Source organism: Methylomonas sp. 2BW1-5-20, from assembly GCF_052474515.1.
The window spans coordinates 4,708,250-4,765,920 of sequence record NZ_CP184127.1 but is presented as its reverse complement, the minus strand read 5'-3'; the positions used below and the strand labels follow the sequence as shown (position 1 = coordinate 4,765,920).

Here is a 57,671-nt window from a genome sequence, read left to right as displayed (position 1 = left end):
CGGAATGGTTGGTGTATCACTATATGAGCGAACCCGCCACGCCGAAAACAAAAACCGCGGTGCCGGTAACAGCCGGCCAATTGGGAGGAACCACTCCCGAGTCCGCAAAACTGACTTTCGATTCCGGCGGCAAACTGATTACCCCACTGGATGGCAAGTTTTCCTTAGGCAATTACGTTATTACTCCGCCAACCGGCGCCGCGGATATTAAGATCGGCACCATGAATTTTTTCGGCACCACCCAAGTCCAGCAAAAATTCAGCGTCAATGGTATGACGCAGAACGGTTTGCCGGCCGGACGCTTAACCGGCATCGATATCGATGACGAAGGCGTGATTTTTGCCCGTTTCAGTAACGGCGGCTCGCAGACCATGGGTAAAGTTGCATTAACCCGTTTTGCCAATAATAACGGCCTGGCAAAACTCGGCGACACCGCCTGGGGACAAAGCGCCAATTCCGGCGAACCGATTCCCGGCCAAGCGGGCGCCAACAACTTCGGCTCGATTCAAGCCGGTGCCCTGGAAAGTTCAAACGTCGACCTGTCGGCGCAGTTGGTGAATTTGATCGTGGCTCAGCAAGCTTACCAAGCCAACGCGCAAACCATCACGACCGAAAACACCATCATGCAGACTATCCTGCAAATCCGTTAAATAATGGAGAAGGGTCATGGATCGTAGCCTATACATTGCCATGAACGGCGCCAAGCAGACTTTACTGGCGCAAACAGCCAACGCCAATAATCTGGCCAACACCCAGACTACCGGTTTCAAGGCGGATTTCGAGCAATTTCGGGCGATGCCGGCCTTCGGCCCGGGCTTCCCGACGCGGGTCTATGCGATGACGGAACGCCCCGGCACGAATATGTCGGCCGGCGCTATTCAAACTACCGGCCGAGATTTGGATCTTGCTGTCGACGGCAGCGGCTGGATCGCGGTAAGCGGTGCGGACGGTAAGGAAGCATATACCCGAGCCGGCGACCTGAAAATCACGCCCGAAGGCTTACTGCAAACCGGCGCCGGGTTATCGGTAATCGGCGAAAGCGGCAAACCCATTACCATTCCGCCCGCCCAAAAGATGGAAATCGGTACCGACGGTACGATCAGCATAGTGCCGCAGGGCGCCAATGCCACTAACACCGTCATCACCGAAAGAATCAAGCTCGTCAACCCCGACCCCGCAAGCCTGGAAAAGCGCGACGATGGTTTGATGCACCCCACCCAAGCCGGGGTTATCCCGGCCGATGCCAATGTGACTGTCGTTCAAGGCGCGCTGGAATCCAGCAATGTCAATGCGTTGTCTGCAATGGTGGAGATGATAGAACTCTCCAAAAACTTTGAGCTGCAAACTAAAGTCATGAAAAACATCGACGACTTAGCAGGCACCGCGAGCAAATTAATGCAAATGGCATAAAACCTGCATTACTCCTGATAAGACAAAAAATTGTCATCAGGAGGCAGTCATGACAGAAAGAGCATTATGGGTCGCAAAATCCGGTTTGGATGCCCAACAAACCCGCATGGCGGTTATTTCCAACAACCTCGCCAACGTCAATACCACCGGCTTTAAAAAAGCCAGACCGATCTTCGCCGACTTGATGTATCAAAACGTCAGACAGGCCGGCGGCCAAACCACCCAAAACACCCAATTGCCCACTGGACTGCAGCTGGGAACCGGCGTCAGGACGGTGGCTACCGAAAAAATCCACACCCAAGGCAATATTCTGCAAACCGGCAACTCGCTGGACATAGCGGTCAGCGGCAGAGGTTTTCTGCAAATTTTAATGCCTAACGGCGACATCAACTATACCCGCGACGGCTCGTTCAAAGTCGATTCCACCGGGCAAGTTGTAACCTCCAACGGGATGCCGTTGGAACCGGCCATCACCATACCGCAGGACGCGCTCAATATCACCATTGGCCAGGATGGCACCGTAACCGTCACCCAGCCGGGCTCGGCAACCGCAAACCAGATCGGCCAGATTCAAATAGCCGATTTCATTAATACCGCCGGTTTAGAGCCGATTGGCGACAACTTGTTCAGAGAAACCGTTGCCAGCGGCGCACCGATTATCGGCACACCCAGCGAAAACGAATTGGGCAGTTTGACGCAAGGCGCTTTGGAGACATCCAACGTCAACGTGGTCGAAGAACTGGTGAATATGATTGAAACCCAACGCGCGTACGAGATGAACTCCAAAGCCATCTCGACCACGGACCAAATGCTGTCCTTCGTCACTCAACAACTTTAATTTAGGACAAAGATCATGAACCGATTAGCTCAACATCAGCGGCAAACAAGCGGCAAATTTTTGCTGGTGGCGGCAATCGCGCTGTTGCTGGCCGGTTGCGATACCTTGCCAAAACGCGATCCCGACTTCGCGCCGGTACAACCCGCCGATTTACGCCCGCCCAGACAAAGCAACGGCGCCATTTATCAAGCCGGCTACGACATGCGTTTGTTCGAGGACATCAAAACCCGCCGAGTCGGCGACATTTTGACCATCACCTTGGCCGAGGACACCAAGGCCAAAAAACAAGCGGATATGAACACATCGAAAGACACTTCGGTGTCGGTTACCGCCCCTACTTTGTTCGGCGTTGCCAGCCAAGCCTTGCTGGGACATGACTTAAAAACCAGTTTGGCCGCAACATCCAAGTTTGCCGGGATAGGCAAGGCCGACCAAAGCAATAGCTTAACCGGAGACATCAGCGTAACGGTGGTGGAAGTATTACCCAACGGCAATATGCGGGTGCGCGGCGAAAAACGAGTAACGTTAAACGACGGCAGCGAATACATCCGGGTCTCCGGTATCGTCCGCCCCATTGATATAGACGCTGGCAATACCATTTCCTCGGCCAAAGTGGCCGATGCCACCATCATGTACACCGGCGACGGCGGCATGGCCGACTCCAACAAAGTTGGTTGGTTGGCGAGATTTTTCCTGAGTCCGATCTTTCCGTTCTAAGAACGAAGGAAACGCGCTCACTTGGAGACAGACATGAACAAACATATCGTATCAATCGCATTTATCGCCTTCTTATTGGCTACGGGCCTTGCTAGAGCGGAACGCATAAAAGACCTGGCCTCCGTTGCCGGCGTCCGCACCAATCAACTGGTGGGTTACGGCTTGGTCACCGGCTTGGATAAGTCCGGCGACAAATCCTCCAAATTCACACCGCAAAGCTTACGCAGCATGATGGGTCAGCTGGGATTAACCTTGCCGTCGGGCACAGATCCCAAGGCCAAAAACACCGCATTCGTCAGCGTTCACGCCGAGCTGCCGGCTTTTGCCAAGCCTGGTCAAAAAATTGACGTCACCGTTTCGTCGATAGGCGATGCCAAAAGCCTGCGCGGCGGCTCGCTGTTGATGAGTCCTTTACGTGGCGCCGATGGCAACGTATACGCGGTTGCCCAAGGTAATTTGGTCGTTGGCGGTTTAAGCGCCTCCGGCGAAGACGGCTCGAAAATCACCGTCAACAATCCCTTGGTCGGCCGCGTACCGAACGGCGCCACCGTGGAACAGTCCGTACCGACGTCATTCGACCAAAGCAGCGAGCTGGTATTCAATCTTAACAACACCGACTTTACCACTGCGACTAGCATGGCGGCGGCCATTAATAAGGCATTAGGTGCCGATACCGCCGCCGCAATCGATGCAGGCTCGGTTAGCGTCAGGGCACCGGTTGACCCTTCCCAACGCGTGAGTTTTGTTTCTGTGATCGAAAATATCAATGTTGTGCCGGACGATGCTCCAGCGAAAGTCATCGTCAATTCGCGAACCGGCACCGTGATTATCAATAGCAAAGTGCGCGTGCAACCGGCAGCAGTCTCGCACGGCAGCCTGACGGTCACCATCAGCGAAAATCCGCAGGTTAGCCAACCCAATCCATTATCCGGCGGCAGCACCGTGGTCACGCCACAATCCAATATCTCGGTAAAAGAAGATAAAAACCATATGTTTGTTTTCAACCCCGGGGTATCGCTCGACGAAATCGTCCAAGCCGTGAACGGCGTCGGCGCCGGCCCCAGCGACTTGGTGGCAATCTTGGAAGCCCTGAAAACCGCCGGTGCGCTGAGAGCCGAGTTGATTGTGATTTAACAACACCAACGTAATCGACTAAGTGATTGACTGGAGATTCCCATGTTAAACGTAGACAGCGCTTCGGTGTATACCGACTTCAACGGCCTGGCGAAACTTAAACAAAGCGCGCGCGAGCAATCGCCGGAAGCGATCAAGGAAGTCGCCAAGCAGTTCGAGTCGGTGTTTTTAAGCATGGTTATGAAAGGCATGCGTCAGGCTAAATTGGCGGATGGCATCCTGGACAGCCAGCAAAGCCAATTTTATCGGGATATGTACGATCAGCAAATGGCCGTGCATCTGGCCGGTAAACCCGGCATCGGTTTTGCGGATTTAATTGCCAAACAATTATCGCCCAAACAAAACGACGACGAAAAAGACAACACACTGAACACTAACGACTTCTTGAATCGTGCCGCCGATACCGGCGCCAGCAGTAACGTGAACAACCCGCAATCGATACGTACAGCGGAGGACCCCACGGCCGCCGAGCAAAAACCATTGGACGCCTCCGGGTTGAGCAGCCTGGAACGCAGCTTGGCCCGCTTGGAACGCAGTCAGCAAGTCACGGCCGGCCAATGGCAGACCCTGGAAGATAATCTGCAAAATGTGGATAGCCAGCCGCTAAATTCTAAGGAAGATTTTATTAGGGAATTATCGCCACATGCCCAGCAAGCCGCGCAAACACTGGGTGTCGATGCGAATATGTTGCTGGCGCAAGCCGCGCTGGAAACCGGCTGGGGACAATCCGTGATTAAGAACGGCCAAGGCGAAAACAGCTACAACCTGTTTAACATCAAAGCCGATAAATCCTGGCAAGGCAAACAGGCCAAATCCATGACAGTGGAATTCGATGGCGGTGTCGCCAAGAAAGAGATGGCCGGCTTCCGGGCCTACGATTCCTATAAAGCCAGTTTCGACGACTACGTGAACTTTATCAAAACCAATCCGCGCTACAGCGAAGCGCTGAAAAAGTCCGGCAATGCGGGACAATATCTGCGCGAACTACAACAGGCCGGTTACGCCACCGATCCGCGTTATGCCGAAAAAGTGATGACGATTTATCGGAGTCAAACCGCCGAACGCGCGGCAGCTCTGAAAAGTACCGGTTAGGAGGAAGCAATCATGGCAATGGGAATTTTAGGAACTGCATTATCCGGGTTGACGGCGTTCCAGCGCTCACTGGAAACCACCAGCAATAACATCAGTAACGCCAACACCGAAGGTTATAGCCGGCAACGCGTGGAACTTGCAACCCGGCCCGAACAATTTACCGGTGCCGGCTACATCGGCAACGGTGTGGATGTCGCCAACATTACCCGCAGCTACGACCAATTCATTACCAATCAATTGCGTTCCAGTACCTCTACCTATAACGAGGTCAACAGCTTCTACACCTTGTCGTCGCAAATCGACAACATCACAGCCGACGACGCCACCGGTCTGGCACCGGCGATGAAAAGCTTTTTCGATTCTGTGGATGGCGTCGCCAACGACCCGACGTCGATCTCGGCCAGACAAGTCATGCTGACTCAGGCCGGATCGCTCACACAACAGTTCAACACCATGAGCGCCCGCTTCAGCGACATGCGCAAACAGGTTAACGATAACTTGACCAGCTCAATTGATGAAGTTAACGGTTATGCCAAGTCGCTTGCCGATCTCAACGTGAAGATCGTCGCCGATATTGGCCGCTCTTCCGGCAAGCAAATGCCCAACGAATTGCTCGATCAACGCGATGCCTTGTTAACCAAAATTGCCGAAAAAACCGACGTTTCCTTCGTCGACCAGTCCGACGGCTCGATTAACGTATTTATCGGTAAAGGCCAGCCCCTGGTGCTCGGTAGCTATGCCTCGACCCTATCGGTGCAAGGCTCCAGTACGGATGTGGACCATAAACAAATCGTACTGAACGGCCAGGACATATCCAACCAACTGTCCGGCGGTGAAATCTACGGTAATCTGCGTTTCCGCGACCAAGTGCTGGATCCGGCTCAACAACAATTAGGTTTGCTCGCAACCGGTATAGCCACCGAATTCAACGACATCCATAAATCCGGTTTCGATTTGAGCGGCCCGCCAGCCGCCACCGGCGTAGACTTTTTCGACCTGGGCTCGCCGGCCGTCCAAGTGCAGACCACCGCCAGTAATGCCGGCATCACAGCCAACTTTGTCGCCCCAACCTCGCCGACATTGTCGAGCACTTTAGGCGCATCCTACCGGCTGGACGTGATCAGCACCGCCCCAGACGTGTTTACAATGACCAATTTAAGCGACAACACTGTCACTACTCCATTGGGCAGCACCGACTTGACCGACCCGCCTCCTGCCGCGGCGGCGGTTAACGGTTTCAACATCAGTTTTAGCGGCACTTTAGCCATCGGCGACTCGTTCCAAATCAGCCCCAGCTTTAACGCTGCCGCGAGTTTTAAAGTCAATCCGGCGATTACCAATCCCCGGCAAATCGCCGCGGCCGGTGCTGCCGGCCTACCCGGCGATAACAGCGTTGCACTGAAGTTGGCTGCTCTGGAATCCAAATCGCCGATGAACAACGGCAAAAGTAGTTTTACGCAAGTCTACGGCAATCTAGTGGCCGATGTCGGCTCGCAAACCCACGCGGCCTCCGTCAGTAAATCCGCTCAAGAAACATTGCTAAAACAAGCCACCGGCGCCAAGGAAAATATTTCCGGCGTCAATTTGGACGAAGAGGCGGCCAATCTCATTAAATTTCAAAATTCGTATCAGGCGGCGGCCAAAGCGGTTTCCGTGGCCAATTCCTTATTCGACACCCTAATCGGGGCCTTTCGCTAGGAGACTATCATGCGTATTTCAACTTCCTGGAGTCATCAGCTTAGCGTTAATAGCATGTTGGACCAACAGTCCAAACTTAGCGATATTCAGCTTAAGCTATCGTCCGGCAAAAAATATCTGAATCCATCCGAAAATCCGGTCGCGGCCACCAGCCTGATCGATCTGAATCAAAATATTAAGGAAAACCAGCAATACCAGGTCAATATAGGCGCGGCCCGGCAACGGCTGGGTCTGGAAGAGTCCAGTATCAGCAATGCTACCGAGGTTGTGCAGAAAATACGCGAATTAACCGTGCAAGGCCTGAATGACAGCAATACCCAAACCAACCGGCAACAGATCGCTAATGAAATCGATGAATTGAATAAGCAATTGATGGGGATTGCCAATACCCAGAACGCGAACGGCGAATACATTTTTTCCGGCTACGCCAGCGACAAGCCGGCATTCACCCAGAGCAGTAACTTCCAAACGTTTGCCAAAGGCGACCCGAGTACGTCGCAACGAGAGATTGCCATTGGTCCGAATGGCCGCACGGTTACCGACGGCGACGATGGCGAAGCCGTCTTCGGCGCCATCGACCCGGCCGCTCCACCGCTAACCCCGGGGAGCAACAGCAGTATCAATGTGTTTCAGGCAATTGCGCAGTTATCCAGCGATCTGAAAGCCAATACGCCGAACAGGTTATCGCTGGACGACCTGGACAAAACCTTAGTGCGCATGGATACCGTCCGCGCCTCGACCGGCGCCCGCCTCAAAGCCCTCGACGATCAGGAGAACCTGAACGCCGACTATATACTCGCCAACAAATCCACCGCATCGGACATTGGCGACCTGGATTACGCCGATGCGCTGAGTAAGTTCAACCAACAACAAATATCGCTGCAAGCCGCGCAACAAGCATTTACCAAAGTGCAAAACTTGTCCTTGTTTAATTACATTTCTTAGCGGCGGCTTGCCTGGACTTTGATCGAACATAGCATCGTCCCTCGCGATTGCGATTGATGGGCGGCCTGCCGACGCGATTAGTGAACTGGAGCGTTTTGCAAGACGCCGAGCATCGTTTCCGGATGGTGTAATTGCTGCTTGATGTCGGCAACTTGCCAATTGGGCCGCAATTGCAACAACAAGGCGGCCATTCCGGCAACATGCGGCGTGGCAAATGAGCTTCCGCTCATAAAGTCGTACGCTTCGTGGGGCACGGTTGTCAAAATATCCCGTCCGGGTGCAACAATTTCGTTGCTATCGGTTTCGCCGCCTTGACCGACCGCCAACACACCGGGAATATCGGCGGGAAAGCCGCCAGCTTGGTTTTTGCCGGGGACCGCCGCAATCACAATAATGCCCTTGCTAAGGGCTTTGTCGATCAGCATTTTCAATAGCGGATCTTCCGGGCCGCTCAAACTCAGATTAATGATCTGACTGTTCATTCGTATGGCCTGATTCAAGGCCAAGGCCAAGGTGAAGCTGTTGCACCGCGCGGCCAATGAATTCGGTTGATCCGGCCAACAGGCGCGAAATGCCATTACATCGGCTTCCGGCGCAATGCCGGCGATACCGATGCCGTTGTTTGGCTTTGCCGACAAGACGCCGGCAACCGCGGTGCCGTGTTTGTCGGCTAAATTATGGTCGCCGGGTTCCGGCGCCATGTTTTCCGTGTAGTTTATTTGACCTTTCAGGTCGGGGTGATTGAGATCGACGCCGGTATCGATCAATGCAATACGGACGCCGTGACCGGTGGTTTTTTTATGCCACTCGCCGATGCTCAGCGAATTAAATGCAGACTGTAATGGCAGATACGGGTCGCTATAGATGGCCTGCTTGTCAACTTGCTCGGCTAACACCCGAAAACCCTGCATCAATTGTACCGAACCGACATCCTTATCTTTTCGCAATGTCTCGATCACCCGGTTCACGACCAGGGATTCGGGGACTTCGTAAACCACGCAATTGACGCCCAATTCAGTCACCGGCCATTGCGCGATTAGTTGCAAGCGATAGCGTTCGGCTAATTTTTGCGCGATATGCTCACTCCAGCTCGAATTGCCGTAGCTGCCGCGAACGCGGTATGCATCCTGACTATTGCCGGGTAAATCGCGATTAATGCTTCGATCGACGAAGGTCACCAGCAATCGGTGTTCCTGAGCCGCGCCGCTATCGCCCAATCGCGAATAATCGGTTTGATTGGCACAGCCCATGCCAAGTGCGATCAACACAAGCAGCGTAGCCAGGCGAATCGCTTTCATGGTTGTAATACGGGTTCGGCCAATAGCACGTCCGGGCGGCTGCGCAAGATGGCGATGGCTTGTTCCAGGCTGGGCTTACCGTCATTGCTATTCAGGCGAACGGTCAATGCTCCCGCGCTGTTGACCTCGCCGACCCGTTGGCCGTGCAACGCCGCCAGTACGCCGGCAATATCCGCTTCCGAGCTGGATTTCGCAAACACCACTCGCAATTCCGGATCTTGGCTGGATCCGGGCCTGGCAGCCGACAAGGTGCGGAAACCCTCGTTTGGTATCGGCAACGTCCGCCAACCGAACGGCAACAGCAGCGCCAGCAATAGCGAAGCGGCCATTGCATACCGAAATCCGCTGTGTTTTACGTAAGAGCTCAACCGGTGCCGCGGAGTTTGTTGCTTAAAGGCACCCGACGACAGGGGATTCGGCTCGCGCGCCGGCAATTTACCGGCCAAACCGGCAAATGAGGTTTCCGCCGCCGCGTCCAGATCGGATGTCTGGGTTATTGCATTGGCCAGCTTGTGTAACCCGACCAACTCGCGGCGACAAAGCAGACAATGCCGAATGTGCGCTTCTACAATCAAGCGCTCGTGCGGTTGCAGACTCTGATTAATATACCAAGGCAATAGCAACTGAACCTGTTGGTGTTCGGCCTGGGAGTTTGATGTGGTGACGGTCATAGCTTAATCTCCCTTGGCCCGTGCAAATGCGTTCAGCTTTTTGCGGGCATGGAACATACGGGTTTTAACGGTGTTTTCCGGGCAATCGAGGACTTTGGCAATCTCCTGATACGGCAGACCGTGATAAAAAGTCAGCTCGATAACGGCGCGTTGGTCGGCCGGCAGGCTGTCGAGTGCCTGATTAAGCCAATCCTGATTTTCGATGTTTTCGGCCATATTCGCCAAAGGATCACCAAGTATCTCTCTGAATTCTTCGATATCGATATCTTTGCTGTATTTACCGGCTTTGGACAAGGCTTTTAGCGATTTATTGTAGGCAATGCCAAACACCCAGCTGGAAATTTTACTGCTGTGATTGAAGCGTTCCGGCTGCTGCCAAACCAACAATAATGTTTCCTGTATCAGTTCTTCGATGTGTTCGGAATCTCGGGTCGTGCGCAAAATAAAGCGAAATAACCTGGGGTAGTAAAGTTTATAAAAGGCTTCGAAAGCCGGAGCGTCCCCTTCAACTATACGCTGGAGCAAGGCATATTCATCGACTATGTTTTCAGTCTTGTTCGGCATGGGCGGTGTTGAACGCACTAGACGCAGCATGATTTAACCTTCATCGCGGATTAACGGGGTCATGCTATCTGTATTCCACCGACCGAGCGAAAGGTTCAAACGGGTTGAAAACTATTAAAACCCAAAGGTGACCGAGAATAGATATTTATTGTCCTGTGGACGCGGATAAAATTCATCATGGTGATATTCAGTGCTTTCGTGAAAACCGAGGTTAGCGTCCACATAGCGAAAATCGACCGATAGATTATTTGTCAAAAACCACGACACGCCGGTATTCCAGTAAAAGTAATCCTGGCCCAATAGGGCACCGGCTTGGTTGTATCCCAAACCGGCGGAAAATTGCACGGTATCCAGTATGTCGCGCCGATAATTTAGTTCGTAATTCAACACGTTCGCTTGGCGTTGATAGGCATTCGGTGCGATGGCTACCCTGGCGCTCAACCAATTCTGATAATGCGCGGATATGTAAACCTCCGCATAATTGGCGTAATGATCGAATATTTTATTGTCGTAAATATAAACGCTGGCCGCTAACTCGGCCCGCCAACCGGCTGTCACCGGCCATGTCCAGCCTAAATGGGGTTTGATTTCAACTGACGCGCGACCGACATTTTTACCGTCGTCAAAACGCACCTGAGATACGCTTAACCCACCAAACCAGCCGCTGTCGTCCTGATAATCGATATGGCCTTGAACGAGTGGGTTGCCGCGATTTTTGGAGTAGCCCCGGTAAATATAATCGCTTAAAAAATTCACACGCCCATGCCAATCGGCCAGAGCAAAACGCCCGCCGAAACATAAACTAAACAACACTATCGATAAGCAAAACCAGCCTTTGCAAAAAATATTCGAAGACTCCATGTGGGGGTGAATAGCGATCAAAACAGCATTATTTCCTAATTGGATGGTACCTTCAACCAAGGCCGGGAACAGACGTTTATAGTCGGCGACTAGGCCCAATGCGCCAGTCGATTTTGCAATTATCGACTAGCTGGAGCGAACGGGTTCCGGATGTGTAGCAGTTGTAAAAACTTTGTGCAATCAACTCGTCAATAATGGGCATATAGATTAGATACGTGTAGCCTGATGGCCGCGATCGACGCATCGCAACCCATGTTAGTCAAGTATTATGTCCGTGTTTGGCTAGGGTTGACCGGCAAGTTTTGCAGCTCAATTCACGGCTGGGGGCGCTTGTAACAGCGGCGGGCTAAAGTCGAAACCGAAATGCTTGGGGTCTTCGCCTATCACCGCGGCCGAGACGATGTAAAACACGTAATCGTAGGTTTCCACCGGAATTTCGTATTGTTGGATGAATTTCCAGAAGTTGCGGTCGCGCGGATTGTCCGGCATTTTTTCCACCATCCCGCGCACTTTATTATGGCCGTAGTTATAGCTGGCCATCACCAACAATCCGGACGCTTGCGCCTGCTTGCTGTAGATATATTTCAGGTATTTCGCCCCGGCTTGGGTGGCCTGCGGAAAGTCGAAACGCGCATCCTGCTCGTCATATTCCCGAACATTCGCCAGCGGTCCGGACGGCAGACCGTATTCCTGGCCAGTGGTGGCCAGGAATTGCCAGGCACCCTTCGCAATTCCAAAACGCGTCTCCGGCCCAATCGCTTTAGTGTCGTAATTACTTTCCTGCAGCGGTAGATACATGAAATAAGCCGGCAGGCCTTCCTTATCAAGCGCATCCAAGACCATGGCCCCGTATTGATTGTCTTGCATGTTTTTTATCGCCAGGCGCAATCTGCCCGTATCCTGCCAGTTCTTGATGTATTGTCGCACCTGGGTAACAAACTCGTCCGGCAGTTCCAGCTCGCTTTCGCCAAAGCCTCTGACCACGCGGGTAATCAACTGGCGTTCGTATTGTTCGTCGGTCGGAAAGCTAAGGCGCAGAAAATCGATTTCTTTCAGGTATTCCTGATACTTGGCTTTCATCAATTTCAGCTTTTGCCGTTCCTCGGCCAAGCGTTTTTTCTCTTCCAGAATTTTTGCCTGTTCGGCTTTGATGCGCTCCTGAGACACCTTTAATTTTTCGTCCTTTACTTCTTCGAAGGCTTTGGCCAAGGACTCGACATTCTCCGCCAACCGTATATCGGCTTGCGACAAACTGACTTCCAAGGTTTTTACGTCATAAAACATATTGATCGCCAACTTGCGGGCATTGTCCAGCGCCAGATATTGATAAGTCACCAAGCCGGCGGAGATCACAAACAAAATCCCCAGGGACCAAATCAGCTTTTTATAGTTTTTGGTTCTGACCGTTCTATCCTCGCGGATCACCCGCCGCACCATGCGCGTGTAATCGCCCATATCCGCCGATTCTTCCTCGGACAGCAGGCGGTTTTTAATCGCATCAGCTGATAAATTCTGCTGCGGCTTGGGAGGTAGGGCTTTGGGCTGATTTAGAACAGGCGTTTGCGCGACGGCAAATAAGGTGGCATCGTCTTTTGGCGTGGGTAAAACGGGTTTTGCATTCGCGGAGGCGATTTTCAGCTCAAACGGCGAAACGCCCAGGTCTAATAAAACCGGCAAATGCAACTTGGTTTTAGCGGCCAGCCGCTGTTTGTCCAGATACACGCCATGCGTGCTGTTTAAGTCGACAACCCACCAGCCATCGGGCGCGCGTTTGATCTCCAGATGATGCCGGCTAATGGATTGATCGTTGACGACCACCGAGTTCTCTTGAGCCCGGCCAACGCTAAAGCTGTTTTCGAACGCATAATTGGCGATCACTTGTCCGCTAATATTCAGCAAATCAACCAGAAGCGTCTCAGGCTTGGCCAATACCGTGCGATCGGCGTCCGCATCCGCTGCTTTAAACGGACTAACGCCCATGAAAACGGTTTTATCGTCTTCCATCAACTTGCCTCTCGTTGCAGTGCTTACGCTAGGCCTTGCTATCAGTATGTGATCGGGTCTCTACCGAGTAACAGCATTAGTCGCCCTTGGTAATCGGTAACGGCAAAGCAAGATCCCCCCTAAATGCTGACAAGTTTGATTTTGCCAGTGCCGGACAAGCATAGTCCAACAATGGCAGCGATGCTTATGAAAGCTTACGGGCGGCAATGGCTTGGCTGAGTTGATAGACAGCCATCGCATATAACGGGCTGTGGTTATAACGGGTGATGACGTAAAAATTATGCAAGCCCACCCATAAATCTTCGCCGACCTGTTGCTGGTAAGCCAGCAGTTTGACCGTTTCGCCGGCGGCCAACTGCGTCGGCACATCCACCCCCAAGCGGCGTAATTCGCCGACACCGACATCGGGTTTCCCCCCCTTGCTCAATGCTTGCCGATAAGTGTCGCCGCGCGCTGTGACAGGAAAAACCACTGGTCCGCCGGGTCGCCATTGATTGCGCACGAAATAATTGGCCACGCTGGCAATCGCATCGGCGCTATTTGTCCAGATATCACGTTTGCCGTCCATATCAAAATCCTTGGCATAACCCCTAAAACTACTGGGCATGAATTGCGGCAAGCCCATCGCCCCGGCATAAGAGCCCATGGGCTGCAGCGGGTCGATATGCTCTTCGCGAGCCAAAATCAGAAATTGTTCCAACTCTTTCAGAAAAAACTCGCTACGCGGCGGATAGGCGAAACCCAGGGTCGCCAGCGCGTCGATCACCCGATACTTACCGGTATACGCGCCGTATTTGGTTTCCACGCCGATGATGGCGATGATGATTTCCGCCGGCACGCCGTATTGGCTTTCCACGGCTTTCAGGGCCGCTTCGTTGTCTTTCCAGAACTGCACGCCGCCGGCGATCCGGGCTTCGGTCATGAATATCTCGCGATACTGAAACCAGGGCTTGCCTTCCGCCGGTTTCGACATCGCGTCCAAAATCGGCTGCTGGATCTGCACGGCCTTGAACAGCTGTCTCAATTCAGATTCATTGAAATGCTGCTGCTTGACCATGTTATGGATAAATTGCTTGAAACTGTCGGTTTCCGCGACTTCAGCGGACGCGGAACCGGCAGTCAACAGCAAGGCGGTCAATAATAGCCAGGCGAATACAATATTGTTAATTTTCATAAGCCAATTAAACGGGTAATAATTTACGGTGAGTATGGATGGACATCAAAATACCAAAGCCGGCCATCAGCGTCACCATCGAAGTACCGCCGTAGCTCACCAGCGGCAGCGGCACGCCGACCACCGGCAACACGCCAATCACCATCCCGATATTGACGAACACGTACACGAAAAAGGTAAAGGCCAAACTACCGGCCAACAAGCGCGAGTAAGTATCTTGGGCTTGCACCGCAATATAAAAACAGCGGCTGATCACCAGCAAATACAACACCAGCAAACCGACGCAACCGAACAAACCGAACTCCTCGGCAAACACCGCAAAGATAAAGTCCGTGGAGCTTTCCGGTAAAAAATCCAGCTCCGCCTGGCTACTGCCCAGCCAACCCTTGCCATTGATGCCACCTGAACCGATGGCGATTTTCAACTGAATGATATGGTAGCCGGCGCCCATCGGATCCGCTTCCGGGTTCATAAAAGTCAATACCCGGTTGCGCTGATATTCGCGCATGAAGTGCCATAACACCGGCGTCAAGGACGCCAATAGGGCTACGCATCCCAGCATAAACCACCAAGATAGCCCGGCGAAAAACAGCACCGCCGCGCCGGAACTGGCCACCAGTAACGCAGTCCCCAAGTCGGGTTGCTTGGCAATCAACAATACCGGCAGTATTAACAGAATCGCTGCCCCCACGACATGCTTGGGCTTGGGTGGCAATGCGTGTTCGGATAAATACCAGGCCACCATCATCGGCGCACTGACCTTGGTAAACTCGGACGGCTGGAAGCGGAAGAAGCCCAGATCCAGCCAGCGCTGAGCGCCCATACTGATCTGCCCCATCACCGCCACCGCCAGCAACAACAGGACGCACAGCGTAAACAAAACCACCGAGAAACTTTGAAAGCGGCGCGGGTTGATATGCGCCAGCACGATCATTAACAACATGGCAAAACCCATCCGGGTTGCATGCCGCACCAACAACGGAATTTCCTGGCCGCCAGCGCTGTACAAAATCACGAAGCTGGTTGCGCAAATCAATAACAAGCCGATAAACAGCGGAATATCGATATGCAGTTTCCTGAGCAAATTGCCTAACAGCGAGGGCGGCTGGAACTGCTCGTTGCGCATTTCGCTTCTCATGGCTGGGCCTCCTTTTTTTGATTCAGATAGGCATCGATAATTTCGCCGGCGATAGGCGCCGCAACGGAGCCGCCGTGACCGCCGTGCTCGGCGATAATCGCCACCGCAATTTGCGGATCGTGGACCGGGGCGAAGGCTATGAATAAGGCGTGGTCGCGCATTTTAAAATCGATGGCGTCCTCGTTATATTTCTCTTCCTGCTTGATGGTAAAAACCTGCGCCGTACCGGTCTTGCCGGCGATTTGATAGGTAATGGCCTTGGCCAAGCGGCCGGCGGTGCCCCTAGAACCGTGTACCACGTTAGTCATACCTTTGATGATGTTATCGACGTTCTGGGTTTTCAGCGGAATCAGCGCATCGGCCTTACCGCCGATCAAGTCGGCATAGTCGGCGCTGATAATACTGTGCACCAAATGCGGTGTGATGACCTTGCCGTAATTGGCCAAAGTCGCGGTCGCGTGCGCCAATTGCAAAGGCGTGGCTTGTGTGTAGCCTTGGCCGATCCCGGTAATCAGGGTTTCGCCGGGAAACCAGGCCTGGCTACGGTAATGTCGTTTCCATTCTTTAGACGGCATCAAACCATCGACTTCGCCGACTAAATCGATCCCGGTTTTCCGGCCGAAACTGAATTTATCCATAAAATCGTGCATTTTATCGATACCCAAGGCCAGCGCCAGATCGTAAAAGTACACGTCGCAGGATTGAGTGATCGCTTCATTCATATCGACCATGCCGTGGCCCCATTTCTTCCAGTCGCGGTACTTGTGATCGACATTGGGTAGCTTGTAATAACCAGGGCAGAATAACCGGTGCCCGAAATCGGTCACCCCGTATTCCAAACCGGCCAAACCTAGAAACGGCTTGACGGTGGAACCCGGCGGATACTGGCCGCGCAAGGCTCGGTTATAGAGAGGTTGATCGGGCGAATCCTGCAGGGCTTTATAATCCTTGCCGGAAATACCGGAAACAAACGGATTGGGATCGAAGCCGGGCCGACTGGCAAACACCAGTACACCCCCGGTCTTGATTTCAATCGCCACCGCAGCGCCATTGTATTCGGACAATGCGTCGTAAGCGATTTTTTGCAAATCGATATCCAATGTCAGATAGATGTTGGAACCCGCCACCGGCTCGACAGTGGCAACGGTGTTCACTGCCCTGGCCTGGGCGTTGGTTTCTATTTCTTCATAACCGGCGGTACCGAGCAAATGCTCTTCATAGGTTTTTTCGATACCGGTTTTGCCGATGTGATTGGTACCGCGATATTTGGCGATCGGCAGGGTTTTCATTTCCTGTTCGTTGATGCGGCCGACGTAACCGACCACATGCGAGGCCAAATCGCCATAAGGGTAATGCCGCACTAACCGGGCGTAAACATCGACACCGGGAAAATACGGCCTGACCACCGCGAACTTAGCCACGTCTTCATCGCTGAGGTTTTGTAATAGCGGCGTGCTGGTAAAGGACTTGTTGCGCTTGCGTTGCTTTTGAAACAAGTCGATTTTTTCGTCGGAAATGTCCAGCAGCTTCTGTAGCCTGACGAGCGTATCGTCTAGATTTTGGATCTGTTCCGGGATTAGCTCCAAACTGTAGGTTGGCACGTTTTCAGCCAACATCCGGCCCTTGCGGTCGTAAATCACGCCCCGCGTGGGCGGTAATGGCGAAATTTTGATGCGGTTATCCTTGGATAGAGTCGCATAGTGCTCGTGGCCGACCACTTGCAAATACACCAGGCGCACCACCAGGCCGGCGATCAAAAACAGGATCAGGATAAAAGCCGCGACAATACGGCTTAAAAATAAGCGACTTTCGGCGAGCGGATCCTTAATGGCGAATTTTCTATCCATGCCTCGTCAAACGATACGCGCCATCACTCGGATGTAGCGCAGCACCACAAATACGAGTGGCCATACCAGGGTACCGGACAAGACCGGGTACCAAAAAGATAGCGGCAGGCGGTTGCCGGCTTGCATGCTTTCCGTACCGAAAATAATACTCTGCGCCCCCAGCAAGCAAAAAAACACGAACAAGCATTGCTGCACCATCGGAAACTGCCGTAAGCGCCGATGTTCGTTGATGCTGAAATAACAGATCAAGGCGTAGATCAAGGCATACTGACCCAATAAGCGTCCGGTCAGTACATCGGTTAACAAGCCTATCGTCCAGGCGCTAAACACGCCGAAGCGTTCCGGCAACGCAATCGACCAGTAAATCAGCACCAACACAATCCAGTCCGGGTTAAAAACGTCCATGCTCGGAAACAAGGACATCACCCTGAGTACCATCGCCGCGGCGACGGTGACAATGAAATAAGCCGTGGCCAGAAAATCAAGGCGCGACATGTTCGGCTTCCTTGGTATCCGGCTCTGCCGGTGCTTTACCCGGCTCGCCCAATACCACCGGCGTAGAGTGACTCCAGACGATCAAAAACTCTCGGCTTTTGTCCAGCTCGGCTTTCGGCGTGGCATAGATATTGGCAAAAGATTTATCCGGCCGGGCTTCGAACTTGTCGACCACCGCCACCGGATAACCGGCCGGAAACACACCACCCAAACCGGACGTCACCAACAAATCGCCCGGCACGATGTCGGCGTTATTGGCGAGAAACGGCAAATGCAGGCGATTGGGTTGGCCGGTGCCGAAGGCTATGGTGCGCAAACCGTTACGGTTAACTTGCACCGGAATGGCATGATCCGGATCGGTGATCAGCATCACTTCCGAGCTGGAAGGCAAAGCCCGGACCACCTGACCGACGATGCCGTTGGCGTCCAGGACGGGTTGTTCGGCGTGTACGCCAAAGCGCGAACCTTTGTTGACCACGACGGTGTGCTCGTAAGGTGCCAGTTTTACCGAAACCAGTTCGGCCACCAGCACCTGCTCGCCAAGTTGAAACGAATTTTCCAACAACATCCGCAGCCGGGTGTTTTCTTTTTCCAACGCCGCGAGTTTTAACAATTTGGCGTCATTTACAAATTGCAACTCTTTCAGGCGCCGATTTTCTTTTTGCAATTCAACGAAGGATATGACTGTCCCGGAGATAGACTGATAAAAATCCACCGGTAGACTGGCGAGCGATTGTAGCGGATAGGTGAGCACCGACAATAACGACCTTAGCCTATCCAGGCGTTCGCTACGATAATCGATGACCAACAATGAGATGGATACCAGCAATGCCACCAGTAAACGTGTGTTAAGCGAAGGGCCTTTGGCAAATAAGAGTTTTATGGCAAACCTCTAACAATCAAGACGCGACAAGCAAGACCGGCGCCTATCGACGCGATAGCAAGAACAATCAACCTCCGCCGGCGCGCATAGAGTACCGAGCGGCATAAATTTCGTAGAAAAGGCGGTTTTAACCACGCAAAGTGGTTAAAACCGCCTTTCAGAGATTTTTCTATCCAGCGCTTATTCCAAGGAGAATGCCGATGCGCCTTTAGAATCCAGCATTTCCAATACCATGCCGCCGCCCCTGGCTACACAAGTTAAAGGATCGTCGGCGATATACACCGGCAAACCGGTTTCCTCGGAAATCAAACGGTCGATGTCTTTCAGCAAGGCACCACCGCCGGTCAATACGATACCGCGGCTGGCCACATCGGCGCCCAGTTCCGGCGGCGTTTGCTCCAACGCGACTTTCACCGCGCTGACGATACCGGACAAAGGTTCTTGCAAGGCTTCCAGAATCTCGTTGCTGTTCAATGAAAAACTGCGCGGCACGCCTTCCGCCAAATTGCGGCCGGTGACCTGCATTTCCCGTACTTCGCTGCCCGGATAGGCCGCGCCGATTTCGTGCTTGATCTTTTCGGCGGTAGCTTCGCCGATCAGCGTGCCGTAATTACGGCGCACGTAACTGATGATAGACTCGTCGAAACGATCGCCGCCGATCCGCACCGAAGCCGAATAGACGATGCCGTTCAAGGAAATGACTGCCACCTCGGAAGTGCCGCCGCCGATATCCAACACCATGGAGCCATGCGCCGCATCGACCGGCAAACCCGCGCCTACGGCAGCCGACATCGGCTCTTCGATCAAATAAACTTCTCTAGCGCCAGCCATCGCCGCCGATTCGCGAATCGCCCGCCGCTCGACTTGCGTAGAACCGCAAGGCACGCAGATCAGAATGCGCGGACTGGGCCGCAGTAATTTATTTTCGTGCACTTTTTTGATAAAAAACCGCAACATGCGCTCGGTAACCGCAAAATCGGCGATCACGCCGTCTTTTAGCGGCCGGATTGCGGTGATATTGCCGGGTGTACGGCCCAGCATGCTTTTGGCGTCGGCGCCGATGGCAGCAATTGTTTTTTGACCACGAATCTTGTCTTCTTTAATGGCTACCACGGAAGGCTCGTTGAGTACGATTCCCTGGCCTGGAACATAAATTAACGTATTTGCCGTACCCAAATCGATAGACAAATCATTGGAAAAAAGGCCACGAATTCTTTTAAACATTGTAAGCAGTACCCTAAGCGCACACGGAAAATCCCACTACTTTAACAATCAAGCAGGTATTTGAGCAAGATATAAAGTATCATAGTTTTACTAAGAAAACCTGGAGTTAGAAGAATGTCGTTAACGGCGAATGACGTTAAAAAAATCGCTCACCTGGCAAGGCTGGGCATTGCTGAACAAGACGTCGAACACTATGCAAAAGACCTATCCGGCGTACTGGAATTAATGACGCAAATGGGCCAGTTAAACACCGCCGGTGTGACGCCAATGGCACACCCTCTGGACCAAATGCAACGCCTGCGCGAAGACGCGGTGACCGAGACCGATCAGCGCGACCATTTCCAAACCATCGCCCCGCAAACCGAAGCCGGCTTGTACCTGGTTCCAAAAGTCATCGATTAAGGACGATTATGCACACCAAACCCCTTAGCGAACTGGCAGCCGGGCTGCGCAGCAAAGCATTTTCCAGCGTTGAACTTACTCAACACTTTTTAACCCGCATCAGCCAGCACCAGGACCTGAACGCGTTTATCACCGTTAACGCGGAAACCGCGTTGCAACAAGCCCAAGCCGCCGATCAACTGCTTGCTGCCGGCAACGTCGGACCTCTGGCCGGCATCCCCATCGCCCAAAAAGACATTTTCTGCACGCTAGGCACTAAAACCAGCTGCGGATCGAAAATGTTGGACAATTTTATCGCCCCTTACGACGCCACCGTGGTTGAACACTTCAACCGTGCCGGTGCGGTGATGCTGGGTAAATTGAACATGGACGAATTTGCGATGGGTTCGTCCAACGAAAATAGCTTTTATGGCCCGGTGCGCAACCCCTGGGCCACCGATTGCGTGCCCGGCGGCTCGTCCGGCGGCTCCGCAGCAGCAGTTGCCGCGCGCTTGGCGCCTGCCGTGACCGGCACCGACACCGGCGGCTCTATCCGCCAACCGGCCGCGCTGTGCGGCATCACCGGTTTGAAACCGACTTACGGCCGCGTGTCGCGTTACGGCATGATCGCTTACGCCTCCAGCCTGGACCAAGGCGGACCGATGGCCCGCAGCGCGGAAGATGCAGCTTTATTGCTGCAAACCATGGCAGGCTTCGATCCCAAAGATTCCACCAGTGTCGATCAAGCTGTACCCGACTACAGCGCCGGCCTGAACGAGAGCCTGCAGGGCTTGAAAATCGGCCTACCGAAACAGTTTTTCAGCACCGAGCTAGACAGCCAAATGGCTGCCGCCATTCAGGCCTCCATCGCCGAATATCAAAAACTGGGCGCGGAAATCAAAGAAGTGGACATGCCCAATCTGAACTTGGCGATTCCGGCCTACTACGTGATCGCCTCGGCCGAATGCTCGTCCAACCTGTCGCGCTACGACGGTGTGCGCTTCGGTTACCGCTGCCAGAATCCGGAAGATTTGACCGATCTTTACACCCGCTCACGCGGCGAAGCCTTCGGCGCGGAAGTGAAGCGCCGGATTTTGATGGGTACCTATGCACTATCAGCCGGCTATTACGACGCGTATTATTTGAAAGCCCAACAAGTGCGCCGCCTGATCAGTGACGACTTCAAACGCGCGTTAAGCGAAGTCGATGTATTGATGGGCCCGGTCACGCCCAGTACCGCCTTTCGCATCGGCGAAAAAACCAGCGATCCGATACAGATGTATCTGGAAGACATCTACACGATAGCCATCAACCTGGCCGGTTTGCCGGCGATGTCAATTCCAGCCGGCTTCATAGCCGGCAAGCCGGTGGGATTGCATGTCATCGGCAATTACTTCAGCGAAGCCAAATTGCTGAATGTCGGCCATCGCTACCAGCAAGTCACAGACTGGCATTTGCAAGTACCGAAAGGCTTCGAATAATTCGACTGCACCAATTGATTTAGCCGCCATTTTTGCTGAGTAAATAGCTGAATACAGGAAATACGAATGAACTCACAATGGGAAGCCGTCATCGGCCTGGAAATCCACACCCAACTCTCGACCAAATCCAAAATTTTCTCCGGTGCCGCAACAGCTTACGGCGCGGAACCCAACACCCAGGCCTGCGCGGTCGATTTGGGCTTGCCTGGCGTATTGCCGGTGTTGAATAAAGACGCAGTGCGCAAGGCAGTAACCTTTGGCTTGGCCATCGACGCGGAAATTGCGCCACACTCGGTATTCGCCCGAAAAAACTACTTTTACCCCGACTTGCCGAAAGGCTATCAGATCAGTCAATTTGAACTGCCCATCGTCGGCAACGGCCATCTGGACATCGAAGTCGACGGCGTCGAAAAACGCATCGGCATCACCCGCGCGCACCTGGAAGAGGATGCCGGCAAATCCCTGCACGAAGACTTTCACGGCCTGACCGGCATCGACTTGAACCGCGCCGGCACGCCATTGCTGGAAATCGTCTCCGAACCGGACATGCGCTCCGCCAAGGAAGCCGTGGCCTACATGCGCAAACTACACGAACTGGTGCGTTACCTGGAAATCTGCGACGGCAACATGCAGGAAGGCTCTTTCCGCTGCGACGCCAACGTTTCGGTGCGCCCGAAAGGCCAAAAAGAGTTTGGCACCCGCGCCGAAATCAAGAACATCAACTCCTTCAAATTCGTTGAAAAAGCCATCAATCACGAAATTGAGCGGCAAATCGATGTCATCGAAGGCGGCGGCAAAGTCATCCAGGAAACCCGCCTGTACGACGCTAACAATGACGAAACCCGCTCGATGCGCAGCAAGGAAGAAGCCAACGACTACCGTTACTTCCCCGATCCCGATCTGTTGCCGGTGTTGATCGAAGAAAGTTTGAAGGACGAAATCCGCGCCACGCTGCCGGAATTGCCTGACGCCAAAAAACAGCGTTTCGTGGAGCAATACCACCTGGATAACGAAAGCGCCACCACCTTGACCTCATCCCGCGAACTGGCCGACTTTTACGAAACTGTTGTCAAAGCCTCCGGCGGCGAAGCCAAGCTGGCTAGTAACTGGCTGACCGGTGACGTGCTCGGCGCATTGAATAAAGCCGGCTTGGAAATCGGCGATTGCCCGGTCGATGCAGAACGTCTGGCCGGCCTGATCAAACGTATCGCCGACAGCACCATTTCCGGTAAAACCGCCAAACAGGTGTTCGACAAACTCTGGAACGGCAGCGACAGCGCCGACGAAATCATCGAAAAAGAAGGCTTGGTACAGATCACCGACATGGGTGCTATTGAAGCCATCGTCGATAAAGTGATTGCCGCCAACCCGGTGCCGGTTGAACAATACCGGGCCGGCAAGGACAAAGCGCTGATGGCGCTGGTGGGGCAAATCATGAAAGAAACCCAAGGAAAGGCCAATCCGGGCGAAGTGAACAAAATGTTGATCGCCAAGCTAAAAAGCTAGACAGTTCAGCCAAGCCCCGAGGTTTTGACTCAAGACCCTGGGGCGCTATCTGCGGGCAGATACAAAATTTCCGGCAAGACTACTTCCCACTTCCCGCACCGCAGATTCTCCCAGTTCCCGGCTGTCTTATGCCTAACCGAAATCGCGGCAACCCGCACCTTGACGATCTCACCTTTTGGCGGCCTAAAGGCCTGTGCCATCCGAGTCACAGCCACGCCATTTAAATCGGCTAATTCCCAACCGGCTTGCCCATCGCTTCTGGCCCGCAAAATCAACTCGCTACCCACGTCCAGCGCGGCAATTGCGCGGTGAATCGATTTATCGGCAAAGAAGTATCCCGGCCACGACAGCACGACTTGCCCCAAATCGACCAGCCATGTGCGTTGCCCCAATTGCCGAAAATCCGCTGTATATTCCGGCTGGGTTTTGACGCAAAGCATCTCGCAATCTTTAATAAAAGCATGTCGCCCGCCCTGCTTGGCGCAGAAAGTCAGGGTTTTCCTGGCACGCGTCATCGCCACATAAAACAGCCGCCGCTCTTCGTCGCGGGATTGCTGCCAGCCGCCGCCATCCAAAATCAGGACATGATCGAACTCCAAGCCCTTGGCACGATGCGCCGTCAATAACAGTAGCGGCGCATGCCGGCTGTCGTTTTCGCCGGATTGGCTGCCGGAACCGAATTCGTAGAGTGCGTCGACTAGGTTGCTGACCACCTGCTGGCAACCCGGCGCGGTTGACTCAGCGACATTGATGAATTGCGCCAGCATGGCTCGATAAGGATGCTCGATCAGATCATCGACATTCTGCCGATAACGGCGTCTGAACCAGCGCGATAACGATCCCCAGCGCAGCAGCGCGCGCGGTTTGCGGGCCTTTCGCCTTTGCTTATACAACAAGGCCAGCAAACTATAGCCTTCCCTGGTGGCATGCAAATTCAGCAAATAATCATCGCGCAGCAAACGCACCGGTATACCTCGCAAGCGGCACAATTCCGCCATCGGCTCCAGCGTGTCCCACTGTCTAGCGATCACCGCAAATCGGCCCCAGTGGCTGGTTTCGCCCAATTTCGCCAGCCGGTTCAGTCGCACTACCTCAGCCAGCGCTACCTCGACTTCGCCATCCAACGCTGCGGGCGTTTCCAGGATATGCACTCTGCCTTGAGTCAAACTATCCAGTTCGGCAAACTCGCCGCCCTCCGCCGCCTCGCGGCGCGCGTAGTTGATTCGGATAGCGTGCCGGGTTTTCATCCGTTCCCGCGCCGGCGCAATGACACGGTTCGCGCAATGAATAATCTGCGCCGTGGAGCGATAGTTTTCGATCAGATAGTAAGTCTTGGCCTGATAATCCACAGCAAACTGCTTGATGAAGCGCACATTCGCGCCGCCAAAGGCGTAAATGTTTTGATCGTCATCACCCACCGCCAGCAAGGACAATTTATCGTCCTCGCTGTTGATAGCTCTGCCAGCCAGCGCGCTGATCAATTCGTAGTGTTCCGCGTTGATGTCTTGATATTCGTCCACCAGCAAATAACGCAAACCGGACAACAAACGGTCGCGCTGGATGCCCGGCTCCAGCTCGTCGCCCTGCTCCGCTTGTTTTAACAGCGCGGTGGCGTTTTTGATAACCGCCGAAAAATCGACTGTCTCGCCATGCTCGGTGGCCACCGCGTAACTGGTGCCGGTCAGTCGCATCGCCAGGCCGTGCAAGGTTTGCACAGTCACCCCGGCGGCATCGGCACCAATCAATGCCCACAAACGTTTGCGAATTTCCACGGCAGCCGAGCGGTTGTAACTCAGCACCATAATGTCTTCCGCCAACACCATGCACTCTCTCAGCAACCATGCCACCCGATGCACAATCACTTTGGTCTTGCCGGAACCGGGGCCGGCCAGTACCAACTGACTGCCTTCCGGCGGTGCGGCGACAATGGCTTGTTGCTCCGGGTTTTGCAGATCGGCGAGAATGCGCCGGTGCGCGGCTTCGGTGGTGGCCATTTCCAGAATATCCTGGCGACCGGCAAAATAGCGGCGCACGAACTCGTGCCTGTCCATGCCAAAATAATCAACGATAAACGCCATCGCCGCCTGAATCTTGCCCAGCGCCAGCCGGGCGTATTCCGCCATCACATGCACCTGGATGATCTTGTCCTTGTAATGCAAGGCCAGCTCGGTGTAATCAGATTTTTTAAACTGCCGGCGCCGGGCTTCGGCATTGAGCTGGATACTCATCGCCGCGCGGAACACCGCCTTGCCCCGCGCCAAATGCAAAACTTCGTTGCTGTCCAGATAGAGTAAAGCTGCCGCTAATGCGACATTCCAGTCGCGCACCTCCAGATCCTGCAAAGTCAGATCGGCTTGCAAGGCCGCTTCCAAATCGCCTTGCTTACAGGTAACCAGCAGATTATTGCCTTGGCGTTGCGCTAGAAAGAAATTCAGCAAGGCCTGAGCCAGCCGCATGCGCTTATGCCGAATCAGGTCGATGTCCTGCCAGCTGCGCAGCAATTTCAGATAGCGATTATCCTGACCAAACGGACGTAACGCGAAAAAGCCACGCTGGCTGGTACTGTCGCCAAAGGCTTCGGCAAACGATTTCATCAAGCGGGTCAATTTGTCCGGCGTCAGTTCCACACCAGCCTCACGGCGTAAGGTGTCGCACAGCCGCCGCATATTCAGAATTTGCCATTGCTCGCGATCCGCGTCCGGCGCAGCTTCGCGGAGACTGGCGATCAAAGCGTCTTCCAGTTTGCGTAAGTCTTCCAGCCGATCCGTCGTGTCGGGATCGCGGTACAGCGTCACACCGATTTCGGTATCGTTGGAGACCAGTTTAAAGCGGTCCAGCTCGCGCAACATGCTCTGCACTTCGTGAGAGTTACGGCCCGTGGCCAGCATCAAGTCGTCGGTGCTGATACCTTCATCGTCTTCGCTATAAAATAACTGCGACAACAGCGCCATATAAGGCTCAATGTTCGCATTCGGCCCCAGCTTTTTCTGCAGCAAGACCTGAGCTTCTTCGATACTGGCAACCTGCAAACTGCCTGGAAACACCCGGGTATGATTTTCCTGGCGCTCCAACAAACGCGCTTCTTCCAGCCAGGCCACCGCGATGCCGACCTTGGTGTCGGCATCGGCGGCGTCGGGGTCGATGCCGTGCTTATCCGGGATTTCCAACAGGATCTCGCCGCTGGTGACCACCACCGAGCCTTCGCTACGGTCTTTGCGCTCGATGCCGCGTAACGCTTTTAAAATCGCGGAAATATCATGTTGCGTCAGCCTGGAATTGCGCAGCAAACGAAACTGCACATCCAGATCGGCATCGTCATACAGCAACACGCACCGCGCCAAGTCTTGGTCGCGCCCCGCCCGGCCCGCTTCCTGCAAATAGTTTTCCAGCGAGCCCGGCGTATCCAAATGAATCACTAAGCGCACGTCGGCTTTATCCACGCCCATTCCAAAGGCATTGGTGGCAGCGATCACCCGCAGCTCGCCGGCGATAAAAGCTTCCTGCACCTGACGCTTTTGCTCGGGCTGCATGCCGCCATGGAAATAGCCGCAATCCACACCGGCCTGTTTCAAAAAATCGGCCATTTCTTCCACGGTTTTCTGCCGGGCGCAAAACACGATGGCACCGCCTTCGTCCCGCAAGCTTTGTTCCAACAGACGCAGCACTTCCGGGTATTTGGCTTGCGCCGGCACCGCATGCACTTCATATAGCAGGTTTTCGCGGCTGACGCCGCCGGTCAAACACGTCAGCGTAAAGCCTAAGCGCTTGCGAAAATGCTCCACAATGTCCTGCACCACATCAGGTTTGGCTGTGGCGGTAAAACAAAATACCGGTGATGGCTTGTCCTTTTGCCGAGTCTTGATAAAGCGCGACACGTATAAATAATCCGGACGGAAATCGTGCCCCCATTTGGACAGACAATGCGCTTCGTCGAACACCCAGGCGCCGACCTCCCGATGCTGCAAGGCCTTGGCAAATGCGCTGCTGCGAAATTGTTCCGGCGCGACGAAGATCAAACCCAAATCGCCCAGCCGCAATTTATCCAGCATCACTTGCCGCTCCAGCGGATTCAACAAGCTATTGATGTAACCGGCGCAGGTGATGCCGCGCGCTTCCAGGTTATCGACCTGATCCTTCATCAAGGACTGCAGTGGCGAGATAATCACCGTCAGACTGCCGTTGCGATAAAAACGCGCCAGCGCCGGCAGTTGATAACACAAGGATTTGCCGCCGCCGGTCGGCAGAATCGCCAGGGTCGGCGTGCCGGCAAAACCGTGTTCGACGATGACTTGCTGCAAGGACCTGCCGTCCTCGGTAGTCGGCGTTGCGCGGAATTGCGTGATGCCTGGAAAATAGCGCGGCAGCAGTTGCGACAGATCGTGCTGCTCCCGGCACCAATCGCACTCGACATCGCCGCATGGCACATCGCGCAAGGTGGCGATTAACTCACGAGTTTTCGGGAAGGATAAACTCACCCAGGGCGGCAACACCGAATTACCGCCCGCCACCCGCAGCCAGGCCAGCACATAAGCCAAAGACTTATGCCAAGCTGGAACAGGCAAATAATGACTAACGATTTGTTGCTGTCCGGTACGGCACACCTTGCCGTCGGTCGCCCGCCGCCAGGCGGCTTGCACATCGATCAACGAAGGCCGCAGCGCGGCGCGCAAGCTGGCGAAAAAATTCGCCACGCCTTTACCGTTCTCCGGCGCCAATAAAAAATGCAGACACAGCGCTTCGTCGGGATGCTCCGCCACCCGCTGCCGCAACGCGTCGGCCTGGTCCAGAAACAGCTCATAAGCCAGTTCCGCGTCCCTGACCGGATCGTTGCGGGTGGTAGTACAGAGCTTGTAGTCTTTCACCAGGCGGTGATAAGGATTTTGCGGAAAGGCCACCGGCGACAGCTCCAGCGTATCGACCAAGGGCAAGCGATGCAGTGCCAAATCCGGATGCAATACCGATAACGCCGGTTGATCGAAGGCAATCACGTTATGCCCCAACACAAACGCCGCGCCTTCGCTGATTTGATCCAGTTTTTGCTTCAGATCGGCGACCTTGCCGGATATACGCAAGCGCGCATCGGTATCCGGGCGATACGCACCGATCTCCCGCAGTTTTAAAGTATCCTGCCGCGCGGTTTCAATGTCGATGCAAAGGCACTTGGCTCGGGTTCTGTCGGGTGGTAGAGCCATTAGTTTGGAAAGGAATGCACTTGAATATTTAGGTTAGGTAAGTAATTCATTGCCAGACGTAATTCGGTCAAGCCTCGCCGCGCAGCCAATTACGGCCGATCGAACCGGGGCATAACCATAGAGCAACAAACCGGATTTGTCTCAATGCTAGGGTAGGGAACTGTGGTGACGAGAAAACACAAGCGCCAATGCGGGAAACAAGCGGTACGCCACCCGCCTTGCTCTATCGATTAGCCCATTGGCGCTCGTTACGAAAACAGAGCTGCTTTCGTGAAACCACCAGATAAAACGGCGGACGCGCCAGCGACACAAAACCTAAATTGCGAAATTAATCGAAACTGCCAGCAAACCCAAAGCGGATGAAGCCATTCCGCAAACCGGGCCAGTGAACAAAAAGAAGGAAAAAAGAAGAGATCTCCCGCCTGCGCCGTCTGATACTTTCGTCCTTGAACCGAAGGTTCAAGTGGAAACCAAATCCAGTCAATCAGGCTTCCTGAATAAACAGGCATGCGCACCATGAAAGGCAAAAAGTTTCCGGGGTAAAAACAGGTTCAGGAAACACCCAGTACTGCTCGAACGCCGCAGGAGATAGGGCGTGCATTCTATACAGATTTACGAATTTTCTAAAACGTTTTCTATTTTGTTTCGCAAATCTGCGAGACGGGCGCAAATATCGCCGCTGCCGTTGTTTCCGGTTTTATTGGCGGCCACCAAATCGTGGGCCAAATTCAGGGCTGCCAGTACCGCGATGCGGTCGGTGCTGCTGACTTTGCCGGTATCGCGGATTTTGCGCATTTGCCGGTCCAATTCGCGGGCCGAGCTGATCAAGGTATCCTTTTCGTCGGCGGCACAGGCGATTTTATATTCCTTATCCAGAATATTCAGCGAAACGGGCTGGACGGCTTTACTCACGAATCGTGCTCCATCGCTTTCAAACGCGCAATCATCGCTTCGACCCTGGCCTTGGCCAAGGTGGTTTTTTCCAATAGTTTGGCTTTTTCCCTAACCAAGGCATCCTGTTTAACTTTCAATGACTTATTCTCGCTTTTGACATGATTGAATTGTGCAATCAATGTGTCCAGTTTTGCTTCCAACGCTTCGAGTTCGGTTGACGGATCTTTTTCTGTTTGAGACATAGCAGGAGTATGGGCCGATATGACATTATAATCATCGTAGATGGCTAAGAATGTTAGCATAAGCCATGTTATTAAACAGCTTTAATAAGGAAACAAAGATCAAATGACCTACCGTGCGGTTGAAGCAATTTTGGAGCAATACGATGCCGATATCGGCGCTGCGGAAGCGCACGGTATTGCGGCGGGCATGCTCTGTGTCGAAATCCGCGCCGATGCGGAAAACTGGCTACGCGAACTGATAGACGACGAAAATCAATTGTTCGACGAAGACAAGTCCTTACTGCATGGCGTGTTCGAAAAAACCCGGGAGTTGTTGGAAAATCAGAACGACGAATTTGCCTTCGATTTGCTGATGCCGGACGAAGACGATCCGCTGGACGAACAAGTGGAAGCCTTGCGCAACTGGTGCCAGGGTTTTCTGTTCGGCGTGGGTTATGCGCAGACCGGGGCCGACTGGCCGGGCGATACTGCCGAAGTGATGCGCGACATGATAGAACTGACCAAAATCGACGCCGAGGTCGGCGACGAAGACGACGAAAATGCCTTAATCGAAATTCGCGAATACGTCCGCGCGGCGGTGTTTACCGTCCGCGACCAGTTTGCCGAACTCAATCAATCGCAGACGCATTAATTAAGCTGACAGCCCATGAAACAAAGCGAATTCAAAAAACGCCGCGCCAGCCTGATGAAACAAATAGGCAAGGGCAATATTGCCATCATTGCCAGCGCGCCGCAGCGTACCCGCAACCGCGACGTTCACTACCCGTTCCGCCAGGACAGCGACTTTTACTATCTGACCGGCTTTAACGAAGCCGAATCGATGGCCGTATTCATCCCCGGTCGCGAGCAAGGCGAATACATCCTGTTCTGCCGCGAGTTCGACGAGAAAAAAGCCTTGTGGGAAGGCGCCCACGCCGGCCTGGAAGGCGCCACCAAGCACTACGAGGCCGACGATTCTTTCCCGATCGACGATCTGGACGACATCCTGCCCGGCATGCTGGAAAACAAAAGCAAAGTGTTCTACCCGATGGGCAAGGACAGCGATTTGGACCACAAACTACTGGAGTGGATCAACCACATCCGCAAGCAGTCGCGTTCCGGCGTCACCGCGCCGGGCGAACTGGTGTCGCTGGAACATATCCTTCACGAAATGCGTTTGTTCAAGAGCGCCGAAGAACTGAAATTGATGCGCCGCGCCGGCGAAGTATCGGCCAAGGCGCATATTCGCGCCATGCAGGCCTGCAAACCCGGCTTATACGAATATCAAATCGAAGCCGAATTGATCCACGAATTCATTCAGGACGGCCTGCGCGCGGTGGCTTATCCCTCCATCGTCGCCGGCGGCAAGAACGCCTGCGTGCTGCATTACGTCGAAAACAAGGACAAGCTGAACAAAGGCGATTTACTGCTGATCGACGCCGGCGTGGAATGCGACCATTACGCCGCCGACATCACCCGCACTTTTCCGGTATCCGGTAAATTCAGCGAACCGCAAAAGCTGCTGTACCAACTGGTGCTGGACGCCCAAGCCGCCGCCCTAGCTGAAATCAAACCCGGCAATCCCTGGAACAAAGCCCACGACGCCTCGGTGGAAACCCTGACCAAAGGCCTGATTGAACTAGGCCTGTTAAAAGGCAAACCCAAAAAGCTGATCAAGGACGAAAAATACAAACAGTTTTACATGCATCGCATCGGCCACTGGCTGGGGATGGACGTGCATGACGTCGGCGATTACAAGATCAAGGACGAATGGCGTCTGCTGGAACCCGGCATGGTGTTAACCGTGGAACCCGGACTTTACGTGCCAGGCCGACTGCGAAACAGTGGACAAACAATGGTGCGGCATCGGCATTCGCATCGAAGACGATGTCTTGGTAACCAAAGACGGCCACGAGATTCTCACGCATGGTGTTCCCAAAGCCGTTGCCGACATCGAAGCCTTGATGGCGGGCTAAGCAATGCAACACGATTTTGACCTGATCATTGTCGGCGCCGGCCTTGCCGGTAACTGTCTGGCCCTGGCGCTGAAAAACAGCGGCTTGAAGATCGCCTTGGTCGAAACCAATAGCCGCGAACAACTGCGACACTCGCCGGCCGGCGACCGCGCGTTGGCTTTGGCAGCCGGCACCGTGGAACTACTCAATGACTTGGGCGCCTGGCGCGGCGTAGCCGACAAAGCTACCGCCATCAAACATATCCACGTCTCGGATCGCGGCCATTTTGGGAAAACCCGGCTCGCCGCCGAAGATCAGGGCGTGGAAGCATTGGGTTACGTAATCGTCGCCCGCGACATCGAACAGCATATGGCCGATCTGGTCGAAAAAACCGACACGGTTTGCTTGTATCAAACCCGAGTCGCCGGCTTGATGTCCGGCCGCGACGCCGTAAATGTCAGTTTGAAACAGCATGACGGTAGCTCCTTGAACGTCAGCGCGCAATTGCTGATCGGCGCGGACGGCGGTAATTCCACGGTGCGCAAGCTGCTGGAGATTCCACAGCAAGTCACCGAATACGGCCAAACCGCGCTGGTCACCACCGTGCAATCGGCACTGCCGCATCGCAATATCGCCTTCGAACGCTTTACCGAATTCGGCCCGCTGGCCATGCTGCCGGTGGCAGGTAAACAATCGGCGGTGGTGTGGACACGCACGCACGAGCAAGCCGAAACCCTGATTAACGTCAGCGACCGCGAATTTCTCGCCGAACTGCAAAACTGCTTCGGTTACCGCTTGGGCGAACTAAAACTAGCCGCGCCGCGCCGAGCGTTTCCGTTAAGCCTGATCCGCGCCGAAAGCATGGTCTCCGGCCGCACCGTCATCATCGGCAACGCCGTGCATCAACTGCATCCGGTGGCCGGCCAAGGCTTTAACCTGGGGATACGCGATGTGGCCTTACTGGCGGAAATGCTGCTCGATCAACACGAGCGTAATGGCGATTTGGGTGATGCCCGCCTGCTGAAAAACTACAGCCGGCAACGTCAACAAGATCACGGCAAAACCATAGGCTTTACGAATAGTGTGGTGAAGCTGTTCTCCAACGACAATTTACCCCTGGCCGCCGTCCGCAACGCCGGTCTGACCTTGCTGGACCATCTGCCGTTTGCTAAACAACTGCTTACGCGACATGCGATGGGTTTGGCGGGTCGTTTGCCTAAGTTGGGTGATCGGGAATAACTCCAAATCAGCAAGCGTAGGTCACATTGCCGCCTAAGCGGTTACGTGACATTTCAATAATAGATTTTGGATATGTCAGGGAACACTAACGCGCACCCGGCACTACCAGGCTGCTCACGCGGCATGCGATGGGTTTGGCGGATCGCTTGCCTAAGTTGGGTGATCGGGAATAGTCCCGAAAAACCGCAACTGTTGATCACATTGCCGCCTAAGCAGTTATGTGACATTTCAATACTAGCTTTTGGATATGTCAGGGAACTCTACCGCGCACCGTGACCCAAGAGGCTTTACTGACTAGGCTCCGCTGAATGCGGCACGGAAAACTTCTCTACTCGGCACGCCAACTCAATTGCTCGTTCACTGTATGGTGCCTCATCGGCGATCACGGAGTAGATAAGATAAAGGGAACCGAAGGGTCGAGGAGAGGAATCTCGCGACTTCTGCCCGCGCACTACTGCACGTTCCCAAGCCTTCTGTTCCTCATCGAGAGCGGCGCGGTCTCGCGGCGACAGCAACTTCCGCAATGAAGCGAGGTTCACGTCTATTTCTTGCTTCCATTCGAATATGAACGCTCCAATGAATTGCGCGTCTGCACTGCATCCGCACGGCAGATGCTGGGCAGATTGAAGACACGACCACCATTTATGGATGACGTACGGCGATTGTGTATTGTCGATCAAAACTTCCGCCGTACGCTTGTTTCTTACTTCGCAAGCACCTGTGACGCTTCCTACAGGTGGCCTCGGACACGATGAATATTGAGAGAACTCCGACGCCTCTCCTGCAGTAACGACAACTGAAGTGGCGGCAAGAAGCGAAAGGACCAGTCTAACCTTGATTTTCAAGATACCCTCCATTCATAGCCAATCAAGTGATTATAAAGTTTCCGTATATCACTCAAACACATGCTTAACAACTAGATCAAATGATCTGCAACAAAATTCGGAATATTCCTAAAGTTGCCCCTGGATTACGGTTTTCTTCATCCCAGATCTATTTACTAAACCCTAAGCCGCTTCAACGCCACGCAAAACCCAGCAACCATCGGCCAGAACATACCCGGCAATGGCACGGCGGCGACCGGGTTGACGGTAAGCGGCGCGGTGTTTGCCGATAAGGCATCACCCCCAGCATCCGCCAAACTGTTAATCAGTAATTCAAGCTCACTGCTACCGCTGCTCAGCACATTGAAGCGGATGATCGCCAACGTAAAGCTATCGGCTTGCAGGGCTTGCAAATCCGCCGGCTCGTCCAAGGACGACTCGAACAGGTTCAGCACGCCGGGAGCCAGCAAATCGGCGGCGACACTGTTTCCACCTAAATCAAACACATCCAGTTCGTCGCCCAAAAATGGATCGCCAAAAGCCACGCTGGCGAACGCCAAATGTGTTGGGTCGAACTGAATATTGAAATCATACGTTCCCAACGCATCGTCACCCAAGCCGGAAATTCTCAGGCCGATCTCGATGGCATCGGCGGTTTGGCTAAGCGGCGCAAAACGTAAATCAATTGACGCATCGGCAATGCCGCTAGCGGCGCATAAGGCTATACCGGCAAGGCCGGCTTTTAGTTGTTTAATCATCGTTGTTTATCCTTAATTCGGCATCCTGGATTCCCGTGTGCGCGGGAATGACGGAACACTTTCGGTTCGTAAGTCCGGCTGGAAAAATCGATTACCGGCCCCGCTTAAACTGCACAGCGGGACCGCGTACATACCAAAGTCAGCTTGCGTACATCCAATGCATTGATCACGCCGTTTTTGTCCAGATCGCGTGGATCATTCACGCCGGATGCCGGTTTATTGCGCGCCGCCAAGATCACATTCAAATCCAATTGATCGACATCGCGGTCGCCGTCCAGATCGCCTTTTACGCTGATGTTCTCGCAGCTATCCGGTAGATGATTGAAGTTGGTATCGCCGCTGAGCCGGTTTTGAATATCCAGCACATCCGATTTGCCGTTGTTGTTACAATCCGGAAACACGTTCAGGTAATACACATCCTGCTCGCCATTGTTAAGTGGCGGTATAAGCGATGTGCGCGCCATTGGCATCGGATACCAAATGACTGTAATCGCCGATTTTTTGCGCGCCGAGCGGGTAACCGAGATGCGTGCTAAACGGCCCGGTCACCGCACGGTTTTGGCTCCAAGTCACGCCGCCGTCCCAGGAATAGGCGTAATACAACTGCGATATGCCAGGCTGCAAACTGGCGCGGGTGTCGTACCAGACAGCGTCGATCCGCGAATTGGGCGCCACGCCCTGCATCGCAAACCATTGGTAGGCATCGAGATGCGCCGCGTCGTCGTTGATACGGATGGGTGCCGACCAAGTCTGGCCACCGTCGCTGCTGCGGATGAACTTGATATCCTGGTTGTCCACGCCGGCCGGATCAACTGACGCCAGCACATAGATATTGCCGCGCAACGGGCCGTTGGAATGGTCGACACCGACTTGCACATCGCCGTTGGGGCCGATTTGGTTCGGATTGTTTTGATACAAAAACATCACCGGTGCGCCGCCCAAATCGATGTTCTGCGTGGTGAAGCTCGGTGCCGCCGATGCGTCGCGCGCATTCAACGAGGTGGAGAACAAATAGGTATCGTAGACCACCTTAACGCCCGACAAACTGCCTTGTTCGGTACGTCCACCGATATACACTTGCCCTTCCGGACCGACCGCGATGGTGCCGAACGACGGTCGGCCCGGTATCGCCACCGATTCGTCAAACGACGCGCCCTGATTGGTGGAACGGGTGAAATGCCGGTCGTCCAGCCCTTCCCGCCAATGCAGATATATATGGCCGTCACTGGCGGTGCCGCTGCGGTCTATCCCTATTCGGCCTTTGTCGGCCCCTTCCCCATGCGCATAGACTGGCGCCTCCCAACTGGCGCCGCCATCCACCGATTTGGCGACCTGCACGTCCTGGGCAAAATTTCCGGTCGGATCGTAATGCAGGCTTTGGTAATAAAACCGGCCGGAGGAATCCACATCCACCATGATATTGGTGCGCTGCTCGCCCGGCGTTAACACGCCCGGAAACTGCCAGATTTTGCCGCCGTCGTCGCTATAGGCCCAACCGCCTTGACGATTGCCGGACATTATCGAATCGAACTGCTTCCAACCTGCGACCAAACGCTCCGGATTGTTCGGATCAAAAGCGATGGTCGGCTCATTCGCGGCATCGCCGACGATGTTTTGACCGGCGGCGTCGACATTTATCTGCACGCTGGTATAAGGACCGAAGCTATATTGCGAAGGTGCGGCGCCGACCGGAAAAGACAACTGTCCAACGGCCAGCACCGCCAATAAGCGCAATGAGGGGATAGAATTCATGACGGTACTCCCACGCGCTTGCGTAATAACATCGGCAAGCCGCCAACAAACAGCCAAGCTGCCCCAGGCAGCGGCACCGAACTGATTTGCCCGCAACCGGCGTAACTGCCGACGCCCAGACAAAAATCGCCGACGTCGGTCAAACGCACGCCCTGCACCAAGCCGGCATTTTCCGGCGTCAGCAGCAAGTCGCCGCTAAGCTGCCAGTTATCGGCATTGGTATAGATCAGATTTAAATGGTCCAACTCATAGACCGCCGCCGGGAAACTGATATTGTTCTGTAAATACCAGCCGCCCGGCGTACCGTTGATCCCAAAAAAATCCCAGACTTCCTGGCGCATATCCGGGTTGTATTGCAAGGTATAGTCGCCGTAAATCAGCGATCCCCCATAACGCCCCCGGTACAACTCCACACCGGTCATTCCCATGACGCCGGTACCGGCCAAAGTTTGGGAATCGATGGCAAAATCGGGACTGGTCGATTTGACGTACCGATTCGGCGCCTGCCCGCCGGGATTACTCGCACTAATGGGGGTTATGTCGTGTACCAAATTTTGCGCGGGAATTTCGGTGCGACTGCTGTTGCCCAGGTAAAACGAGGAATCGCTACGGGTCAGGTAATCCGATTCCTGGGTGTCGTAGTAGTGCACCAGAAAATGGCCGGGGTTGCTGCTATTGCCGCCGATAAAGGCGGCCATTGCCTCGCGATCCATATTCATCGTGAACGTGCCCCCGCTACTGGCGTTCAGCAGGGCGGCTTTGGCCGCGGCCGGCAGCAGATACGCAAACCCTGCCGTCGCCAGTAGAAACAGGACTTTAAAACGATGCGGATTGAAAGTGTTCATGCCGTTCTCCAAAAATCAATTAATCGACGCTTGCGTTTCCCGGCCAAGCCCAGCCCCAACAAACCGCTCGCAAACAGCCAGACCGCGCCCGGCACAGGCACCACGGTAGTCTGCAAACTGAAAGTACCGACGCGATAGTCGCGAATGCCGCCCAGATGATCAAAACCCGCACCTAGTCCCAGGCCGCCGGAAAGACTCAAGGTATCGCCGGTAAGCTGCGTATCGACATCGAACAGATCGAAGCCGCTGATCCGAAACCCGAGGTGGTTCATCAACACCCAGCCGGAGCGCCCCGTCGCCACATCGACCAGCGTTGGGTCGTATTCCAGAGTCATATCACCAAGTAGCACGCGGTTCGCGGGCGGAGTGACGTCCACTCGATAACGCATCGCCCCGCCCAAACCGATTGCGCCGGTAGCGCTGCCGCTCAAATTGGCGGGATCAAAGCTAAAGGTCGTTGCCTGGTTTTTGCGGCCGGCCGGATTGGCGGCAACATGACTGCCGTTGACCTGAAATTGCAGACCCACAGCCGAAATTTCATCGGAAACGCTGTCGTATAAATCCGGTGTGTTTTCGTCACGAAGCTGAAAGAAGGTCTTGTCGGCAGCCGAGGCCGCGTAAAATTCTTCAAGATAAAGCGATGGCCGGCAGCAAATCGGGAAACTGGCACGTGGCGTGTCGGGGTAGGTATCCTGAATCACGCCGGCGATCAATGCGTCGCGATCCAGACTCAGGATCAGGGCGCCGCCGCTGACGCTGGCAGCCCGCGCATTACCAGTCATACCGATGATAACCAGCGTAAGTACGGCCAGACAACAGTATCGCAGCTGATAGTTAGTGATGTTCATAGTCTGTTCTCTATTACGGGAAAACGAAGGCACGCCACCCGGGAATCCGGCTGCTTTGAGCCGGATGAAATCGCGGAGCGCCGTTCGCGAAGGTAGTTATTGATTTTTTCGGTTCGCCTGTCCCTATCCTGGCGAACCGAAAACACACTCGGGACGCGCGCACGCGTTAAGCGACCCGTCCGAGACGCTGGGGTTTAGGCCGACAAAGCGCTAACTTTACGGCGATTACAGCCCATCAAACCCAGTAGCGCACTGCCGAACAGCCAAACGGCGCCCGGCACCGGCACGGCTGCCGGCGCATTCAAGCTAAGATGCCCAACGATGGCGTTTGGCGAGACCGTGGCACCGTAATTGGTCAAAAACGAACTCCAGGTCAGGAAAAATGCGCTGGGTGAAGTGGTTGGACCAACGCCGCCGCCAAAGATCAAGTCGCCATCCAAATGTAACTCGCCGCTGCTGTTTACGGATTCGCTGACGTTGGTCAATTGCAAAAAGGTGGTGGCGCCAAAACCGGTATCGTGGGTAACCAGATTCCAAATGCCGGAAAATTTCTGCAATGTAAAATCGTAAGGCTGCAAAGTACCGAAAATTGAACTGGTCATCCGGAATGCCCCGCTCAAGCCGATTTGGCCGACTGCGGTGTTATTGGTATCCATGGTTGTAGCTTGCTTGCTGCGGTTGCCGGCATAGCCGATTTTGGTGGGATTGTCGTTCACCGGAAACAGCATATGGTTAGTATTTGCCGTGCCGTTACTGGCGGTCAGGTTAGCCGCCGGGGTAGTGTTATAGCCGGCATCGTAAAATCGCTCGATAATGAAACCGCTACTTGCGGTGCTGAACGCAGTGTTATCGATTGTAATCGTGGCGTCTCCGCTAACTAACGCGGCGCTGGCGGCAGCCGGCGCCAACAAGCCGGTCAGGGCTGTAAATGCCAGCATACTGGCGGACGCGAGTTTCAAGCCATGGGTTTTCAAAGCAATCATGTTTTATCCTTAAAAAGTGGTTTTGGTTGAAAAATTTCCCAGCAACATAATGCCCAACAGATGCTTGTTGTCCGCACCCAATTGAATTCTTTGTTGTTGAGGCAACCCGGCTGTCTGCATGCAGACCCGCGGTTTTCCGGCTCCGTCTCGCGGCGGATGTGGCAGGGATGTCGCGTTCCCGGCGACAGTGCTCGGATCCTTGAGCGTTAAAGTCCTTGTGCTCCTGTGTTGAGTTTTTTCGGCTACACGCCGTTCATAGCCTGAGCCGACCCGGCTAGGCGCCGACGCTTAAACATACAGCCCGCCAAACCGGACCGAACACATCGCCAAAATGCATGTAAACGGCCGACAATCATCTAACGGCAAAACAACGCCGCACACGATTACCAGGACGACTTGGCTACTGTTAAATTTTTCAGGCCACGCAGCCCGTCAAGCGTTAACTCTTATCGCATTCAATACCTCATCGAAAATGTCAGATAAGCGGCCCGGCCCTGCGCCGCAGCCACGCGACCGTCGAAATAGCCGTAAGGCTGAAAATAATCGCTATCGCTGAGGTTTTTCACGGTAGCCGCCCATTTGAAATGCGCGGTTTCGTAAGCCAAAGCGGCATCGAAACTGTGATAACCAGCGGTTTTGAAGTCATTGTTGTTCGACAGATACGCACCGCTGCGTAAATAAACCCCAAAGCCCAAACTAAGTCCGGCAAACTCACCCCATAGCAAACGATAATTGGCCCAAATCCGCCCGCTATCTTCCGGCACCAGTGCCAGGCGATTGCCGATCGCCACGCCGGCCTTGTCATCGACGAAGCTGGCATCGGTATGGGCGTAATTGGCCAACAGATTCAGACCTTCCAGCGGCTGCCAGAGCAAATCCGCTTCGATGCCGCGCGAACGCTGCCGGCCGGCAGCCAGCGAACGTCGCAAAACATCGCTGTTATCGGTAACCGCTACCTGACTGCGATCAATCTGATAGAGCGCTAATTGCCCGCTAAACTGTTTCGCAACATCAAACTTAAAACCGGTTTCCAGATGTCGAGACAACTCCGGCAGCGGGGCATCGACAAAATTCACGAACGGCTGGCCGCGCATGCCTCCGCTATAGCTGATAAACCAGGAAATTTCCGAATTCAGATCGAACACCGCTCCCACGCGCGGCAGCCATTTCAAGGTATCGGTTCGGGCGCCGAGACCGGTCCGGGTGTTATTGAAATCGATTGCGACGTCGCTTAACCGTAAGCCGTTCAGTAAATGTAATCGCTCGTACAGCGTACTTTGCCATTGCGCATAAGCCCCATAAGTGACGTTTTGTATGAACTGATTGTTTACTCCCGGCCCCGGCGCTTGATAAGCACCGCCAAAAGTTGGCGAACGCAGATCGACGATGCCGGCACCCAAACCCAACGGACCGAAATCGCCATCGACAAAGCCGGCATCGTTCAATTCGCTGTGGTCGACGCCGATCAGCAGCTGATTATCAGTCGGTCCCAGCTGAAATTTAGCCAGTAAATTGCCCAGGACGCTGCGTTCCTGCTGCTCTTGAAACAGCTCGGCATTGACCAAGGCCCAATTGGCGTCCTCCAGCAAGGGCCGATCCGCGACAAAGCCGTCAGCACCAAACAAGGTCTGAATTTTTTCGTCGAATTCCGAACGAGCCAGACGCGCCTTCAGTGACCACTGCCAAATACGGTCGATTCGATGTTCCACTGAAGCCCAAACCGCCGCCGACTCCGAGCGGCTATCGGGTAAATCGCCAGGCCCAAGAAAGACATTTCTGCCCGCTCGAAAGCTGCCGGCAACGCTGCCTGTCGCCGGCAGCCCCTGATATTCCGGCTGCTGCCAGCGCGACAACTTGCCTTGGATGGTCAAGCGAGTCCTATCGTTATCCGTGAATACCAGCGCGGGGTTGATGTTAAAGCGTTGAGTTTCGATTACATCAATATCGTGCCTGGCATTGGTATATTCGCCGCTGAAGCGCAAGCGGATATTGTCGGTTAGCGGCTGATTGACATCGAGAAACGGCTGATAAAAGCTGTTGCTGCCGATTTTCACCCCGGCTTCGCCGAAGGCTTTGGCTTGCGGCAATTTGGAAAGCAGATTAATCACGCCGCCCACCGGCGAGCCCGAGCCGCCGCTGTACAGCACGGCGTTGGAACCTTTCAATACTTCGATTCTTTGGATATTGATCGTGCTTTCCCGGTCACCGGGGTTGTAGTACTGGGTAAAACCGTCCAGCAGTTGTTCGGAACGAAAGCCGCGTATTAGTGTGCCTTCCATGACCGGGGTGTACAGCACATTGCGCGACACCACGCCACTGACATTGCTTAATGTTTCTCCGACGGTGATATTTTGTTGATCGTCGAGCAACTCGCGCTTGATCGCCTGCACGGATTGCGGAATCTGCTTCGGTGGCGTGTCGGTGCGGGTTGCGCTACTGATACGGCTGACGGCATACGAGCCGGGCAATTCTTCAATCTTGCCGGCCCAAATCGTCGGATCAACTTGCTTAGGCTGGCTACCAAACACCGTCAACGCCTGCAAGGTCACCGGACTGGGCGTCGGCGGCTTACTCGAAACCGGGGCAGGCTCCAACGTCACCGTATCGGCATCGATAAACCGATAATTAAAGCCGCTGTTTTGCAGCAAGCGTTGCAAGGCCAGTTCGATTGACATATCGCCGCTCAGGTGAGGACTGACGACACCGCGCAGCATGTCCGCAGAAAAAATCAGCTTCAATTGAGTTTCGGCGGCAAATTGAATCAGTGCATTGTTCAGCGACTGACCGGGAATATTAAAATGCCGTGCAATTGCCTCGGCGCGTGCCGCACCGCTGCTCAGCGAGCCGCAAGTCAATGCCAGCCAAATCAGCAGCAAGGTATCGATACCTGCTCTATTGGCGCGTATTTCCCTGGCATTCAGGGCATACCAGAGATACACAGCCTGCCAAGCGCCGCTCGTAAACTGGTAATTCAACCGGGTGATCTGTGCTCTCAAAATTCTTCCTACCTGAAAAAAACTGTTTCTCAACATAGAAGTCGTTTGAGCACAAAAATCGATCACAAAAAATTTAAATTTTTTTTGCTTGAGCAAAAGCGGTGGTCGAACCATAGCGCTACGCGCGGCATTTTCGAATAGAACGGAACGAAGTGTTTTATGGAGCGAAGACGGAACCGGCTGATACCGAAGTCGGCACCACATGGAGAAAATGGCTGCGTGGCGTAATCTAGCGATGCAACAAAACCCAGGGACCAACGCGGATTTCCCGCAGGGCCAATGCCTTGCCCACCGCGGCAAGCGCCTCGTCCGGCGTATCGAGCGAAAACACCCCGGTCACCCGTAAATTTTTAAGCGCGGCATCGGCTAAAAAAATTCGGCCGAACCGATAACGCTCCAATTCGCTTACCAGTTCGGCTAGAGGCCTATCGTTGATCACCAGCCGATGCTGTTGCCAAGCCGTCTGTTCCAAGCTCGCAGCTTGCGGATGCGGCAGAGGCAGGCCGGCTTTATAACTTAAGCCTTGTCCTTCGGCGACGGTCACGCTATCGGCGCGGCGACTGTCCTTATTAGCCAGCACGGCTACGGTATGCTCCTGCACAGTCACCAGCGTCTGTTCTGCCGCGGCTTTATAGACTTCAAACACCGTACCCAAAGCACGAACCGTCAATTCGTCGGTCTTCACCTCAAAAGGCCGCCGGCCATCCTTGGCAACCGTGAATCGCACTTGCCCATGGAGCAACACAATCCGCCGAACATCGGCGGTATAGTCCACGTAAATAGCGCTATTGGTGTTCATAAGCATACGGCTGCCGTCGCTGAGTTGAATGTCGCGGATTTCGCCGGTCTGCGTGCGGTAATCGCTTAAATAATCGCTGAACAGAAGCGATTGCCGAGGCATGATCAGGCCGATTGCCAATAAACAAACCGCAGCCATGCCTAAGCCGGCAGCCAACCACGGCCGATATGGTCCGGCAGAACGCGAGACTTTGGGCCGCGGTCGTTTTGCAGCGTGACAGACTGCCATCGGCCTGGGAGTTTCCGGTGTGGCCGCTGTCAATAAACTGCCGGCGGCAACCATGTCGCTGAATAGATTTTCCACGGCGGCAAGGGCTTCGGCATGACTGGGGTCCCGAGCCAGCCAATCCGCAAATGCATCGAGTTGTTCGTCGCTCAAGCTATCGTCGCGCAGGCAGACCAACCAGCCTATGGCCTGGTCTTGCAGGTTTACGTTAGCGGATGTTTCGGGCGCGGACATTCGATCTCCAATTTGACATGGCATTACATATTAAGACGTGTGAAGCGCGAAAACGATCATACAAAAAATCCGCGGCTGGGGAGATGTTGGCATTCCGTTGGCAATAATCGACTGGAAAGGCTTTGGTTCAATCAGCAAGCCTGCGCGCGCAATGGGACATGGCTTGAGCCAATAATTTATTGACCTGCGATTTGGATATCCCCAAGCGCAGGGCAATTTGGTCATAGGTAAGCCTATCGACGCCGTGCAACAAAAATACGTTACGGCTAGCGTGCGGCAATTCAGCCAGGGCCAGCTGTAAGGCCTCCAGGCGCTGTTGGCCGATCAAAATCCGCTCCGGCTGCGCCGCATCGCCGGGAATGGTTTCGGCCAGCATTTCGAAATCCGCGTCGGTGCCGAATCTATCCCTGACCATGGCTTTACGTTGATGATCCACAGCCAGATTGATCGCAATCCGAAACGCCATGGCACGGGTATTGTCCGGCGGCGCATTTTCAACGATCTGCCGTAGCCCCAGATAAGTGTCATGGGTCAACTCGGCTGCGATGTCCGGGCATTTCAGACGCCCGGTCAAAAATCGCAATAACTCCTCCGCCAGGGATTCGGTCCAGAACGCAGTTCTATCTGATAACGGTTGTGCACTCATGCGGATAGGAATTGTCGGCGGCTTCGGTCAAATTCAGAGTCCGGCTCGCTCTCCAAACGCGCTTGAAAAAGCAGCCATGAGCCAGAGCTTAAGCAACAATTGAACCAACATAGATTCTACTGAGCACGCGGGGCTTGGCGGGTAGAGCCTTGCCAAGATGGCACGCACGTCGACTGCAAACGCGGCAAATAGCGCGCCGCAATCCAGGCAAATAACATAGTCCACTAACTATCTCCGCGGACTTTGAGTTTTGCCGCTCGCCAAGACTGTATAATCCGTATCAACCCTGTAATCGTCCACCCAGCCTAACCACTCTTTTTGATGCGCACAGCCAAACTCCTGTTCTGCCTTATTGTGATTGCCGTGATTCACGGCGCGATAGCCTGGACCCTGAATCGCCCGCAGGACGCCGGGCTTGATGTGCCGTCCGGCAAACTGCGCAGCTTGTCATTTGCGCCCTATCGGGAAGGCTTTAGTCCGATAGAAGAGAAATTCCCGCTACCGGAACATATCGACGCCGACCTGGGCTTGATTGCGGATAAAACCCATACCATCCGCACTTACTCGATATTGGGCGGCATGCAACCCACACCAGCGTTCGCCCGCAAACACGGCGTGGAAATGATTCAAGGCGGCTGGCTGGGAGACGGTCATGCCAGTAATAAGCTGGAAATCGCGGCACTGATCGAATCGGTGAATGCCAATCCCGATGTGGTGAAGCGGGTACTGGTCGGCAATGAAGTCCTGCTGCGTAAAGACATGGATGTGGATACGCTGATCGGCTATATCCGCCAGGTAAAACAGGCGGTGAAGCAGCCAGTGTCGTACGCCGACGTCTGGTCGATTTATCTGAAATACCCGCAGCTGATGCGGGAGGTGGATTTCATTACCGTGCACATTCTGCCCTACTGGGAAGACGAGCCGGTGGCGATTGCCGATGCGGCAGGGCATGTGGAGAAAATCGTCAAACAGATCGAAGACAAAGCCCACGGCATGGGCTTGAACAAACCGATTCTGATCGGCGAATCGGGCTGGCCGGCCGCTGGCCGGCAGCGCGGCCACGCCATACCCAGCGTGGTTAACGAAACCCGATTCATCCGCAGCCTGATAGAAGTCGCGAACCGTCACGGCATGGACTACAACATCGTCGAAGCGTTTAACCAGCCCTGGAAAAGCCATAACGAAGGCGTGGTCGGCGCTAACTGGGGCTTGCTGACTATCGACCGGGAACCGGTATTCCCGCTGACCGGCCAGGTTTACGAAAATCCAGACTGGCTGCAACATTTTGCCTGGGCGACCGGACTGTGGCTGTTGCTGGTTGCTGTCTACTTTAAGAAATTGCAGAATCTGCCGCTGCCGCGCCTGCTGGGCTTTTTGACCCTGGCCCAAATACTTGGCGTTTGTCTGGTGACGCTGGCGACTTTTCTGTGGTTTACCAGCTATAGTAGCTGGCAACAGGCTTATACCCTGCTGCTAATCGCCGCAAACACCCTATTGAGCGGCTTATTGCTGCAGCGCTGTTATGCAATTTTAGCAAACCAGCCGACGCTACCAGTACTGGCAAGCCGTTTAAGAAACCTTTATCTATTTTTTACCTTCCTGGCGCTTTATAAAACTTACAGCTTGGCCTTCAACGGCCGGTATCTGAGTTTTCCGGTCGAACAATTCGCGATTCCGGCCATCGGCGTCTGCGGCTTGAGCGCTTGCCTATGGCTGACTCGGCGTAGTTTGCATTGGCAGTCCTTGCGATTCGACAGCCTGTCCGGCTGTGATTTGCAAGCACCTCGAGATCGTCTGCTGGCTTATTTTTTAAGCCTCGGCATACCTGCCGTGGTGCTTGGCGAAACTTACGAATTCATGGCCGCCTACGATTTCAGGCAAGCGCATCCGAACTTTAGCGAAGGTTTACCGGTTGCGCTGGGTTATACATTTTATAATCAGCAATTAATCAGTTGGCTGCTGTGTATACTGCTACTGTCCATCCCGTTTTGGGCTGCCGGATCGCGCAAAACCCAGGCTTAGCGCGTATTCGAAATCGACGCTGACACGACTGTTCGGGCAACGCGCCGACCGACGCTTGCCCAATATGGCTGAACTTTTCGGTAACCCAAACAAGGACAAACACCATGTGGCTGCGTACTAGCTGCGAAATTACCTTTGATGTCAGCCTCGACACCCCTTTCATTCTGATGCTGCGGCCGCGCAACGGCGCCAATCAATGGGTGGCCCGGGAGTCGTACACCTTGCACCCGACGGTGCCGGTATTCGAATATACGGACTACTACGGCAATCTGTGTCAACGCCTGATTGCGCCGCCCGGCGAATTTTCCGTGCGCACCAGTGCCGATATTCACACCAACGAACATATCGACGTCTGCCCCGGCGCACCATTTACCGAGGTACAAAATCTGCCGGATGCGGTGCTAACCTATCTCATCCCCACCCGCTATTGCGAATCGGACCGGTTTATCGATCTGGCGCGCGAGATCGTCGGCGACGCCATCCCCGGCTACGATCAAGTCGCGGCACTCCATTGTTGGTTACGCGAAAATATTCGTTTCAATCCCGACTCGCCGCATTTTCAGCTATCGGCAGCGGAAGTGAACATGGCCGGCGAAGGCGTCTGCCGCGAACTCGCCCATCTGGGCATCGCGCTATGCCGGGCTTTGTGCATTCCGGCGCGAATGGTGGTGGGCTATCTCTACGGTTTGCAGCCCATGGATTTTCATGCCTGGTTCGAGGCTTATGTGGGGGGGCGCTGGTATACCTTCGACCCTACGCAAGCCGAACCGCGCGGCGGCCGGGTAATCGTCGCTTACGGTCATGACGCCGCCGACGTGGCCATCTTCACTCAGTTCGGCCCGGCGCTCTATCCGATGCACATGGCCGCCAATGTCGAGCGCTTGGCGGATCCACCGGATTAATCCGCGTAAGGCCATCCCATCACACTACGAGCAATCGCGCCGATTCCCGGTATAATGCCGGTTCCGCTGTAATCAACGCTTTATCTATGAGTAATCTTGTTCTGGTCGCCTGCGCCTTGTTGCTGGTATTTTTAAACGGCTTCTTCGTGGCAGTCGAATTCAGCCTGGTTAAATTACGGCAGACCCGTATCAAGACCATCGAACAAACCGAAGGCTGGCGCGGCCGAATTCTCGCCAAAGTACATAAAAAACTCGATGCCTATCTGTCAGCCTGCCAACTGGGCATCACTCTGGCTTCACTGGGATTGGGCTGGATCGGCGAACCGGCTTTTGCCGATCTGTTAATCCCGCTGTTTGCCAAAGCCGAAATCACCTCGCCGGAAGTCATTCATAACATCTCTTTTGCTTTTGCATTTTGCACGATCTCCTTCCTGCATATCGTGGTCGGCGAGCAGGCGCCTAAATCGCTGGCCATCCGCAATCCGGAAGGCATAGGCCTCTGGAGCGCCGGACCGCTATATGCGCTGTACTGGTTGATGTATCCCGCCATCTGGTTGTTGAACGGCAGCGCCAATCTGGTGTTGCGTATGGCCGGACTCAGCGACGGCCACAATCACGACAGCCACTATTCCAACGAAGAACTCAAACTGATCCTGCGTTCCAGCCGGGCCGGCGAAAACCTGACCAGCGACGAATGCAATGTATTGGCCAAGGCCCTGGATTTCGGCAAACTTGAGGTCTCCGACTTGATGCGGCCGATTCATGAAATCACCGCACTCTACCGTGGTCAATCGCAACAGGAGATGTTGGATACGGTTTACAAAAGCTGTTTCAGCCGTTATCCGTATTTCGACAGCAACGGCGTCGATGTGATGGGTATTATTCATTTAAAAGATCTGTTTTTGGCCCAGCAACACGGCCAGCAAATCGACGATTTGGAACCTTACCTACGGCCTATTCAACATATCTCCGCACACATGCCTGCCCTGGAATTATTTCGGCGCTTCACCCAAGGCTCGCCGCATTTCGCGGTAATCGGCCAGAAAGGCCATAAACCGCACGGCTTTATCACGCTGGATAATTTGCTTTCGGCGATGGTCGGCGAGATCCGCGACGAGTTTCGAAAAACCGAAAGCGACTGGACCCGTCAGGACGACGGCAGTTTACTGGGTAAAGGTAGTCTGCCGATTTTCTCGCTGGAGCGGATTTTGGGCGTGGATATCGAAAACGAAGAACTGGATCTGGACGACGTGGATTCGGTCGGCGGCATGATCCTGGCGCAATTACGCGACATTCCCGAAGACGGCGAACGCATAGCCTTCAACGATTTCGAAATCGTCGTGAAGGAAATGAACGGTCCGCGTATCGAATGGGTACAGGTTTATCCCAAGGCATAATCCGGTTGGAGCGAGAAAACTCGCCCCAACCGGCCGAAAGCTCGGCTTAAGGCTGGCACTCCGGCATCAAGGAACTACGCCAATATTGATCTTCTTTTTCGAATAATCGCCGGCTTTCCTCCGGCCCCCAGGAACCGGCGGGATAGGTGGCGATATAATCCCGTTCCGTCACCCAGTTTTGCAGGATAGGATCGACGATGCGCCAAGCATATTCTACTTCGTCGAAACGCAAAAACAGCGAGCGGTCGCCCTTCATCACATCCAGCAACAGATCTTCGTAAGCATCGACCCGACGCTCGTCCGGATTACGGAAACTGGCATCCAGACTAGTAGTGCGGGTGCGCATTTCCAGCCCAGGCTCCTTAACGGTCATTTCAATGCGAATGCATTCTTCGGGCTGAATCCCCAGCAACACCCAATTCGGCGTCATGCATTGCACATGAGTATCCCGGAAGAATTGAAACGGCGGATGCCGAAAACAAATCGCAATGGACGACTGCCCCTTGGCCAAGCGTTTGCCGGTACGCAGATAAAACGGCACCCCGCGCCAGCGCCAGTTGTCGATTAACAACTTCATCGCCGCATAGGTCTCGGTGCTGCTGTCGGCCGGTATGTTAGCCTCTTCCAGATACCCCTGTACCTTTTGCCCGGCGATATTACCCCGGGCATATTGACCACGAAAAGCGTGGGCATGTACCGCCGATTTAGGTATCGGCCGGATGGATTTCAGTACTTTGACTTTTTCGTCGCGCAGCGACTCGGCATCCATAGACACCGGCGGTTCCATCGCCACCAAGGTCAGCAATTGCAATAAATGGCTTTGCAACATATCGCGCATCGCCCCGGCACTATCGTAATACTCGCCGCGGCTACCGATGCCCAGTTCTTCGGAGTGGGTAATCTGCACATGATCGATGTAATTACGATTCCACAGCGGTTCCAGCATCACATTGGCAAAACGAAACACTAATACGTTCTGCACCATGCCCTTGCCCAGATAATGGTCGATGCGGTAAATCTGGTCTTCGCTCAAATATCGGCTTAGGCGTTTTTGCAAGGCCTGCGCGCTTTCCAGGTCGTATCCGAACGGTTTCTCGATGATCACTCGTCGCCAGCCATATTCCTCATTCAGCAATTCGACCTGGCTCAAAGCTTCGATGACATTACCAAAATCATTGGGACCAATCGCCAGATAAAATGCCATATTGCGGGAAAAGTGCTCTTGGCCGTTCAGGGTCTTCGCCAGTGACTGGTAACATTCAAGCTGATCTATATCGCCGCGATGGTAGTCCAGCCTTTCGCTGAACCGGGCGAACACCGACTCATCCAGTTGCCCCCCAGCCTGTTCCAGCAATAAGGTTCTTACTTCCGTTAACCAAGTCGCTCTATCCCACGGACGGCGGCCTATCGCCAGAATACGGGTGTCTTCCGGCAGTTTTTTTTCCAACTCCAGGTGATAAAAACCCGGCATCAGCTTTAGCCGCGCCAAATTGCCGGTTGCGCCGAAAATTACGTAAGTGCAAGGCTCAGTGTTCATAAAAACGCTCTCATAAGGTCTTGGCAAGATAGAATCGGTTGCAGTTTGCACCATTTGCGCGGGAGAGTCGAACCCGGCGGCGTAATCTTTAACGTCCAGACACTTAAATCGTTACGAATGGTCGACGGGGATCAGGCGTTGCAGAATCAGGTTTTGATTGTCGAGCAGCCATTGCAGATTTATTTTTAATGCCTCAAAACATCTCCGCGCCTGCTCGGCGTCGGCTTGTTCCAACGCATTTTGCAGGCTCTCCACTAGCGTCAGACAATCGGCGAAATCGTAAAAACAAAACGTACCATGCAATTTATGATTTAAATCCCAAGCCTCTTGCATCCGGCTATTTTGCAGGGCCTGATCGAGATCGAGCAGAAAGGCCGGTAGTTCGGCAAACAATTTAACCAACAACGATTGGCTCAACTGCTTATTATCCTGGGCTTTACGCATGATCTGCCCGGCATAGTAATCGGCGTCCACATTGGTATGCCGCGGCCAACGCACCAACAACTGCGCCAATTGCTGCAGGCGAATCGGCTTGACCAGGCATTCATTAAATCCTGCCTCAATGGCTCGTTCTCGTTGTTGATTCTGGGCGTGGGCGGTGACCGCAATTGCCGGCGTGAGCCGATTGCAGTTTTCGGTCGTACGTAATTTTTCGGCCACATCGAAACCGCTCAAAAACGGCATATTCACATCCAAGAAAATGATCGAATAACAGCGCTGTTGCAATAGCCGCCAAGCGTCCCGCCCATCTTTAGCCAGCGTAATATCCATCGTCCAATGCTCCAATTGCTCGCGCAACAACCATAGGTTGATTTCGTTGTCGTCAGCAATCAGGATCGAAAAGTCATTGTTCATTGTGTAGATTTCCGCGTTTTATAATCGGATATTATACGGCGAACGCTACCATCGAATGTTTCGCGGCAAAAAATCAATTTCTCTTGAGAAAAGTGTGGCGTTAAGATTTGCCAACGGCAAAAATGTCGGGCAATAAAAAACCCCGGCACCTTTCGGTAACCGGGGTTTTCAGGCCGAGGCCGAACAGCGATTACATCATGCCGCCCATGCCGCCCATGCCGCCCATATCAGGCATTGCAGGGGCTTTGTTGTCGGCCGGTGCGTCAGCGATCATTACTTCGGTAGTGATCATCAGGCCAGCAACAGAAGCCGCGTTTTGCAAGGCAGAACGGGTTACTTTCGCAGGGTCCAAAATACCCATTGCGATCATATCGCCGTATTCGCCGGTTGCCGCGTTGTAACCGAAGTTACCGGTGCCTTTTTTCACTTCGTTCAGAACAACAGAGGCTTCGTCGCCGGCGTTGCTGACGATTTGACGCAAAGGCTCTTCCATCGCCCGGCGCAGGATGCTGACACCTACGTCTTGATCGTGGTTGATGCCTTTCAGGCCTTCCAGAGCAGACAATGCACGAATCAGTGCAGTACCGCCACCGGCGACCACACCTTCTTCAACCGCGGCGCGAGTTGAATGCAACGCGTCTTCAACGCGAGCTTTCTTCTCTTTCATTTCCACTTCAGTCGCGGCACCAACTTTGATAACCGCAACACCGCCAGCCAATTTGGCCAGACGTTCTTGCAATTTTTCACGGTCGTAATCGGAAGTCGCTTCGTCGGCTTGGGCGCGGATTTGCGCTACGCGGCCTTTAATTTGGGTTTCGTCACCAGCACCGTCGATGATAGTGGTGTTTTCTTTGTTGATTTGGACACGTTTTGCAGTACCCAATTGGCTGATGTCGGCTTTTTCCAAAGACAGACCCACTTCTTCGGAAATCACCACGCCGCCGGTCAGAACCGCGATGTCTTCCAGCATGGCTTTACGACGGTCGCCGAAGCCTGGGGCTTTAACAGCCGCAACCTTAACGATACCGCGCATGTTATTGACAACCAGAGTTGCCAAGGCTTCGCCTTCGACATCTTCGGAAATGATCAACAAGGAACGGCCGGATTTAGCTACGCCTTCCAGAATGGGTAACAATTCGCGGATGTTGGAGATTTTTTTGTCGTAAAGCAGAACGAAAGGATCGTCCAGTTCTACGCTCATGTTTTCTTGCTTGTTGATGAAGTAAGGAGACAGGTAGCCGCGGTCGAATTGCATACCTTCAACCACATCCAGATCGTTTTCCAGGCCGGTGCCTTCTTCAACGGTGATAACACCTTCTTTGCCGACTTTTTCCATCGCTTCGGCAATGATTCTGCCCACAGACTCGTCAGAGTTTGCAGAGATGGTACCTACTTGGGCGATAGCTTTGTTGTCTGTGCAAGGTGTTGATGCGTTTTGAATCGCTGCCACCGCTGCGGTAACCGCCAAATCGATGCCGCGTTTCAAGTCCATTGGGTTCATGCCCGCCGCAACTGATTTCAAGCCTTCGTTAACAATGGCTTGAGCCAAAACGGTTGCAGTTGTAGTACCGTCGCCGGCTACATCGGAAGTTTTGGATGCAACTTCCTTCACCATTTGCGCGCCCATGTTTTCGAATTTGTCTTTCAATTCGATTTCTTTCGCAACCGATACACCGTCTTTGGTGATGGTTGGAGCGCCGAAGCTTTTATCCAACACAGCGTTACGGCCTTTAGGACCCAATGTAACTTTTACTGCGTTAGCCAGAACGTTAACGCCTTGCACCATCAGTGCCCGCGCGTCGCCACCAAATTTTACGTCTTTTGCTGCCATTTCTTATTCCTGAGATATTGGTTAAATTGAAAAAGAGTGTGTCGAACGAATTGGGATTAACCCAAAACACCCATGATGTCTTCTTCGCGCATGACGATGTATTGCTCGCCATCGACTTTAACTTCGGTGCCGGAATATTTGCCGAACAACACTCTGTCGCCAACTTTAACTTCCAGGGCACGTACTTGGCCGTTATCTAACGGTTTACCTGAACCCACTGCCAAAACTTCGCCTTCGCTAGGTTTTTCTGCGGCAGAACCCGGCAGCACGATGCCGCCAGCGGTTTTGGTTTCTTCTTCAACGCGTTTTACGACGATACGGTCATGTAACGGACGAATTTTCATCAATGTCTCCTTAATGTAGATAAAGTTAAAGGTTAAAAACTTAAAAGCTATTTAAAAAACGACTACACCCTTGCAGAAGAAGCGAGCTTTTAAACGGCCTCAAGCTTATTAGCACTCTCTAGCAACGAGTGCTAATAATATCCGGCTTTTGCACTCTGTCAAGCTCTTTGGCATCATTTACGTCTTACTCAATCCTTGTAAACCATGAACGACGAACAATTACTCCGTTACAGCCGCCAAATCATGCTGCCGCAAATCGATATTGCCGGTCAGCAAAAACTGCTAGATGCCAAAGTATTAATAGTCGGCGCCGGCGGCCTGGGCTCACCGGCATCTATGTATTTGGCGGCTGCCGGCGTGGGTCAGATCACTGTCTACGACGACGATCAGGTGGACTTGACCAATTTGCAACGGCAGATTGCTCACAGCACTGGCGATATAGGGGTGGATAAAGTTATTTCAACCCGACAGACGCTGGAAAAAATCAATCCGGGTGTAAAAGTGTTTGCACTCAAACAGCGTTTAGCCGGCGAAAAACTGCTTGAAGAAGTCACCAATGCCGATGTGGTGCTGGATTGCAGCGATAACTTCACAACTCGCTTTGCAATCAATCAGGCCTGCGTCGACCGGCAAACGCCGCTAGTTTCGGGCGCGGCGATCCGCTTCGAAGGCCAAGTCAGCGTATTTACGCCGGGTTTGCATGATAGCCCGTGTTACAACTGCCTATACCAGAGCGACGGTGAAGAAATGCAAAACTGCGCCCGCAACGGCGTAATTGCGCCGATAACCGGTATCGTCGGCAGCATACAGGCCCTGGAGACGATCAAACTAATCGTGGGTGCCGGCACGACGCTGACCGGCCGCTTGCTGCTACTGGATGGACTGACTATGGAATGGCACAGTATGCGCCTGAAGAAAAACCCAAGCTGTCCGACTTGTGGCGAGACTCAAGAATAACCCCCACAAAAAAGCCGGGCTGACCCGGCTTTTCTGACAAGAAAACTGCGTTACTTAACTTTTACCTAGCTTACCCTTCACTAAATTGACGACTTTGTCGACAGCCTTCAACAAAGCAGATTCACTATCGCCGTGCGGCTCGATGTCGCCGAAAGGCTCGCCATTTTTCATGGTATACATGTAAATAAAATACCCTAACGGTGCGAAAGCGAAGATGGCAATAATCAACATCAACACCAATAATTCGATAACTCCGCCCATAACTACCTCCAACTATTTGTTTTTATTTTAATTTAGAATAAGGTCTTAGACCTCGCATGCGACTATAACCCCATACTAAATAGGGAACAAGTACAAAATATACTTTGTCAACTTGTAGCTGCAGTAACGCTGTTGGATTGGCGTAACGCCCGTAACGTTTTTAATCACCAATCAAAGCAAATGAACAATACCCCGCAATCCGATTGGCACAGCCAAAGCCCGGAAACTGTCTTAACCCACTTTGCTGTAGAACTTGGTCAAGGTCTGAGTAGCGAGGACGCACAAAAACGGTTGAACGCCGCCGGCCCAAATCTTTTGACACCGCGCCGCAGCAAAGGCCCCTTGCTCTTGCTATTGGCGCAATTCCATCAGCCCTTGATCTACATCCTACTGTTCTCGGCGGCGACCACCGCATTTCTGGAGGAATGGACTGACAGTAGCGTCATTTTCGGCGTAGTCATCATCAATGCCCTGATCGGTTTTATCCAGGAAGCCAACGCCCTAAAAGCCATCAACGCACTGGCTCGAACCCTGAACATCAGCAGTAATGTGCTGCGAGACGGCCAACGCCGCAGTATCGCCGCAGCGGACTTGGTAGCCGGCGATTTGGTCTTCCTACAATCCGGCGACAAGGTGCCCGCGGATCTGCGACTGTTACAAAGCCGCGAGCTGAAAATAGACGAATCCGCATTGACCGGAGAATCGGTGCCGGCGGAAAAACAGGCGCAAACCTTACCGGCCGCCATCTTGTTAGCGGATCGCAGCAATATGGCGTATTCCTCAACCTTGGTCAGCTACGGCAGCGCCCTGGCTCTGGTGGTAAGTACCGGCGACAACACCGAGATCGGCCGTATCAACAGACTGATCGGCAGCGCCGAACCGCTAGAAACGCCGTTAACCCGAAAAATGAGCGAGTTCAGCCAGTTGTTGCTCTGGGTTATCATCGGCTGCGCGGCGGTTACTTTTTCGGTGGGCGTCTGGCGCGGTGAAACCATGTTGAATATGTTCATGGCTTCGGTGGCGCTGGCGGTCGGCGCAATTCCGGAAGGCCTGCCGGCGGCACTGACCATTACCCTGGCTATCGGTGTCTCGCGCATGGCCAAACGTAACGCCATCATACGCAAACTGCCGGCGGTGGAAACACTAGGCAGCACCACCGTGATCTGTTCCGACAAAACCGGCACCCTTACACAAAACCAAATGACCGTGCAATTCGTGCATGCGGGTGGCGAAGTGTTCGAGGTCAGCGGCAGCGGTTACACGCCGGACGGCAATTTCAGCAGCGACAAACAGCCGATAGACCCCACACTAAAGCCGGCGTTATTGGAATGTCTGAAAGCCGGCCTGCTCTGCAACGACGCCAGATTAGTCGCCGACGCCGATAATTGGAGCATAGAGGGCGATCCCACGGAAGCCGCCCTGCTGGTGGCCGCCCACAAGGCGGGCCTGCATCAGGCTAGCGTCAGCGAAGATCATCCGCGTTTGGACGCGATTCCTTTCGAATCGGAATACCAATTCATGGCTACCCTGAACCGCAATTTGACGGCGGACGCTCGGCATATTTATTTGAAAGGTTCCTTGGAAAGCCTGCTGGAACGCTGCGATAACGCCTTTTCCGCCGATATGCAATTACAGGCGCTGGATAAGAACCGCCTGAACCGACAGGCAGAAGCCTTCGCCGCGCAAGGCTTGAGAGTGCTGGCTTTCGCGCGCGCCGACCATGGCGACGATGCCGTCGATCATCGGGAAGTGCACGGCGGCCTAACCTTCCTGGGCTTACAAGCGATGATAGACCCGCCGCGCCCGGAAGCAGCCAGAGCCATCGCCGCTTGTTATAAAGCCGGCATTGCCGTGAAAATGATCACCGGCGACCATCCGGTTACCGCACTGGCCATCGCCAAGCAACTGAATATGCAACATACCGAACGCGTGATTAGCGGCACCGAATTACAAAACTTCAGCGACGCCGACTACCGGCAACACGTAAAACATTGCGACGTATTTGCCCGTATCGCCCCGGAACAAAAACTACAGCTGGTGCAAGCCTTGCAAGCCAACGGCCAAGTGGTAGCGATGACCGGAGACGGCGTTAACGATGCGCCGGCGTTACGACAAGCCAACATCGGCGTGGCAATGGGCCTGGGCGGCACCGAAGTTGCGAAAGAGGCGGCAGCCATGGTCCTCACGGACGATCATTTCGCCACTATCGAAGCGGCTGTGGAAGAAGGCCGTGGCGTATTCGACAATCTGGTGAAATTTATCGCCTGGACCCTGCCGACCAATCTCGGCGAGGGTTTGCTGATTACTGCCGCCGTGTTCGCCAATGTCGCGCTGCCGATCACGCCCTTGCAAATCCTCTGGATCAATATGACCACTGCGGTATTACTCGGGTTGATGCTGGCTTTCGAACCCAAGGAACCGGGCTTGATGCTACGCAAGCCACGCAGCCCCAAGCAAGCGGTCTTGACCAAACGCCTGGTGTTTCGTATTTGTCTGGTGGGTTTTTTGCTGCTGGCGGGCGCCTTTGGCCTGTTCGAATGGGAACTGTCGCACAACGAAACCCTGACCAAAGCCCGCACCGTAGCGGTTAACGTGTTTGTGTTTGGCGAATTGTTTTACCTGTTCAACTGCCGCTCGTTGGATTACTCGATGTTCCGGGTCGGGGTATTTTCCAATCCGTGGCTGATTTTTGGCGTCGTCAGCATGACGCTGCTACAGCTGCTGTTTACCTACTGGCAGCCGATGCAGGCATTATTCGGCAGTTCGGCAATAGGCGGCGATGAGTGGTTATTGATTTTGGGCGTTAGCATCGTCATCTATGCGGCGATTGGACTGGAAAAGCTAATCTTTCGCCGCTTCGGCCGTCGCCGTTAATCCCGCAACGGCATCCAGCGCTAGCAACAACATCTCCAGGCTTTGTAACGACGGCTTTTCCGCTGCGTCTTGGCATTCCAACTGTGCCTTGACGATTGCACCGTCGATCGCAACCGCCGCCGCATTAGCCAACTGAAGACGCTCCGGTCTGTCCGGCAATAGCCCGGCGATTACCTGCACCATATCCTGTTTATGGCTATGACAGATTTCCACGACGTCCGGCAAGGCCCCGCCCAATTCCGCAACCGTATTGATAAAGGCGCAGCCGCGATAGATCGGATTGCGAAACCATTCCGCCATTGTCGCCACCAATGGCCTCAATCCGCCGCCCTCGCGACCGCCATGACGTTGAACAGCATCGGTAAACCATGCTATCCAGCGTTGGTGGCGATAATCCAGAAAAGCCCGGATCAAGTCGTTTTTGCTGGGGAAATGCCTATAGAAAGTCACTTTGGTAACGCCCGCTTCGGCGATTACCTTGTCGATACCGGTAGCGCGAATGCCATCCCGATAAAACAAATCGTGGGCTGTCAGTAAAATCCGCTCTCGCGGCGGTTTTTCGGAAATAGCGGCGTTATCGGAAATCATTCCGAGATTGTATCGCGAATTGCCGTCAATCCCGCGTCCTCGGCAAATAGCCGCAAACTGCTTAGTGCGGCCATTGTGCGCTGATTGCCTAGAGAAATAGCCTAGTTCCAGCACAGGCAGCGTGATGGAGTTGGCTAGGCCGCCACTCATCTTTCGACTTCAAGCGCTACACATGCTGAAAGCTTGAAAAGCCTACCTCAATGTCCTGAATGCGATGGAGGGGTATCGGTTATATCGTTTCTGCGCAATATATAGCGATCGGCGAGTTTGCCGGTGACGCGGTTGCCGTTGCTATCGAGCTGAATCAGCATATTTTCACCCACTAAATATT

The 57,671-nt window shown here is 53.9% G+C and carries 48 protein-coding genes, 1 other RNA gene, 1 pseudogene and 1 riboswitch (2 of these 51 running past the window's edge); of the genes and pseudogenes, 19 read left to right on the top strand and 31 right to left on the bottom strand.

Annotated elements, in window-relative coordinates; all coding sequences use genetic code 11:
- The 8 genes in view from flgE to flgL are tightly spaced (at most 49 nt apart) and all read left to right on the top strand, a layout consistent with a single transcriptional unit that may run on beyond the window.
- Positions 1-650 carry the 3' portion of a flagellar hook protein FlgE gene (gene flgE / locus ACH50O_RS21885; RefSeq protein WP_446809872.1) on the top strand. 676 nt of this gene lie to the left of the window's left edge, so only the last 650 of its 1,326 coding nucleotides appear in the window; its start codon lies off the left edge, out of view; the stop codon is at positions 648-650.
- Positions 651-666: 16 nt separating this feature from the next.
- Positions 667-1,410 (top strand): flagellar basal-body rod protein FlgF, encoded by a 744-nt coding sequence (gene flgF / locus ACH50O_RS21880; protein ID WP_446809871.1) that lies wholly within the window; start codon positions 667-669, stop codon positions 1,408-1,410.
- Positions 1,411-1,459: 49 nt separating this feature from the next.
- Positions 1,460-2,248, top strand: coding sequence for a flagellar basal-body rod protein FlgG (gene flgG, locus ACH50O_RS21875; RefSeq protein ID WP_446809870.1), 789 nt, complete (start codon positions 1,460-1,462; stop codon positions 2,246-2,248).
- A 15-nt stretch (positions 2,249-2,263) separates the two neighbouring features.
- Entirely contained in the window at positions 2,264-2,965 is a 702-nt protein-coding gene (flgH, locus tag ACH50O_RS21870) for a flagellar basal body L-ring protein FlgH (RefSeq protein WP_446809869.1), read from the top strand.
- A 33-nt stretch (positions 2,966-2,998) separates the two neighbouring features.
- Positions 2,999-4,099, top strand: coding sequence for a flagellar basal body P-ring protein FlgI (locus tag ACH50O_RS21865; protein ID WP_446809868.1), 1,101 nt, complete (start codon positions 2,999-3,001; stop codon positions 4,097-4,099).
- 42 nt (positions 4,100-4,141) lie between these two features.
- On the top strand, positions 4,142-5,191 hold the full coding sequence (gene flgJ / locus ACH50O_RS21860) for a flagellar assembly peptidoglycan hydrolase FlgJ (RefSeq protein WP_446809867.1): 1,050 nt from the start codon (positions 4,142-4,144) through the stop codon (positions 5,189-5,191).
- Positions 5,192-5,203: 12 nt separating this feature from the next.
- Positions 5,204-6,889, top strand: a complete 1,686-nt coding sequence (gene flgK / locus ACH50O_RS21855) for a flagellar hook-associated protein FlgK (protein ID WP_446809866.1) — start codon at positions 5,204-5,206, stop codon at positions 6,887-6,889.
- A 9-nt stretch (positions 6,890-6,898) separates the two neighbouring features.
- Positions 6,899-7,834, top strand: a complete 936-nt coding sequence (gene flgL, locus ACH50O_RS21850; protein ID WP_446809865.1) for a flagellar hook-associated protein FlgL — start codon at positions 6,899-6,901, stop codon at positions 7,832-7,834.
- Positions 7,835-7,911: 77 nt separating this feature from the next.
- Here the strand turns inward: flgL and ACH50O_RS21845 are convergent, their stop codons facing one another.
- The 11 genes from ACH50O_RS21845 to ACH50O_RS21795 form a co-directional block, all read right to left on the bottom strand.
- Complete coding sequence (locus ACH50O_RS21845) at positions 7,912-9,132, bottom strand: S8 family peptidase (RefSeq protein WP_446809864.1); 1,221 nt, start codon at positions 9,130-9,132, stop codon at positions 7,912-7,914.
- Positions 9,129-9,803: a zf-HC2 domain-containing protein gene (locus ACH50O_RS21840; protein ID WP_446809863.1), complete on the bottom strand. Its 675-nt coding sequence runs from the start codon at positions 9,801-9,803 to the stop codon at positions 9,129-9,131. The genes ACH50O_RS21845 and ACH50O_RS21840 overlap by 4 nt, the downstream gene beginning before the upstream one ends.
- Positions 9,804-9,806: 3 nt before the next feature.
- A complete protein-coding gene (locus ACH50O_RS21835; RefSeq protein WP_446809862.1) occupies positions 9,807-10,397 on the bottom strand; it encodes an RNA polymerase sigma factor in 591 nt (196 codons plus the stop codon).
- An 84-nt stretch (positions 10,398-10,481) separates the two neighbouring features.
- Entirely contained in the window at positions 10,482-11,123 is a 642-nt protein-coding gene (locus ACH50O_RS21830) for a TorF family putative porin (protein WP_446809861.1), read from the bottom strand.
- Positions 11,124-11,537: 414 nt separating this feature from the next.
- A complete protein-coding gene (locus ACH50O_RS21825; RefSeq protein WP_446809860.1) occupies positions 11,538-13,232 on the bottom strand; it encodes an FHA domain-containing protein in 1,695 nt (564 codons plus the stop codon).
- 184 nt (positions 13,233-13,416) lie between these two features.
- Positions 13,417-14,406, bottom strand: a complete 990-nt coding sequence (gene mltB / locus ACH50O_RS21820; RefSeq protein ID WP_446809859.1) for a lytic murein transglycosylase B — start codon at positions 14,404-14,406, stop codon at positions 13,417-13,419.
- 7 nt (positions 14,407-14,413) lie between these two features.
- Positions 14,414-15,544, bottom strand: coding sequence for a rod shape-determining protein RodA (rodA, locus tag ACH50O_RS21815; RefSeq protein ID WP_446809858.1), 1,131 nt, complete (start codon positions 15,542-15,544; stop codon positions 14,414-14,416).
- On the bottom strand, positions 15,541-17,391 hold the full coding sequence (mrdA, locus tag ACH50O_RS21810) for a penicillin-binding protein 2 (RefSeq protein WP_446809857.1): 1,851 nt from the start codon (positions 17,389-17,391) through the stop codon (positions 15,541-15,543). The genes rodA and mrdA overlap by 4 nt, the downstream gene beginning before the upstream one ends.
- A gap of 6 nt (positions 17,392-17,397) precedes the next feature.
- Entirely contained in the window at positions 17,398-17,886 is a 489-nt protein-coding gene (mreD, locus tag ACH50O_RS21805) for a rod shape-determining protein MreD (protein ID WP_446809856.1), read from the bottom strand.
- Positions 17,873-18,721: a rod shape-determining protein MreC gene (gene mreC, locus ACH50O_RS21800; RefSeq protein ID WP_446809855.1), complete on the bottom strand. Its 849-nt coding sequence runs from the start codon at positions 18,719-18,721 to the stop codon at positions 17,873-17,875. Before mreC ends, mreD begins: the two co-directional genes overlap by 14 nt.
- A 228-nt stretch (positions 18,722-18,949) precedes the next feature.
- A complete protein-coding gene (locus ACH50O_RS21795) occupies positions 18,950-19,993 on the bottom strand; it encodes a rod shape-determining protein (RefSeq protein WP_446809854.1) in 1,044 nt (347 codons plus the stop codon).
- 114 nt (positions 19,994-20,107) lie between these two features.
- On the opposite strand from ACH50O_RS21795, the gene gatC reads away from it, so the two are divergent.
- From gatC to gatB, 3 genes are all read left to right on the top strand, one after another.
- On the top strand, positions 20,108-20,395 hold the full coding sequence (gene gatC / locus ACH50O_RS21790) for an Asp-tRNA(Asn)/Glu-tRNA(Gln) amidotransferase subunit GatC (RefSeq protein ID WP_446809853.1): 288 nt from the start codon (positions 20,108-20,110) through the stop codon (positions 20,393-20,395).
- An 8-nt stretch (positions 20,396-20,403) separates the two neighbouring features.
- A complete protein-coding gene (gatA, locus tag ACH50O_RS21785; RefSeq protein ID WP_446809852.1) occupies positions 20,404-21,855 on the top strand; it encodes an Asp-tRNA(Asn)/Glu-tRNA(Gln) amidotransferase subunit GatA in 1,452 nt (483 codons plus the stop codon).
- Between the two features lie 66 nt (positions 21,856-21,921).
- Positions 21,922-23,361, top strand: coding sequence for an Asp-tRNA(Asn)/Glu-tRNA(Gln) amidotransferase subunit GatB (gatB, locus tag ACH50O_RS21780; protein WP_446809851.1), 1,440 nt, complete (start codon positions 21,922-21,924; stop codon positions 23,359-23,361).
- A 29-nt stretch (positions 23,362-23,390) separates the two neighbouring features.
- Here gatB and ACH50O_RS21775 read toward each other — a convergent pair whose 3' ends face one another.
- The 4 genes from ACH50O_RS21775 to ACH50O_RS21760 all read right to left on the bottom strand — a co-directional run bounded on the left by ACH50O_RS21775 (position 23,391) and on the right by ACH50O_RS21760 (position 29,689).
- Positions 23,391-28,553, bottom strand: a complete 5,163-nt coding sequence (locus ACH50O_RS21775) for a RecQ family ATP-dependent DNA helicase (protein ID WP_446809850.1) — start codon at positions 28,551-28,553, stop codon at positions 23,391-23,393.
- Positions 28,554-28,964: 411 nt separating this feature from the next.
- A non-coding RNA gene (ssrS, locus tag ACH50O_RS21770) (6S RNA) lies at positions 28,965-29,144 on the bottom strand.
- A gap of 21 nt (positions 29,145-29,165) precedes the next feature.
- Positions 29,166-29,465 (bottom strand): cell division protein ZapA, encoded by a 300-nt coding sequence (locus ACH50O_RS21765; protein WP_446809849.1) that lies wholly within the window; start codon positions 29,463-29,465, stop codon positions 29,166-29,168.
- Positions 29,462-29,689, bottom strand: a complete 228-nt coding sequence (locus tag ACH50O_RS21760) for a TIGR02449 family protein (RefSeq protein WP_446809848.1) — start codon at positions 29,687-29,689, stop codon at positions 29,462-29,464. Before ACH50O_RS21760 ends, ACH50O_RS21765 begins: the two co-directional genes overlap by 4 nt.
- 103 nt (positions 29,690-29,792) lie before the next feature.
- On the opposite strand from ACH50O_RS21760, the gene ACH50O_RS21755 reads away from it, so the two are divergent.
- The 3 genes and pseudogenes from ACH50O_RS21755 to ubiH all read left to right on the top strand — a co-directional run bounded on the left by ACH50O_RS21755 (position 29,793) and on the right by ubiH (position 32,862).
- A complete protein-coding gene (locus tag ACH50O_RS21755) occupies positions 29,793-30,320 on the top strand; it encodes a UPF0149 family protein (protein WP_446809847.1) in 528 nt (175 codons plus the stop codon).
- Positions 30,321-30,335: 15 nt separating this feature from the next.
- Positions 30,336-31,644, top strand: a pseudogene (gene pepP / locus ACH50O_RS21750) (Xaa-Pro aminopeptidase).
- 3 nt (positions 31,645-31,647) lie between these two features.
- Positions 31,648-32,862, top strand: a complete 1,215-nt coding sequence (ubiH, locus tag ACH50O_RS21745) for a 2-octaprenyl-6-methoxyphenyl hydroxylase (RefSeq protein WP_446809846.1) — start codon at positions 31,648-31,650, stop codon at positions 32,860-32,862.
- A 1,000-nt stretch (positions 32,863-33,862) separates the two neighbouring features.
- On the opposite strand, the gene ACH50O_RS21740 is transcribed toward ubiH, so the two are convergent.
- The 9 genes from ACH50O_RS21740 to ACH50O_RS21700 all read right to left on the bottom strand — a co-directional run bounded on the left by ACH50O_RS21740 (position 33,863) and on the right by ACH50O_RS21700 (position 43,772).
- Positions 33,863-34,444 (bottom strand): cohesin domain-containing protein, encoded by a 582-nt coding sequence (locus ACH50O_RS21740; protein ID WP_446809845.1) that lies wholly within the window; start codon positions 34,442-34,444, stop codon positions 33,863-33,865.
- A 104-nt stretch (positions 34,445-34,548) separates the two neighbouring features.
- The gene (locus tag ACH50O_RS21735) at positions 34,549-34,908 is read right to left on the bottom strand and encodes a hypothetical protein (protein WP_446809844.1); all 360 of its coding nucleotides are present in this window, start codon (positions 34,906-34,908) and stop codon (positions 34,549-34,551) included.
- Positions 34,877-36,196 carry a sialidase family protein gene (locus tag ACH50O_RS21730; protein ID WP_446809843.1) on the bottom strand — a complete coding sequence of 440 codons (1,320 nt, stop codon included), beginning with the start codon at positions 36,194-36,196 and terminating at the stop codon, positions 34,877-34,879. Before ACH50O_RS21730 ends, ACH50O_RS21735 begins: the two co-directional genes overlap by 32 nt.
- The gene (locus ACH50O_RS21725; protein WP_446809842.1) at positions 36,193-37,041 is read right to left on the bottom strand and encodes a hypothetical protein; all 849 of its coding nucleotides are present in this window, start codon (positions 37,039-37,041) and stop codon (positions 36,193-36,195) included. The genes ACH50O_RS21730 and ACH50O_RS21725 overlap by 4 nt, the downstream gene beginning before the upstream one ends.
- Complete coding sequence (locus ACH50O_RS21720) at positions 37,038-37,889, bottom strand: hypothetical protein (RefSeq protein ID WP_446809841.1); 852 nt, start codon at positions 37,887-37,889, stop codon at positions 37,038-37,040. The genes ACH50O_RS21725 and ACH50O_RS21720 overlap by 4 nt, the downstream gene beginning before the upstream one ends.
- A gap of 194 nt (positions 37,890-38,083) precedes the next feature.
- Positions 38,084-38,872 (bottom strand): hypothetical protein, encoded by a 789-nt coding sequence (locus ACH50O_RS21715; protein ID WP_446809840.1) that lies wholly within the window; start codon positions 38,870-38,872, stop codon positions 38,084-38,086.
- 97 nt (positions 38,873-38,969) lie between these two features.
- Positions 38,970-39,045: riboswitch (cyclic di-GMP riboswitch) on the bottom strand.
- Positions 39,046-39,327: 282 nt separating this feature from the next.
- The gene (locus tag ACH50O_RS21710; protein WP_446809839.1) at positions 39,328-41,868 is read right to left on the bottom strand and encodes a TonB-dependent siderophore receptor; all 2,541 of its coding nucleotides are present in this window, start codon (positions 41,866-41,868) and stop codon (positions 39,328-39,330) included.
- A 229-nt stretch (positions 41,869-42,097) separates the two neighbouring features.
- Positions 42,098-43,126, bottom strand: a complete 1,029-nt coding sequence (locus ACH50O_RS21705; protein ID WP_446809838.1) for a FecR family protein — start codon at positions 43,124-43,126, stop codon at positions 42,098-42,100.
- Positions 43,127-43,253: 127 nt separating this feature from the next.
- The gene (locus tag ACH50O_RS21700; protein WP_446809837.1) at positions 43,254-43,772 is read right to left on the bottom strand and encodes a sigma-70 family RNA polymerase sigma factor; all 519 of its coding nucleotides are present in this window, start codon (positions 43,770-43,772) and stop codon (positions 43,254-43,256) included.
- A 321-nt stretch (positions 43,773-44,093) separates the two neighbouring features.
- On the opposite strand from ACH50O_RS21700, the gene ACH50O_RS21695 reads away from it, so the two are divergent.
- The 3 genes from ACH50O_RS21695 (at position 44,094) to ACH50O_RS21685 (ending at position 48,093) form a co-directional block, all read left to right on the top strand.
- The gene (locus ACH50O_RS21695; RefSeq protein WP_446809836.1) at positions 44,094-45,794 is read left to right on the top strand and encodes a glycoside hydrolase family 17 protein; all 1,701 of its coding nucleotides are present in this window, start codon (positions 44,094-44,096) and stop codon (positions 45,792-45,794) included.
- A 104-nt stretch (positions 45,795-45,898) separates the two neighbouring features.
- Complete coding sequence (locus ACH50O_RS21690) at positions 45,899-46,696, top strand: transglutaminase domain-containing protein (protein WP_446809835.1); 798 nt, start codon at positions 45,899-45,901, stop codon at positions 46,694-46,696.
- Between the two features lie 86 nt (positions 46,697-46,782).
- Positions 46,783-48,093 carry a hemolysin family protein gene (locus ACH50O_RS21685; RefSeq protein ID WP_446809834.1) on the top strand — a complete coding sequence of 437 codons (1,311 nt, stop codon included), beginning with the start codon at positions 46,783-46,785 and terminating at the stop codon, positions 48,091-48,093.
- Between the two features lie 46 nt (positions 48,094-48,139).
- On the opposite strand, the gene zwf is transcribed toward ACH50O_RS21685, so the two are convergent.
- From zwf to groES, 4 genes are all read right to left on the bottom strand, one after another.
- Positions 48,140-49,630, bottom strand: coding sequence for a glucose-6-phosphate dehydrogenase (gene zwf / locus ACH50O_RS21680; RefSeq protein ID WP_446809833.1), 1,491 nt, complete (start codon positions 49,628-49,630; stop codon positions 48,140-48,142).
- Between the two features lie 111 nt (positions 49,631-49,741).
- Positions 49,742-50,485: a response regulator gene (locus ACH50O_RS21675; protein WP_446809832.1), complete on the bottom strand. Its 744-nt coding sequence runs from the start codon at positions 50,483-50,485 to the stop codon at positions 49,742-49,744.
- 190 nt (positions 50,486-50,675) lie between these two features.
- Positions 50,676-52,316 (bottom strand): chaperonin GroEL, encoded by a 1,641-nt coding sequence (groL, locus tag ACH50O_RS21670; protein ID WP_446809831.1) that lies wholly within the window; start codon positions 52,314-52,316, stop codon positions 50,676-50,678.
- A 56-nt stretch (positions 52,317-52,372) separates the two neighbouring features.
- A complete protein-coding gene (groES, locus tag ACH50O_RS21665) occupies positions 52,373-52,660 on the bottom strand; it encodes a co-chaperone GroES (protein ID WP_020484651.1) in 288 nt (95 codons plus the stop codon).
- 204 nt (positions 52,661-52,864) lie between these two features.
- Between groES and ACH50O_RS21660 the strand changes: the two genes are divergently transcribed.
- Positions 52,865-53,617, top strand: a complete 753-nt coding sequence (locus ACH50O_RS21660; RefSeq protein WP_446809830.1) for a HesA/MoeB/ThiF family protein — start codon at positions 52,865-52,867, stop codon at positions 53,615-53,617.
- Positions 53,618-53,671: 54 nt separating this feature from the next.
- On the opposite strand, the gene ACH50O_RS21655 is transcribed toward ACH50O_RS21660, so the two are convergent.
- Positions 53,672-53,878: a hypothetical protein gene (locus ACH50O_RS21655; RefSeq protein ID WP_446809829.1), complete on the bottom strand. Its 207-nt coding sequence runs from the start codon at positions 53,876-53,878 to the stop codon at positions 53,672-53,674.
- Between the two features lie 180 nt (positions 53,879-54,058).
- On the opposite strand from ACH50O_RS21655, the gene ACH50O_RS21650 reads away from it, so the two are divergent.
- Entirely contained in the window at positions 54,059-56,752 is a 2,694-nt protein-coding gene (locus tag ACH50O_RS21650; RefSeq protein ID WP_446809828.1) for a cation-transporting P-type ATPase, read from the top strand.
- Here ACH50O_RS21650 and ACH50O_RS21645 read toward each other — a convergent pair.
- Positions 56,720-57,490: a TetR/AcrR family transcriptional regulator gene (locus tag ACH50O_RS21645; RefSeq protein WP_446809827.1), complete on the bottom strand. Its 771-nt coding sequence runs from the start codon at positions 57,488-57,490 to the stop codon at positions 56,720-56,722. The two genes, ACH50O_RS21650 and ACH50O_RS21645, sit on opposite strands and share 33 nt — an antisense overlap.
- A gap of 47 nt (positions 57,491-57,537) precedes the next feature.
- On the bottom strand, positions 57,538-57,671 hold the 3' end of the coding sequence (locus ACH50O_RS21640; protein WP_446809826.1) for a copper resistance protein NlpE. 352 nt of this gene lie beyond the right edge of the window; only the last 134 of its 486 coding nucleotides appear in the window; the start codon falls outside the window, past its right edge — the gene reads right to left on this strand; the stop codon is at positions 57,538-57,540.

Coding starts and splice junctions, on each gene's coding strand:
- flgF (WP_446809871.1), top strand. CDS start 667: ATGGATCGTAGCCTATACATTGCCATGAACGGCGCCAAGCAGACTTTA.
- flgG (WP_446809870.1), top strand. CDS start 1,460: ATGACAGAAAGAGCATTATGGGTCGCAAAATCCGGTTTGGATGCCCAA.
- flgH (WP_446809869.1), top strand. CDS start 2,264: ATGAACCGATTAGCTCAACATCAGCGGCAAACAAGCGGCAAATTTTTG.
- ACH50O_RS21865 (WP_446809868.1), top strand. CDS start 2,999: ATGAACAAACATATCGTATCAATCGCATTTATCGCCTTCTTATTGGCT.
- flgJ (WP_446809867.1), top strand. CDS start 4,142: ATGTTAAACGTAGACAGCGCTTCGGTGTATACCGACTTCAACGGCCTG.
- flgK (WP_446809866.1), top strand. CDS start 5,204: ATGGCAATGGGAATTTTAGGAACTGCATTATCCGGGTTGACGGCGTTC.
- flgL (WP_446809865.1), top strand. CDS start 6,899: ATGCGTATTTCAACTTCCTGGAGTCATCAGCTTAGCGTTAATAGCATG.
- ACH50O_RS21845 (WP_446809864.1), bottom strand. CDS start 9,132: ATGAAAGCGATTCGCCTGGCTACGCTGCTTGTGTTGATCGCACTTGGC.
- ACH50O_RS21840 (WP_446809863.1), bottom strand. CDS start 9,803: ATGACCGTCACCACATCAAACTCCCAGGCCGAACACCAACAGGTTCAG.
- ACH50O_RS21835 (WP_446809862.1), bottom strand. CDS start 10,397: ATGCTGCGTCTAGTGCGTTCAACACCGCCCATGCCGAACAAGACTGAA.
- ACH50O_RS21825 (WP_446809860.1), bottom strand. CDS start 13,232: ATGGAAGACGATAAAACCGTTTTCATGGGCGTTAGTCCGTTTAAAGCA.
- mltB (WP_446809859.1), bottom strand. CDS start 14,406: ATGAAAATTAACAATATTGTATTCGCCTGGCTATTATTGACCGCCTTG.
- rodA (WP_446809858.1), bottom strand. CDS start 15,544: ATGAGAAGCGAAATGCGCAACGAGCAGTTCCAGCCGCCCTCGCTGTTA.
- mrdA (WP_446809857.1), bottom strand. CDS start 17,391: ATGGATAGAAAATTCGCCATTAAGGATCCGCTCGCCGAAAGTCGCTTA.
- mreD (WP_446809856.1), bottom strand. CDS start 17,886: ATGTCGCGCCTTGATTTTCTGGCCACGGCTTATTTCATTGTCACCGTC.
- ACH50O_RS21795 (WP_446809854.1), bottom strand. CDS start 19,993: ATGTTTAAAAGAATTCGTGGCCTTTTTTCCAATGATTTGTCTATCGAT.
- gatC (WP_446809853.1), top strand. CDS start 20,108: ATGTCGTTAACGGCGAATGACGTTAAAAAAATCGCTCACCTGGCAAGG.
- gatA (WP_446809852.1), top strand. CDS start 20,404: ATGCACACCAAACCCCTTAGCGAACTGGCAGCCGGGCTGCGCAGCAAA.
- gatB (WP_446809851.1), top strand. CDS start 21,922: ATGAACTCACAATGGGAAGCCGTCATCGGCCTGGAAATCCACACCCAA.
- ACH50O_RS21775 (WP_446809850.1), bottom strand. CDS start 28,553: ATGGCTCTACCACCCGACAGAACCCGAGCCAAGTGCCTTTGCATCGAC.
- ACH50O_RS21760 (WP_446809848.1), bottom strand. CDS start 29,689: ATGTCTCAAACAGAAAAAGATCCGTCAACCGAACTCGAAGCGTTGGAA.
- ACH50O_RS21755 (WP_446809847.1), top strand. CDS start 29,793: ATGACCTACCGTGCGGTTGAAGCAATTTTGGAGCAATACGATGCCGAT.
- ubiH (WP_446809846.1), top strand. CDS start 31,648: ATGCAACACGATTTTGACCTGATCATTGTCGGCGCCGGCCTTGCCGGT.
- ACH50O_RS21740 (WP_446809845.1), bottom strand. CDS start 34,444: ATGATTAAACAACTAAAAGCCGGCCTTGCCGGTATAGCCTTATGCGCC.
- ACH50O_RS21735 (WP_446809844.1), bottom strand. CDS start 34,908: ATGGCGCGCACATCGCTTATACCGCCACTTAACAATGGCGAGCAGGAT.
- ACH50O_RS21730 (WP_446809843.1), bottom strand. CDS start 36,196: ATGAATTCTATCCCCTCATTGCGCTTATTGGCGGTGCTGGCCGTTGGA.
- ACH50O_RS21725 (WP_446809842.1), bottom strand. CDS start 37,041: ATGAACACTTTCAATCCGCATCGTTTTAAAGTCCTGTTTCTACTGGCG.
- ACH50O_RS21720 (WP_446809841.1), bottom strand. CDS start 37,889: ATGAACATCACTAACTATCAGCTGCGATACTGTTGTCTGGCCGTACTT.
- ACH50O_RS21715 (WP_446809840.1), bottom strand. CDS start 38,872: ATGATTGCTTTGAAAACCCATGGCTTGAAACTCGCGTCCGCCAGTATG.
- ACH50O_RS21705 (WP_446809838.1), bottom strand. CDS start 43,126: ATGTCCGCGCCCGAAACATCCGCTAACGTAAACCTGCAAGACCAGGCC.
- ACH50O_RS21700 (WP_446809837.1), bottom strand. CDS start 43,772: ATGAGTGCACAACCGTTATCAGATAGAACTGCGTTCTGGACCGAATCC.
- ACH50O_RS21695 (WP_446809836.1), top strand. CDS start 44,094: ATGCGCACAGCCAAACTCCTGTTCTGCCTTATTGTGATTGCCGTGATT.
- ACH50O_RS21690 (WP_446809835.1), top strand. CDS start 45,899: ATGTGGCTGCGTACTAGCTGCGAAATTACCTTTGATGTCAGCCTCGAC.
- ACH50O_RS21685 (WP_446809834.1), top strand. CDS start 46,783: ATGAGTAATCTTGTTCTGGTCGCCTGCGCCTTGTTGCTGGTATTTTTA.
- zwf (WP_446809833.1), bottom strand. CDS start 49,630: ATGAACACTGAGCCTTGCACTTACGTAATTTTCGGCGCAACCGGCAAT.
- ACH50O_RS21675 (WP_446809832.1), bottom strand. CDS start 50,485: ATGAACAATGACTTTTCGATCCTGATTGCTGACGACAACGAAATCAAC.
- groL (WP_446809831.1), bottom strand. CDS start 52,316: ATGGCAGCAAAAGACGTAAAATTTGGTGGCGACGCGCGGGCACTGATG.
- groES (WP_020484651.1), bottom strand. CDS start 52,660: ATGAAAATTCGTCCGTTACATGACCGTATCGTCGTAAAACGCGTTGAA.
- ACH50O_RS21660 (WP_446809830.1), top strand. CDS start 52,865: ATGAACGACGAACAATTACTCCGTTACAGCCGCCAAATCATGCTGCCG.
- ACH50O_RS21655 (WP_446809829.1), bottom strand. CDS start 53,878: ATGGGCGGAGTTATCGAATTATTGGTGTTGATGTTGATTATTGCCATC.
- ACH50O_RS21650 (WP_446809828.1), top strand. CDS start 54,059: ATGAACAATACCCCGCAATCCGATTGGCACAGCCAAAGCCCGGAAACT.
- ACH50O_RS21645 (WP_446809827.1), bottom strand. CDS start 57,490: ATGAGTGGCGGCCTAGCCAACTCCATCACGCTGCCTGTGCTGGAACTA.